The sequence below is a fragment of the Conexibacter sp. CPCC 205762 genome (assembly GCF_030646155.1).
Taxonomy (GTDB): domain Bacteria; phylum Actinomycetota; class Thermoleophilia; order Solirubrobacterales; family Solirubrobacteraceae; genus Conexibacter.
Window position 1 is genome coordinate 1 of sequence record NZ_JAUTDN010000025.1, and the last position, 56,468, is coordinate 56,468.

Genomic DNA, 56,468 nt, shown 5'->3' on the forward strand with positions numbered 1-56,468 from the left:
CGGCTCGGGTGCCGGCGCGGGCTCCGGTGGCGGCGCCGGCTCGGGTGGCGGCGCGGGCGCGGCGGGCGGCGGCGGCGCGGCGGGCGAGCTGCCGGCGGGGACGCCCCGCTACGGGTTCGCCTCGGTCGACCGGCGCGGGACGATCCTGTGGCTGGCGATCGCGTTCTCGCTGCTGGTCGTGCTGCTCGCGCGCTGGCGCGGGGTGCTGGCGATCGTCGGCTTCGCGGTCAGCCTGCTGCTCGTGACGCAGTTCCTCGTGCCCGCCGTCGGCGCCGGCGCGCCGGGCTTCGCGGTCGCGATCGTCGGCTCGTTCGCGGTCATGTTCGTCACCGTCGGGCTCACCTACGGCCTCTCCGCGACCAGCCTCGCCGCGATCCTCGGGATCGCCGCCAGCCTGATGGCCGCCGCCGCGCTCGGCAGCGTCGCCGTCCACGCCGCGCGGCTCGACGGCCGCGCCAACGAGGCGGCGCAGGCGCTGACCGTGCTCGGCGGCGGCATCTCGCTGCAGGGCGTCGTGCTCGCGGGGCTCGTCTTCAGCGCGCTCGGCGTGCTCGCCGACCAGGCCGTCACGCAGGCGTCGGCGGTGCTCGCGCTGCGCCGCGCGAACCCGTCGATGAGCGGGCGCGAGCTGTACCTGCACGCGCTCTCGGTCGGCCGCGACCACCTCGTCGCGACGACGCACACGCTCGTGCTCGTCTACGTCGGCGCGACCTTCCCGCTCCTGCTCGTGCTCAACGCCGGCGGCGTCGACGGCACCGACGCGCTCAACCGCGAGGATCTCGCAGAGCCGATCATCGCGACGCTCGTCGGCGCGATCGCGCTGCTGATCTCGGTCCCGCTCGTGACCGCGCTGACGGCCCTGATCGCGACGCCGGCGCCGGCCGGCGCGCTGCCGGCCGACGCCCACCATCACCACCACCACTGACGCGGCGGCAGCCACGCGCAGCTGAGCGCCGCGCGCGTCGCCCGCACGGCGTCAGCTGGTCAACGCGGCACGTAGCGCCCGTGCAGCATCAGCGGGTTGCCCTCCGTGTCGGCGAAGATCGCCATGTGGCAGACGCCGGTGTCGATCGTCTCGCCGAAGAAGACGACGCCTCTCCCCTCCAGCTCCGCGCGATCGGCCGCGACGTCGTCGGTGTGGAGCGCGATCGAGTTCGTGTTGGCGGCGAACTCCATGCCGGCCGACGACGGATCCCAGACGCTCAGCGTCGTGCCGCCGAGGTCGAACTCCGAGAACGGCTTGTCGACCGTGTGGGGCGACTCCTCCAGCCCGAGCGTGTCACGGTAGAACGCGGTCGTGCGCGCGACGTCCGTGGTCGGGATCGGGACGAAGTCGATGCGTGTGATGGAAGGCATGCGACGAGCCTACGACGGATTGCGGTCAGGTAATGGCCGCAATCTCACCGGCCTGCGGCCGATGCTCGACGTATTCGACGAGCGCGCCGTCGGGATGGCGGGCGAGCATGTTGCGGCCGGTCGGGACCGCCTTCGGCTCCTCGACGATCTCACCGCCGCCGGCGCGCACCCGCGCCGCCGCCTCCTCCAGCGAGGCGACCAGCAGCGTCGCGTCGGTCGCGGCGAAGGGCGCCAGCGCCCGCTCGCTGCCGGCGATCAGCAGCACCGCGCCGACCGAGGCGAGCGACAGCTCCATCTCCGGATAGTCGAAGCGCAGGTCGCAGCGCTCGCCGAGCACGCCCTCGTAGAAGGCGATCGCGCCCTCCAACTGGGCGGCAGGCAGCAGCCGGCGGATCATCACCAGCGGCTGCTCGCGCGCGGACGAGTCGGGCCGCGACCGCCACAGCGTCGGCCCGCTCATCGCAGCGGGCTCCACGTCGCCGGCCGCAGCACGACGCCGCTGACCGACCGTTCCAGCGCCCGCGCCTCGCGCTGCCAGTCCCACCAGCGCGGCTGCAGGGCGCGGTCTCGCTGGGCGTCGCTGAGCGCGCGAAAGGAGTCGAACGCCCACAGCACGAGCACCTTGCCGCCGCGCTGGAAGGCGCTCTCGTAGCCGCCGATCAGCCGCACGCCGCCGTCAGCGGGCAAGGAAGCGCCGGCGTCGCCGAGGCGGGCGAGGTAGTCGGGCGCACCGCCCGGCTCCAGCTCGACCGTCTCCTGCAGCACGACCGGCGCTCTCCACCCCTCCGCCAGCAGGCGGTCGAGGCCGGGCGCCCAGTCGGCGCCGACGAGCACCTGGTCGACGCCGCCGCTGCGTTCGTCGTACCAGCGCTCCAGCGGCTCGTGGAAGAGGTCGTCGACGCGGTCGAAGTGGTCGCCGAAGCCGTCCCAGCCGCCGGGCATCTCCCAGAAGGTGACCAGCTGCGGCCAGCGGCCGGTGAGGAAGACCGGCGCCCAGGCGGCGATGCAGCGGCCGCCGGCCGATCCCTCCGCGTTGCCCTCCAGCTCGACGACCTCGCCCAGCTCCTCCAGATAGCGCGTGTGCGCGCCCGGCCGCGGGACCGGGTCGAGCGTCTCGTGCAGGAAGACGGCCATCCATCCCCTCCGATCAGAGATTCATACTGTCATACGCATGTTAGCTCTTTTCGGCGGCGAGACGGTCGACCTGCGCGCGCTTGAAGCCGTTCCAGGGGCTCGACGGCCGCACGAACAGCCGCTCGCTGACGAGCGTCCGCGCCAGCGACAGCCGGCCGGCGCGGATCGCCGCCTCCAGCAGCGTCCTGGAGACGGCGTCGCGCTGCGCGTGCGAGCCGCCGAACTCGTTGATGCGATGGCGGATCGGGTGCAGCAGCTCGACGACGGCGTCGTAGCGACCCTGGCCGAAGGCGAGCAGCGCCTGGCAGACCGGCAGCCCGACGTCGCGCGTCATCGCGCGGTTCGAGACCTCGGCCGGCGTCAGCTCGACGTACCGGCGGCGGTCGGCGATCAGCCGCTCGGCGCGCGCGAGGTCGCCGGCACCGACCCATGACATCACCGCGTGCATGTCGTTGAAGGCGTAGAAGGCCGGCTCGACCTTCTGCTCCCACGCCGCCGCCAGCGCACGCCAGCGGACCGACTCGTCGCGCCCGTCGAGCAGCAGCCGCCACAGCAGCGCGGCGGCGTCGAGCAGCTGCATCGAGACGAGCTCGACCTCGTCGTTGTGCAGCTCGCGGTCGTAGACCTCCAGCGCCCGCCCGACCTCGCCGCCCTCCAGCAGGTAGAGGCAGTAGTGCCACCAGTTGTGGGCCGTGAAGAAGTTGCCCTCGGCCCACTCCGGCTCGCGCGCCTCCAGGTAGCGGACGCCGTCGGCCACACGGCCCTGCATCTCGTAGGTGTGCGCGACGGCGTGGATCCCCCAGACGTCGCGCGCGTCGAGCGCGACCGCCCGCAGCGCGACCTCCTCGGAGCGGTCGTAGTGACCGGCCTCCTCCAGCCCGAAGGCGTACATCCCCAGCACCGGGCCGTAGAGCGGGTCGTCCTCCTCCCACGCCGACAGCGCGCCGCCGACGCGGTCGCGCAGCACGACCGCGTCGCCGGTGAAGAAGTCGATCTGATGGCCGACGGCGAGCGCGATCGCGTCGCGCGGGTGGTCCCGCGTGACCTCCAGCAGCCGCGCGCCGGCGCCACGCATGTCGCCGCGCAGCCAGCGCTCGACCGCGTCGACGTGGCCGTGCTCGCGCGCCGTCAGCCGCTCGCGCGGGAGCGCCGCGAGCGCCGCCGGGAAGCGAGCGGCGGCCTCGTCGGCGTCGGCCGGCTCGGTGGTCAGCAGGCGCAGGTAGGCGTCGAGCACGTGGCCCATCGCGCAGGTCGGGTCGCTCGCCAGCACGGACGCGACCTCGTCCTCGACCGCGCCGCGGAAGTGCAGCAGCGCGTCGGTCGCGGCCTCGACGTGGTCGAGCGCCTCGCGCGTGCCGCGCAGGTCGGCCCCGTTCGTTCCCATCGTGTCCAGCTCCTTCGGTCGCGGAGACGGCACTTCGCCGTCGCAGTATCCAACAAAAACTCGATCGGTTTTGTCTAGTATGGTCTTACGTATGTTTGGACGTACTTATGTTCGAGAGTCGCAGACGGCGGCGTTCGCGCGTTTCGCGGCAAAGCGCTGCGCGCTCGCGGTGCCGGTGCTGATCGGCGTCGCGACCGTCGTCTTCGCGACCGTCGCCCTGATCCCCGGCGACCCCGTCACGAGCATGCTCGGCCCCGGCGCGACGCCTGAGGCGGTCGCCGAGCTGACCGGCCGGCTGGGTCTCGACCGTCCCCTCCCCCTGCGCTGGTGGGAGTGGCTCAGCGCGACCGCGCAGGGCGACCTCGGCAGCTCGATCGCGCAGCGGCGCCCCGTCGGGGAGATCGTCATGACCGCCTTCGGCAACACGCTCGTGCTCGCGGCGGCGGCCGGTCTGCTCGTGCTGGCCGGCGGCGTCGCGCTCGGCACGCTGACCGCCGTCGGGCGCGGACGCGCAAGCGGGCGCCTCTCCTCGGCGCTGTCGATCGTCGCGATCTCGGCGCCGCAGTACTCGGTCGCGCTGCTGCTGGTCGTGCTGCTCGGCGTCCAGGCCGGGCTGTTTCCGACCGGCGGCATGTACGACGCGATCGGCGGCGGCGGCCTTGGCGACCGGATCCACCACCTCGCGCTGCCGGCGCTGGCGGCCGCGCTCGTGCCGATGGGCGTGACCGCGCGCGTCTACGCCGCCGCGCTGACCGACGTGCTGAACGCCGACTTCGTCGAGTCGATGCGCGCCCGCGGCCTGAGCGAGGCGGCGGTGATCCGCCACGCCGTCCGCAACGCGCTGCCGTCGCTGCTGACGATCGGCGGGCTGCAGATCGCCTACCTGCTCGAAGGCGTCGTCTTCGTCGAGACGATCTTCGCCTGGCCCGGCATCGGCCAGACGCTGTTCCAGGCGATCCAGGCGCGCGACCTGCCGGTGATCGAGGCCGGCGTGCTCGTCACCGCGGTCGCGTTCGTCGGCCTGACGATCGCCGTCGACGCGCTCCACTGGCTGCTCGACCCGCGCACGCGCCGATGAGCGTCCGTCTCAAGCTGCTGCTGGCGCTCACCGCCGCGCTCCTGCTCGCCGCGCTGCTGGCGCCGCTGCTCGCGCCGCACGCGCCCGACGCGGGCGCGACCGCCCAGCGGCTGCTCCCACCCGGCAGCGCCGGCCATCCGCTCGGCACCGACGGCCAGGGCCGCGACCTGCTCAGCCGCCTGCTGTGGGGCGCGCGGCCGTCGCTGCTGGCGGGGATCGTGCCGGTCGCCGCGGCGGCGCTGCTGGGAACGGCGATCGGCCTGCTGGCGCCGTTGTCGCGCCGCTGGGTCGAGACGGCCGCGCTGCGCTCGGTCGACGTCCTCTACGCCTTCCCCGGCGTGCTGCTGGCGATCGCGATCGCGGCGGCGCTCGGCGCCGGCCTGTGGACGACGGTCGTCGCGCTCTCGATCGCGCTGACGCCGCCCGTCGTGCGGGTCGTGCAGACCGAGGTGCTGCGCTTCCGCGACGCCGACTTCCTCGCCGTCGCGCGCGCGAGCGGAGCGAGCTGGTGGGCGGTCGCGCTGCGGCAGGCGCTGCCGCTCGTGCTGCCGGCGCTGGTCGTCTACTGCACGACGCTCGTCGGGATCGCGATCGTCTACGCCGCCGGCCTCTCGTTCCTCGGCCTCGGCGTCTCGCCGCCGACGGCCGAGTGGGGCTCGATGCTCGACGAGCTGCGCGGCAACGCTTACACCGACCCCGTGCTGGCGCTGCTGCCGGCGACGACGATCCTGCTCGTCTCGATCCTCTTCAACGCGCTCGGCGACGCGCTGCGCGACCAGCTCGACGTGAAGGAGCGCAGCGTCCGATGAGCCTGGAGGTGCGCGGCCTGACGGTCGCCTTCGCCGGCGGCGTCGAGGCGGTGCGCGGGGTCGACCTGACGCTGCCGGCCGGCGGAACGCTCGTGCTGCTGGGCGAGTCGGGCAGCGGCAAGTCGGCGACGGCGCGCGCGCTCGTCGGGCTGCCGGGGCGCGGCGAGCGGGTCGGCGGCAGCGTGACGCTCGGCGGGCGCTCGCTGCTGGGGCTGCGCGGGCGGGAGCTGCGGGCGCTGCGCGGCGCCGAGATCGGGCTCGTCGGGCAGGACCCGAGCGGCGCGCTCGATCCGCTGCGGCGCGTCGGCCCGCAGCTGGAGGAGCTGCTGCGGCGACATCGGGTCGTCGGCGGCGGCGCGGGCGGGCACGACGCGAGCGGGCACGGCGCGAGCGGGCACGGCGCGAGCGGGCACGGCGCGAGCCACGGCTGGCGAGCGCGGGCGCGGTCGCGCGCGGCGGTGCGCGCCCGCGTGGTCGAGCTGCTGGAGCACGTCGGGCTGCCGCAGCCGGCGCGCGTCGCCGGCTCCTTCCCGCACCAGCTCTCCGGCGGCATGCGCCAGCGCGTCGCGATCGCCCTGGCCGTCTGCTGCGAGCCGCGGCTGCTGATCGCCGACGAGCCGACGACCGCGCTCGACGCGCGCGTGCAGACGCGCGTGCTGGAGCTGTTCGGCCGGCTGCGCGACGAGCTCGGCAGCGCGCTGCTGCTCGTCACCCACGACGTCGTCGCCGCGCGCGCGGTCGGCGGGGAGGTGGCGGTGATGTACGCCGGGCGGATCGTCGAGCGCGGGCCGGCCGCCCGCCTGCTGACCGCACCGGCCCACCCGTACACGCGCGCGCTGCTGGCGGCGCAGCCTTCGCGCGCGATCCCGCGCGGCCGGCTGCCGGCGATCCCGGGCTCGCCGCCGCCCGCCGACCGGCCGCTGCCACCGGGCTGCCCGTTCGCGCCGCGCTGCGCGGCGGCGGTCGGCGTCTGCCGCGTCGAGCGGCCCGAGCTGGAGCCGCTCGACGACGAGGTCGCGGCGGCCTGCCTGCTGGCCGAGCGTGAGGTCGTCGCCCATGGCTGAGGCGTTGGTGGAGGTCCGCGACCTCGTCAAGCGCCATCGCGGCGCCGCGCGGCCGGTCGTCGACGGGCTGTCGCTGACGGTCGCGCGCGGCGAGACGGTCGGGCTCGTCGGCGACTCCGGCTGCGGCAAGTCGACGACGGCGAAGCTGATCCTGCGACTGCTGGAACGCGACGGCGGCGAGCTCCGCTTCGACGGCGCCAACCTCGGCGCCGCCCGCGGCCGTGAGCTGCGCGCGCTGCGGCGGCGGATCGGGCTCGTCCCGCAGCATCCGCAGAGCTCGCTCAACCCGCGTCGCAGCGCCGGCGACGCGATCGCCTTCAACCTGCGCGCGCACGGCGTCCCGCGGCGCGAGCTGGACGGCCGCGTCGCGGCGGCGCTGGAGCTGGTCGGCCTGCCGGCCGCGTTCGCGCGGCGACGGCCGCACGAGCTGTCCGGCGGGCAGGTGCAGCGGATCGCGATCGCGCGGGCGCTGGCGACGGCGCCCGCGCTGATGATCTGCGACGAGCCCGTCTCCGCGCTCGACAAGAGCGTCCAGGCGCAGGTGCTCAACCTGCTCGCCGACCTGCAGCGCGACAGCGGCGTCGCGCTGCTGTTCGTCTCGCACGACCCCGCGGTCGTCGAGCACTTCTGCGACCGCGTCCTCCCGATGGAGCGCGGCCGCATCGTCACACCGACCACGACAGGAGCGACCCGATGACCGATCCCCTCCTCCGCCTGAGGCGGCTCAGCGCCGCGCTCGTGCTGCCGCTCGCCGCGACCGCGCTCGTCGCCTGCGGCGGCTCCGACAGCGCCGCGACCGCCAGCGACGCCGGCGGCTCCACCACCGCCGCGACCGCCGCCGCCACGCCCACGCGCAGCTCCGGCGGCGACGGCAGCGGCGGCACGCTCGTCATCGGCTCGACCGGCGCGACGCTGCCCAACCCCGACACGCTGATCGGCGGCAACGGCTGGGAGGGGACGCGCTTCGTCGCCAACCAGATCTACGACCAGCTCGTCAGATGGGACCTCACCGACGACGCCGCGGTGCCGAGGATCGTGCCCTCGCTGGCGACCTCGTGGAGAACCGACAGCGCCGGCACGACGTGGACCCTGGAGCTGCGCAGAGACGTCAGATTCCACGACGGCACGCCGTTCGACGCCGACGCGGTCGTCTTCAACTTCGACCGCTACCTCGACGACAGAAGCGAGTTCTTCAGCGAGGCGACGATCGGCGACGTCGGCCTCTACGCCGGGCTGTTCGCCGGCGCCAGAAAGGTCGGCCCGTACAGCGTCGAGATCACGACCAGAGGCAGAGACGGCCACTTCCTCAACGACCTCACCTACATCCCGATCGCCAGCCCGGCCGGGGTCAGGAAGAGCGGCAACGCGGGCTTCGCGAGAGCGCCGGTCGGCAGCGGCCCGTTCAGATTCGCGTCGCAGAGCAGCCAGCAGCTCGAGCTGGTCAGAAACGCCGGCTACTGGGCCGGCGCGCCGAAGCTCGACAAGCTGATCCTCAAGCCGCTGCCGGACGCGAGCGCCCGCATCGCCGCGCTGCGCTCGGGCGAGGTCAACTGGATCGAGTACCCCAACCCCGACGACGTGCCGGGGCTGAGAGACGCCGGCTTCCAGATCGTCTCCAACAACTACGACCACGTCTGGCAGATCACCTTCGACCAGTCGCAGAGACCGTGGGACGACGTGCGGGTGCGACAGGCGGCCAACTACGCCGTCGACCGCGAGGCGATCGCGAACGACCTGCTGCACGGCACCGCCGACCCGGCCGAGCAGGTCGCGCCGCGCGGCACCTTCGCCTACGACCCGGCTGGGGACAGATACGCGTACGACCCGGAGAAGGCGAGAGCGCTGCTGGCCGAGGCCGGCTATGGAGACGGGGTGAAGGTGACGATCGCGGTCCCGACCGGCGGCTCGGGCAACCTGATCCCGATCCCGATCGCCGAGAAGATCCAGCAGGACCTGAGAGCGGTCGGGATCGACGCCGAGCTGAAGACAGCCGACTTCGACACGCTGATGAAGTTCATGGCCGAGGGCAGAGTCGCGCTCGGCGCCAGCGCCCAGGCCGGCTCGACGCCGCTGTTCGCCTCCGACGCGATCTTCGCGCTGTCGGTCAAGTCCGACTCGCCCTGGTTCGTCGGCAACCCGACCGGCAGATCGGTCGACGCGCTCGTCGACAGAGCGGCCGCGACGGTCGACGACGGCGCGCGTGAGCAGACCTACGCTGAGGCGGCGAGAGCACTGACCGAGGAGGCGCGCTTCCTGACCGTCGTCAACGATCGCAACTCGCGCGCGCTGGCGCCGACCGTCCACGGCTTCGTGCAGCCGCAGTCGTGGTTCCTCGACCTGACGCAGGTCTGGGTCGGGCAGTAGGTCATTCGTGCATGCGGAGGTGCGAACCTCCGCAGCACATGGAGATATGCTGGGCGCCATGAGCGCCCAGCCCTCCTCCAGCTCCCCGATCCCGCTGTACCACCAGATCGCGACCGTGCTGCGCCAGCGCGTCGTCGACGGCACCTACCAGCCGGGCGCGAGACTGGCGAGAGAGGACGACCTCGCGGCCGAGTTCGAGGTCAGCCGCGCGACAGTCCGCCAGGCGGTCGGCGAGCTGGTGCGGATCAACCTGCTGACGCGCCAGCAGGGGCGCGGCACGTTCGTCTCCGAGACGGCGCGCGAGGAGCTGGGTCGGATCGTCCGCGGCGACCTCGACGCGCTCGTCGCCGCCGGCGAGGTCCGCCGCACGAGACTGCGCGACATCGAGCTGCGCCACGGCCAGCCGCTGCCGGCCGCGGCCGCCGAGCTGCTCGCGATCGCGGACGCCACCGGAACGATCGTCCAGCGCACCCGCCTGCTCGACGACGTCGCCTTCGCCTACACCGTCGACACGCTGCCGGACGGATACGGCAGATTGCTGAGAAGAGCCCGGCTGCGCGGCGAAGGCGTGCTGCAGCAGCTGGAGGCGCACGGCGTCGCGCTCGGCGGCGCGAAGCAGACGGTCCGCGCCGAGCTGGCCGACCTGCGCGTCTCCGAGGCGCTCGCGATCCCGCTCGGCAGCGCCGTCCTGTTCGTCGAGCGGCTGCTGTGGGACGAGGACGAGCGCCCCGTCGAGCTGTTCCAGTCGTGGTACCGCGGCGACCGCTACGAGTACACGGTCACCTACGACCGCAGCGGCGGCGCGGACCTGGCGCGGCACTTCGCCTGAGCCATCAGGCGCTCCCCTCCCGCAGGCGGGCGATCAGCTCGGCGCGGAGGGCGCGGTCGCAGGCGTCCTCGACCGGGGTGTCGAGCTGCAGCACGTCGACGCCGGCGCGGTGGAAGGCGAGCGCCTCGGCGGCGGCCGTCGCCGGCGAGCCGACGAACGAGCTGGCGAGGTGATCGTCGTCGCCGTGGCCGTGGGCGGCGAGCGTGGTCGCGATCCGCTCGGCCGCGGCCTGGGCGGCTGCTTCGGTCTCGGCCAGCAGGAAGCGGGCGTGGCGCCAGACGCGGATCGTGCGGCCGTGGGCGGCGGCCGCCGCGCGGATCCCGGCGACGGCGTCAGCGGTCTGCTCCAGCGGATACGGCGAGATCCCGTAGACGTCGGCGAAGCGGGCCGCGAGCGCGATCCCGGGCGGCGAGGCGCCGCCGAGCGAGATCGGCGGGTGGGGACGCTGGTGCGGCCGCAGGCCCGACCAGGCGTCCTTGACCGCGTAGTGGTCGCCGCTCCAGTCGAACGGCCGCTCGCTCGTCAGCGCGCGCGTGAAGACCTCGAGGAACTCGGCCGCGCGCTCGTAGCGGGCGGCCTTGCCGAAGGCGTCGCCGTCGCGCAGCACGTCCTCGTCGCTCGATCCCATGATCACGTGGATCTCGACGCGCCCGCGTGAGAGCCGGTCGAGCGTCAGCAGCGATCGGGCGGCGACCGTCGGCGCGATCGTCCCGACGCGGTGCGCGAGCGCGATCCGCAGCCTGCTCGTCGCCGCCAGCGCCCAGCCGGCGACGACGATCGGATCGGGCCACGAGCTGAACTGGGTGACGAGCGCGGAGTCGAGCCCGTCCTGCTCGTTCTCGCGCGCGACGCGCACGACGTGGTCGGGATCGGCGTCACGCTCGCGCGGGTCGGGCGCGAACCGCAGCGCGCGCCGCTCGTCGGCGGTCGTCCCGGCGACCGGCGCCGCCCGCACGCCGCCGCGCAGCTCCAGCACGCGGCTCATGCGGTCGCCTCCGCGGCGGGCGCGGCTGCCGCGGTCGGCGCGGTGGCGGGCGCGAGCGCGAAATCGTAGGTCAGCCGCGCGTGCGGTCTGGCGATCGGCGTGCCGTCGGGCAGCTCGCCCTGCTCGACCCGCTCGACCGCCGCGATCAGCGACCGCTTGACGCCGAAGACGACGTCGGATTCGAGGTAGTCGTCGCCGGCGAGAAAGACGTGCGTGATCAGCTCGCGGCAGCCGGGCGCGGCGATGCGGAAGTGGACGTGCGCCGGCCGGTACGGGTGGCGGCCCTGGGCGCGCAGCATGTCGCCGACCGGGCCGTCGTCGGGGATCGGGTAGCTCGCCGGCACGACCGCCCAGAACCAGAAGCGGCCGGCGCTGTCAGTCCGCAGCCGCGCGCGCAGCTCCAGCTCCTCCCCGCGCTGGACGTCGTAGTAGCCGTCCTCGTCGGCCTGCCAGGTGTCGACGATCGCGCCCGCGAGCGGCGCGCCGTCGGGACCGCTTACGGTGCCGCGCACGAGCAGCGGCTCGCCCGGCGCGCCGCCGGCGAGGTCGGCGCCGAGCGGATGAGCGGGCGGGTCGCCGACGTAGAAGGGGCCGAGCACGGTCGTCTCGGTCGCGCGGCCGTCGGGGCCGTGGTCGATCGCGTCGACCAGCATCGAGATCCCGAGCGCGTCGGACAGCAGGATGAACTCCTGCCGCGTGTCGCTGCACGTCTGGCCGCTGCGGGTGAGGAAGTCGACCGCGGCGCTCCACTCGTCGAGGCTCGGCCGCGTCTCCCGCACGAGCGCGTGCAGGTGGCGCACGACCGCCTCCGAGATCTGCCGCACGCGCGGATCCGGCGCGTGCGCGACGCGCTCCAGCACAGCCGCGGTGATCGTCGTCTCGTCCAGGTCGCTGCTCATCGCGGCTCCTCGCCTTCGGTCGCCGCGCGCAGCAGCGTGCGCAGCCCGTCGGCGTCGGGCGTGCGCGGGTTGGGGTACGGCCGTTCGAGCACCTGCGCGACGACCTGCTGGACCTGCTCCGGGGTGCCGGCGAAGCCGAGCTGCCGCAGGCTCGCCGGTGCGTCGACGGCGGCGGCGAGCGCGAGCAGCGCGGACGCGGCGGCGCGGTGGTCGGGCGGCGCGCCGAGCGTTTCGGCGACCGCCTGAAGCGCCGCCGGCGCGGCGGGCGCGTTGAAGGCGGCGACATGCGGCAGGAGGACCGCGTGCGTCTCGCTGTGAGGCAGGTCGAAGCTGCCGCCGAGCACGTGGCAGAGCTGGTGGTGGAGGCCCATCGGCGCCGTCGCCAGCACGCTGCCGCAGTGCCACGCGCCGGCGAGCGCGGCGCGGCGGGCGGCGGCGATGTCCCCCTGGGAGAAGATCCCGCGCAGTCCCTCCGCCATCGCCGCGATGCCGGCGCGCGCCTGCACGTCGGTCAGCGGATCGCCCTCGGCGGCGTAGAGCGCCTCGACGGCGTGGGCGATCGCGTTGAGGCCGCTCGTGCCCGACAGGCCCGCGGGCAGGCCGTGCGTCAGCAGCGGGTCGTAGACGACGGTGCGCGGGACGAGCGCGGGGTCGCGTCTCGTCGTCTTGCGGCCGTCGCGCGTCTCGCCCAGCACCGGCGTCGCCTCCGAGCCGGCGTAGGTCGTCGGCACCGCGACGTGCAGCAGCCGCTCGCGCAGCGCCAGCGCCTTGCCGAGCCCGACCGCCGAGCCGCCGCCGACCGAGACGACCGTGTCCGCCCGCCGCGCGATCGCGACCCGCTGCGCTGACGCCGTCACCGCGACCGGCGTGTGCATCGCGGCCTGCTCGAAGCGGTCGGCGAGCAGCCGGCCGAGCCCGTCGGCGGCAGCCGCGACGAGCGGCGCGCAGCCGGGCGTCGCGACGAGCAGCACGCGCCGGCCGCCGAGCCGCTCGACCTCCGCGCCGAGCTGGGCGACGGCGCCGTCGCCGAAGACGACCCGCTGCGCGAGCGTCTCGCGCGTGTAGGCGGCGCGCGTCACGCCGGCCCCTCCCCTGCCAGCCACGCCGCGCCGCGCGCGTACAGCCGCTCGACCTCCTCGCCGACGAGGCCCGGCATCCGCGGCTCGACCTCGAAGCCGAGCTGCGTCTGCACGTACGCGAGATGGCGGTAGCCGACCGGGAAGCGATCGAGCACGGTCGGGTCGAGCCGCAGCGCCGCGCCCGCGACCGGGTCGAGCGGATGGAGCCGGTCCTGCTCGTAGATCGGCTGGCGCAGGACCAGCCCCCAGCGACCGTCGCGCCGTTCGAGGAAGTCGTGGAAGCGGCCGGTGCAGACGACGTCGACCGTGACCCCGTGGATCTCCGCCCGCTGCGTGATCGTCATCTTCGTCTGCGCGACCGCGCGGTCGCCCGCGAGGTCGACGGAGCCGCCGCCGAGGAAGTGGAGGATCCGCACGCCGGCCTCGAAGCCCTCGCGGCTGACGCGGACGAACTCGGCCGCCGGGCCCTGGAACCAGGTCGCGTTCATGCGGCCGTCGTCGTGCCAGACGGTCGCGAACCGCTCCCAGTCGCCGGCGTCGCGCCAGAGCACCCAGTTCTCCACCAGCTCGCGGATCGCGAGCCGGTCCTGCAGCGCGGTGGTGTCGGTCATCGTCGTCTGGTCCTCCGGGAGGCGGGTCATCGGGAAGCGAGCAGCGCCGTCGCGGCGGCCTGCAGGTGACGGGCGTGGCCGAGGTCGCCGAGCCGCGCGCGGGCGGCGTCGTCGGGCACCTCGACCGAGATCGGGGCGTCGGCGGGGAGCGTCGCCAGCAGCCCCAGCAGCGGCAGCGCGCCCTCGCCGGGGGCGAGCCGCGCGGTGCGGCTCTCGGCAGCGATCGCGTCGAGGCCCGGCGGCAGCGCGGCCGGCGCGTCGGACCACTGCATGTAGCCCTGCAGGCGTGGGTCGAGCGCCTCGACGTCGGCGAGCGTGCCGCCCGTGCGCGACAGGTGGATCGCGTCGACCAGGACGCCGCCGACGGTGGCACCGACGCGCGGCGCGGCGGGCGCGGACGGCGCGGGCGCGGCTTCCGCGGCGGTCGCGATCTGCGCCGCCTGCGCGAGCGAGCAGACGGCCGAGTACGCCATCGGCTCCAGCAGCGGCCGCACGCCGAGCGGCGCGGCCAGCTCGCAGAGGCGCGCGTAGTTCGCCGTCAACCGCTGCTCGTCGGGGTCGAAGCCGGAGACGACGGCGAAGCGCGCGCCCAGCTCGGCGGCTGCCGCGAGCACGCGGGCGTAGGCGTCGAGGTCGGGCGTCGGCGTCAGTCGCAGCACCTCGACGTCGACGACGCCGAGGCCGGTCGCGCGCAGCAGCGCGCGCGTCTCGCGCGCCATCGCGGTGTCGCCGAGCAGCGGCCAGCGGGCCTCGTCGTCGCGCGCGGGCCAGAGCCGCAGCCCGACCGCGTCGAAGCCGGCCTCCGCGGCGATCTCGACCAGCCGCGGCGGCGGCACGTCGACGAGCGAGAGGTGTGCGAGCGAGAGGGTGCGAGCGGGCGCGCTCATCCCCGCCACCGCCGCCCGGCACGACCGGCCAGCCGCGCGACCGCCGGCGTCACGTCGCCGGCCAGCGCCGGCGCGAGGCCGACGTGCGGCAGGCTCGCGACCGCCTGTGCCTCGAAGTGCGCGAGACCGTCGACGACCTCCGCCCCGGCCTCCAGCGCCGCCGCCTGCAGCGGGGTCGCGCTGCCGTCGGGGCGGTAGACGAGGTCGTAGAGGCGCGCGCCGGGACGCAGCTCGGCAGCGGCCAGCGGCGACGGCTCGTCGCGGCCGGCCATCCCCAGCGGGGTCGCGTTGACGATCAGGTCGCTGCGAGCGGCGAGCGCGCCGAGCTGCTGCCACGGCCGCGCCGCGGCGGCGGCGAACCAGCCGTTCGCCTGCCGTGCCAGCGCCGCCGCACCTTCAGCGTCGTCGCTGACGATCGCGACCGCGTCGCAGGCGCCGGCGAGCGCGGTCAGCAGGCCGCGCGCGGCGCCGCCGGCGCCGAGCACGAGCGCCTGTTCGAAGCGGCGCTCGCCGATCAGCGCGCGGGCGGCCGCGACGTCGAGGTTGCGCGCGGTCAGCTCGTCGTGCTCCAGCGCCAGCCAGTTGGCGACGCCGGCGCGCTCGACGTCGGCGTCGCGCACGTCGGCGGCGTCGGCCGCCTGCGCCTTCAGCGGCATCGTCACGTGCGCGCCGGAGAGCGTGCCGCAGCGCAGCACGTCGACCCAGAAGCCAAGCTCGCCGGGGCGCACGTCGTGGGCGGCGTAGCGCCACTCGACCCCGGCCCGCGCGAACAGCCCGTTCCACATCCGCGGCGCCGGCGAGTGGCCCGTCGGGTTGCCGAGCAGCGCGAAGTGGACGCTCATCGGCTCAGCTCCGCGACCCACGTCAGCACGCCCTCGGTGACCTCGTCGGCGAGGTCGTGGTGCATCCAGTGGCCGCTGCGGCCGGAGACGTCGTGGACCTCGCTGCGCGGGTCCTGCTGGAGCGTCTCCTCCCACGCCGCCAGCCCCGGCAGCGCGTGGTAGACGAGCAGCGGCACCCTGCGCGCGCGCAGCGTCGGCTCGACCTCGCCTCTGTTCATCGCCTGCGCGCTGTCGTGCAGGCCGACGAGCGTGCCGGTCATCACGTGCGGCGGCGTCGCGAGCCCGCGGCGACGGTGCCACTCGACCATCCACGGGAGCGAGTCGGCCCCCTCGCGGCTGCCGAGCGCGGCGACCGCGCCCGCGACGTCGCCGCGCTCGTGGAAGCCGCGCAGCAGCGCCTTGATCGCCGCGTCGCGCTCCGGCGGGTCGCCGTAGGTCGGGTCGAGCAGGACCGCGCCGGCCAGCAGCTCCGGCCGCTCGCGCGCGAGGTTGGAGACGACGACCGCCCCGAGCGAGTGGCCGACCGCGACGACCGGGCCGGTCTCCAGCCGTGCCAGCAGCTCGACGAGGTCGTCCGCGTAGTCGCCAGGACCGTAGCCGGCGGCCGGGGTCGACGAGCCGCCGTGGCCGCGCAGGTCGGGCGCGATCGTGCGGTGGCGGACGCTGAACGCCGGCAGCTGGAAGACCCAGTCCGACGAGTCGCCGCCGACGCCGTGGACGAGCAGCAGCGGCGGTCCGCCACCGCCCTCGTCGGTGTGGAACAGCCGCACGCCCGTGCTCAGCTCAGCGAATGCCATCGTCGTCTCCGGGGTGGTTCAGCAAGCGGTCCTCGAGCGCGGCGCCGAGCGCGAGCAGCCGCTCGTCGCCGTCCCACGGCGCGACCAGCAGCACGCCGGCCGGCAGCCCCTCCGCGCCCGCTCCGGCGGGCAGCGTCAGCGCGGGCACGCCGCCGAGGCAGATCGGATAGGTGTTGTGCAGCAGCGCGCGGCCGGTCGCCTCCAGCTCGGCGTCGAGCGGCGGGGCGGGCAGCGGCGCGGTCGCGCACAGCAGCAGCTCGTGGCGCGTGAAGGCGTCGCGCAGCTGCGCGCGCCACAGCTCGCGCGTGGCGCGCGCAGCAGCCAGCTCGTCGTCGCCAACCGCCGCGCCGGCCTCCAGCCGCTCGGCGACGCCGGGTGGGAGCGTCGAGCGCAGGTCTCCTGCGGACGCGAACGCGGACGCGGCGCCGGCGGGCGCGGGCGTCGTCGCGGACGCGCCGCCGGTGAGCGCTGCGAACGAGGCGGCCGCCTCGCGCAGGTAGATCGTGCGGCCGGCGGCGCGGGCGGCGGCGGCGCCGGGCAGCGTCAGCGGGCGCACGTCGGCGCCGGCGTCGGCGAGCGCGGCGGCGACGCGCTCCGGCGCACGGGCGACTTCGGGGGCGAGCGTCTGCACGAACCAGCCGCCGAGCAAGCCGACGCGCAGGCCGCGCAGCGCCGCCGCGTCCGCCGCGTCCGCCGCGTCCGCCGCATCCGCCGCATCCGCCGCATCCGCCGCATCCGCCGCATCCGCCGCATCCGCCGCGATGGATGGTCGGCGTCCTGGAGAGGCACCGAGCTTCCCTTGGGCGGGGCGCGGCGGACTCGCCAGCAACGGGAAGACAGCCGCCAGCTCGGCGGCGGTGGCGGCGATCGGGCCGACCGTGTCGAGCGTCGGCGCGAGCCCGATCACGCCGTCGAGCGGGATGCGGCCGTGCGTCGGGCGCAGGCCGGCGACGCCGCAGAGCGCTGCCGGCAGGATCACCGACCCGCTCGTGTCGGTGCCGAGCGCGAGCGGGACGAGGCCGGCCGCGACCGCCGCCGCCGAGCCGCCGCTGGAGCCGCCGGCGTGCCGGCCGCGGTCGTGCGGGTTGCGGACCGTGCCGTGGGCGCGGTTGACGCTCAGCGCCGCCGCCGCCAGCTCGGACATGTTGGTCGTGCCGACGACGACCGCCCCCGCCGCCCGCAGCCGCGCGACGACGGTCGCGTCGCGCAGCGCTGGCGGCAGCCCGGCCGGCGCGCGCCCCGCCGCCTGCGGCAGCCCGGCGACCGCGATCGAGTCCTTGACCGCGACGGGAACGCCCGCGAGTGGAGCATCCGCGCCACGATCTGCGCCAACCGCGCCACGATCTGCGCCAACCGCGCCACGATCTGCGCCAACCGCGCCACGATCTGCGCCAACCGCGCCACGATCTGCGCCAACCGCGCCACGATCTGCGCCAACCGCGCCACGATCTGCGCCAACCGCGCCACGATCTGCGGCATCCGCGCCCTCCTCCGCCGCCTCCGGCCGCAGCTGGGCGAAGGCGTGGAGGTCGCGGTCGCGCGCGAAGATGCGGTCGAGCGCCTCGCGCGCCGAGCCGTGCCTCATGTCAGCGCCCCCGCCAGCTCGTCGCCCTCCTCGGCCACGTAGCCCCAGCGGCGCAGCGGCGTCAGCGGGCCGAAGTCGGGCCATTCCAGCTGCACGCCGAGGCGGCCTGCGAGCAGCGTCTGGAAGCGCTCCAGCCGCTCCGCGTCGGCCCGCACCGCGCGCGGGGTGCAGCGCTCGACTCCCGCGAAGACGGCCAGCGCCGCCGCCGCCTCGCCGATCGCCCACTCGACCGGATGGACGCGGTAGGCGCCGTTGGTGACGTGCGTGGTGCCGATGTTCTTCGCCGCGGGCAGCAGGTTCTCCAGTCGCACCGGCAGCAGCGCGCCGAGCGGGATCTGGAACGGCCACGAGTCGACGTCGACCGTGTCGCGTCCCGACGATGACGGGTGCAGATCGATCCGGTAGGCGCCGACGCCGACCGTGTCGGCGAACGGCTCCGCGCCGCGCGCGCCCGGCCGCGCCTCGACCCCTATCTGCTGCTCGACGACGGTCGTCTCGGCCACGATTCGCCGACCTTCGCGGATGTACGGCTGCTTCGCCAGCCCGTCGGGGGTTCCGGTCAGATCGCCGCGCGGACGCAGCTCCGGGTAGCCGACCCCGTCGCCGTCGTGGCGCGGCGCCTCCGTCTGCAGCCAGTGGAGCAGCGACAGCGACAGCTGCCGCGCGCCCTCCAGCGCCTCCGCGCGCTCGGCCTCGCCGACGTCCGGGCCGAGCAGCGGCGCTCTCCAGTAGTCCTGCATCGGCCACGCCGCAGCGGTCGCCTCGCGCCCCGGCCAGCCGGGCTCGAAGTTGGCGGCGGCGAGGACCCGGCGCGCGTGCCAGAGGTCGTAGTGGATCCCGCCGGCGCTCGGCGAGGAGCGGAACAGCGGCCGCTCGCGCGTGCGATGGGTGACGAAGTCGCGCACCTCGAAGCTCAGCAGCGACCCGGGCCAGACCGGCGTGCGGTAGTCGCGCCACAGCTCGTAGTCGCGCGGACGGGCGATCGTGTGGTCCTCGCCCGGCTCGATCCCGAGCACCATCGCCCACGTGAACGCCTGCTGATCGCGGGGGTCCGGCTCGCCGTCGAGCGCGTGCGGCTCGCCCGTCTGGGCGCGCGACTCGGCGCCGATCACGTGCTCGGCGCCGGCCAGCTCCAGCAGGTCGCCGAGGTCGGTCGCATCGAGGAAGGTCGTGCCGCGCAGCTCGCGCAGCTCGCCCGCACCCGCTCCGCCGGCGCCGCGTGGCCCGCCGACGCTGCCGTCAGCCGCCGCCACCGTCACCGACACGACCGCATCGCCGCGCACGTCCGCGCCGACGACGACCGCGGAGCGGACGATCTCGACCAGCCCGGCGCTGACGTGCGGCGCCAGCAGCTCTTCCAGCACGAGCGCGCCGACGCGCGGCTCGAACGTCAGCGGGCCGATGTTGCCGCGCCCGGGGTTGAAGGCGGTCTCGGCGCGCGCGGCGGCGGTCAGCGGATAGCCGCGCCGGAACCATTCGCGGACCCGCGCGCGCAGCAGTGCGTAGCTGGCGTTGCGGCCGGTCGACTCGATCCAGGGATGCTCGTCGAGCGGGATCGCCTGGCTCGTCAGCTGCCCGCCGAGCCAGTCGGTCTCGCAGACGAGCACGCTGCGGGCGCCGAGGCGGGCAGCGGCGAGAGCCGCGGCGACCCCGCCGAGGCCGCCGCCGACGATGACGACGTCAAAGTTATTCATGCGGTCATACGGATGTTAGTTGGATGAGTCGAAACGCGCCCGGAGGCGGTCGAACGAGACGGCCAGGACCAGCAGCGAGCCGCGCGCGACGTCCTGCCAGAAGGAGCCGACGTCGAGCAGCACGAGGCCGTTGTTGAGGACGCCGATGATCAGCAGGCCGAGGACGGTGCCGACGACCGTGCCGCGGCCGCCGGTCAGCGAGGCGCCGCCGAGCACGATCGCCGTGATCACGGAGATCTCCAGCCCGGAGGCGGCCTGCGGCGTCGCCGAGCCGACCTGCGACGCGATCACGAGGCCCGCCAGCGCGACGCAGGCGCCGGTCAGCGCGAAGGCGGCGAAGACGGCGCCTCGGCCGCGGATGCCGACCAGCCGCGCCGCGACCGGGTTGGCGCCGATCGCGTACATCGAGCGGCCGTAGGTGGTGAACCGCATCAGCAGCCAGAACAGCACCATCACGCCGGCGAACAGGAAGACCGGCAGCGGCACGTCGAACAGCGGCCGCGCGTTGCCGAGGCCGTTGAAGTCGGCGACGTTGACCGTCTGACCGTCGGTCAGCACCTGCGTCAGCCCGCGGAAGATCGCGAGCGTGCCGATCGTCGTGATCAGCGAGGAGACGCCGACGACGGTCGTGACGAAGCCGTTCAGCATCCCGATCGCGACGCCGGCCATGATCGCGAGCGCGATCCCCTCGGCCAGCGACGCGTCGCGTGCCCGCACCGCCAGCACGGCGCCGCAGAACGCCGCCGCCGAGCCGACCGACAGGTCGAGGTGGCCGGCGACCAGCAGCAGCGTGCCGGGCGCGGCGACGATGCCGGTGACGGCGACCGCGGCCAGCACGTTGACGAGGTTGTCCTTGTTGAGGAAGTAGGGCGAAGAGAGCGCGAAGAAGGCGCACAGGGCCAGCAGCACGATCACCAGGCCGGCCAGCTCGGGCACCCGCCGCCGCGCTCTCGCAGTCAGGACCCCGGCCGGCGCGGGTGCTGCCGGCGCCGGGGTCGCGGTCGTCGTATCGCTCATCTCAGGCACCTGCCGCATCGGTCAGTCGCTCCGTCGTGATCGCCTCGCCGTCGAGCTGCGCGACGACGCGGCCGCGGCTCATCACGAGCGCGCGGTCGGCGAACTGCACGACCTCTTCGTAGTCGGACGTCGCGACCAGCACGGCGCGGCCCTCGGCCGTCAGCCCGCGCACGGTCGCGTAGATGTCCTGACGCGCGCCGACGTCCACGCCGCGCGTCGGCTCGATCAGCACCAGCAGCTCGGTCGCGCGCTCCAGCCAGCGGCCGAGCAGCACCTTCTGCTGGTTGCCGCCCGAGAGCGTCCCGATCGGCTGCGCCGGGTCGTCGCGCGAGCGGATTCTGAGCGTCTCGTGCCAGCGCGCGTAGGCGCGCGCCTCGACCCCGCCGTCGATCAGCCCTCGGCGGCCGAGCCGCCCCCACGACGGCGCCGCGAGGTTCTCCGCGACCGAGCGTTCGCGCAGCGCGCCCTCGCGCTGGCGGTCGGCCGGCAGCAGCCCGATCCCGGCGGCGATCGCCTGGCGCGGACCGCGCAGCCGCAACGGCGCGCCGCGCCGTGTCAGCCGCCCGCCATCGAGCGGGCGCAGCCCGAAGGCCGCCTCGGCGACGGCGTCCACGCCCGAGCCGAGCTTGCCGTAGAGCGCGACGACCTCACCGGCGCGCAGCTGCAGCGAGACCGCGTCGAAGGCGCCGCGGCTCGACGCCTGCTCCAGCGCCAGCAGCTCCTCACCGGGCGGCGTCGCCTGCGCGGGCCGCGTCACGCCGCCGGCCTCACGGCCGACCATCGCGGTCACGAGCTGCTCGCGCGTCGCCTCGGCCGCCTCGGCGTGGAGGACGGTGCGGCCGTCGCGCAGCACCTGCACGCGGTCGCCGATCCGCCGCACCTCGTCGAGGCGGTGGGTGATGTGGATGATCGCCGCGCCGCGCTCCCGCAGCCGCTGCACCAGCTCGAACAGCCGCTCGCTCTCTGCCGCCGACAGCGCGGCGGTCGGCTCGTCGAGGATCAGCACGCGCGCGTCGTCGCCGATCGCGCGGGCGATCTCGATCAGCTGCCGCTGCCCGAGCGTCAGCGCGCTGGCCGGCGTGTCGGGGTCGACGTCGACCTCCAGCTCGGCCAGCAGCCGGCGCGCCCGCGCGCGCGTCGCGCGCCAGCTGACGACGCCGCCGCGGGCCGGCAGGCGGCCGAGCGAGATGTTCTCCGCGACGCTCAGCGGCGGCGCGTCGCTCAGCTCCTGGAAGATCATCCGCACGCCGGCGGCGCGCGCCTGCGCGGGGCTCCAACCGCCGTGGGAGACGCCGTCGACGGCGATCTCCCCGGCGTCGGGCTGATGGTCGCCGGCGACGATCCGCACGAGCGTCGACTTGCCGGCGCCGTTCTCGCCCAGCAGCACCAGCACCTCGCCGGCGCGCGCGTCGAGGTCGACGCCGTGGAGCACCTCGACGCCGCCGAACGACTTGCGGATCGCGCGCAGGCTCAGCACTTCAGCGCCGGATACGCGTCCTCGATCGTCTCGCTGTCGACGATCTGGAACGGCACGTTGAGGTCGGCCTGCACTCTCTCGCCTCTGATCAGCCTGATCAGGTTCGGGATCCCGATCTCGCCCCAGCGCTCGGGCAGGTAGGCGGCGTCGTTGATCCACTGCGGGTCGTTCTTGATGTCGCAGTGGGCGGAGGGGTCGGCGCCCTGGGCGGAGACGTAGACGTCGTCGGCGCGGCCGGCGTTCTTGGCCGCCGCGAGCGCGCCCTGGACGACGAAGTCGGCGATCCCGACGGTGACGATCTTGTCGCGACCGGGCAGCGTCGTCAGCACGTCGTTGAACTGCTGGCGGGCGGCGTCGGTCGTGGCGACGTCGAGCTTGCGCTTGCCGTGGATCTCGCCGCAGACGGAGGCGAAGCCGTCGGCGTAGCCCTGCATCCGGTCGGTGTTGGAGCGGCCGGCGGGCGAGTACTCCAGCGAGACGTAGGCGTCGTAGTCGCAGTCGAATCTCTGCTTGAAGAACTCGCCGAGGTCTCTGCCGGCGGCGAAGCCGACCGCCGTGTCGTCGACCGCCAGGAACGCTCTCTGGCACGGCTCCTGCTCGATCGAGACGCCGATCACCGGCACCTGCGGGCCGGCCGCGCAGATCTGCTGCGAGGAGTCGGCCGCGAGCTGGTAGAGCAGGTAGCCGTCGACCCCTTGCGTCTTGAACGACTTGACGCAGTCGAGCGCCTTCTGCGCGTCGGCCTGCGAGTCACAGGTGACGAGCTCGGCACCGGCCGCTCTCGCCGCTCTCTGCACCCCGACGGTGACGAGATGGTTGAAGGTGACGCTCTCGGCGGCGGAGACGTAGCCGAGCTTCAGCCCTCTGCCGCTGCCGGCCTCGACCGGTCCGAATCTGACCGTCTCGGCCGCCTTCGGCGCTGTCACGTTCGTCGCCGGTCTCGCCGCCGCCGTGTCACTGCCACCGTCGTCACTGCTCGACCCGCAACCGGCGACGCCGAGCGCCGCGACCGCGAAGGCCGCCGCGCACCACCGCTTTGCACCCATCTTGCACCTCTCTCCAGGCTGAAACATATGGTCATACGTACGTTAGGAGATACGGTTGATTAATGTCAAGCGACGCGGCTGAAGGCGGCGCGCAGCGAGGCCGCAGCGGCGGCGCGTGTGGCATCGGCGACCGGCACGCCGGCGAAGGCGTCGAAGCCGTGCGGCGCGCCCGCGACGTGGACGAGGTCGACCGCGACCCCGGCGGCGATCAGCCGCGTCGCGTAGGCGAGCGCCTCGTCGCGCAGCGGGTCGAGCCCGCCGACCGCGACGAACGCCGGCGGCAGGCCGGCGAGGTCGTGCGCTCGCTGCGGCGCCGCGTACGGCGGCGCGGAGCCGGGCCGATGGCCGGCGCCGAGGTAGTAGCGCCACATCGTGCGGGCGCTGCCGCGGTCGAAGATCGGCGTGGCGGTGAAGGCGCTCGCCGACGGCGTCGCGAGCAGGTCGTCGAGCGGCGGGCAGAGCAGCACCTGCGCAGCCAGCGCCGGGCCGCCCTCGTCACGGACCAGCAGCGCGAGCGCAGCGGCGAGACAGCCGCCGGCGCTGGAGCCGCCGACCGCGATCCGCGCGGGGTCGATCCGCAGCGCGGCGCCGCCCGCGCGCGGGTCGGCGAGCCAGCGCAGCGCGGCGCGCGCGTCGTCGAGCCCGGCCGGGAAGGGATGCTCGGGCGCCAGCCGGTAGTCGACCGAGACGACGACGCAGCCGGCCGCGAGCGCCAGCTCGGCCGCCTTGGCGTCCTCCAGCTCGGGCTCGCCGAGCGAGAAGGAGCCGCCGTGGAGGAACAGCAGGGCGGGGCGCGCGTGCGCGCCGGGCACGGCGAGGGCGCCGGGCGCGCCAGGTGCGCGCGGTGCGCCCGGTGCGCCGGGCGCGTAGACGCGCAGCCGCACCGGACCCGCCGGGCCGGGAGCGTGATGCTCGGCGACCGCCAACCCAGGCGGCGGCTCCCACGGGCCGATCGCGGCCGCGAGCTGCTCGCGCGCGGCCGGCAGATCGGCGGCGATGTCGATCGTCATCGCCCGCAGCTGCGCGGCGAGCGGGCGGAAGTCGGGGTGGAGCATCGTCTCGAAGCTATGCATATTCATATGGACATTAGGATGTTCGGTGGTTCGACACAACAGTCGTACGGTCGATAAGCTGGCCGCCTCGCGTCATGAGCTCCGTCACCCCGTCGCCGATCCCGCTCTACCACCAGGTCTTCACGGTCCTGCGCCAGCGCGTGCGCGACGGCGCCTATCCCCCAGGCGCACGACTGGCGCCGGAGGACGAGCTGGCAGCCGAGTTCGACGTCAGCCGCGCGACGATCCGCCAGGCGGTCGGCGCGCTCGTGCGGGCCGGGATGGTCTCGCGCCAGCGGGGCCGCGGCACCTTCGTCCTGCCCGACTGGGCCGACGACTCGCTCTCACGCACCTTCCACGGCAGCCTCGCCGACCTCGTCGCGGCCGGCGAGACGCGCCGCATCACCGTCCGCCGCATGCGCGTCGAGCACGACGTCCCGCTGCCGCCGGCGACCGCCGCCCGCCTCGACCTGCCGCCCGGCGCGCGCGGCACGATCGTCCGCCGCGTGCGCGAGATGGACGGCGAGCTGCTGTGCCTGATGGTCGACCATCTCACCCCCGCGGTCGGCGCGCGCGTCAGCGAGCGGGACCTGCACGGCGCCGGCCTGCTGAAGCTGCTGCAGACCCAGGGCGTCGCGATCGCCCGCGCGACCCAGACCGTCCGCGCCCAGCTCGCCGACGTGACCGTCGCGCAGCAGCTCGAGGTCGGCCTCGGCAGCGCCGTGATGCACGTCGAGCGCGTCCTCTGCGACGACACCGGCGCGCCCGTCGACCACGTCCACTCCTGGTATCGCGGCGACCGCTACGCCTACACGGTCACGTTCGACCGCGGCGACGACGAGCTGAGCGACCGGATCGCCTAGCGCGGCCGCAGCGCGGCGAGCACGTCGACGAGCGTGTCGGGGCGGCGCTCCAGCTCGGGGCCGGAGAAGACGAACAGGTTGACGGCCGTGACGGCCGGGTGGAGGAAGCGCCGCACCTGTTCGCGGATCGCGTGCGGGGAGCCGTGGACGAAGAGGCCGTCGCGGACCTGGACGGGCAGGGCGCGGCGGGCGCCTGCGAGGTCGCCGTCGTCCCAGCGGGCGTTCATCTCCGCCAGCTCCTCGCCGCGGCCGAGCCACTGGTGGAAGCCGCGGTACGTCGGCATGTTGAGCATGTACGTGACGAACTCGCGGCCCGCGCGGTCGACGTGGTCGGCGTCCTCGCTCGGGCAGCAGAAGACCTTCACGACCAGCTCGCGGCCGGCGAGGGGGGCGTCGATCGAGTCGATCACCGGCGGCAGGTCCTCGGCGCAGAGGATGTTCGTGATCGCGCCGTCGGCCTCGGTGAAGGCGAGCTTCAGCATCCCCGGCCGCAGCGCGCCGAGGATCACCTTCGCGGTCGGCGCCGCGCGCGGCAGCTGGAAGCGCTCGAACGGGATCGTCGGCGCCGGCCCCTCGACCAGCTCGCCCCGGAGCGCGCCGCGGACGTGCCGCAGCGTGTCGCGCACGCGCTTGTACGGCTCCTCGAACGCGACGCCGTTCGCCCCGTGCACGAACGCGGGGATCGACGAGCCGATCCCGAGCAGCACGCCGCCGCGCGCCAACTGGGCGAGCGTGTAGGCCGTCTGCGCGATCACCGCCGGCCCGCGCGTGTAGACCGGCAGCACGCCGGTGCAGAGGCGCAGCTCCGGCGCCCAGGCGGCGGTCGCGGCGAGCGGGGTGATGCCGTCGTCGCCGAGCCCCTCTCCCGTCCAGACGTCGTCGAAGCCGGCGTCGGCGAGGCGCTCGACGACGGCGCGGTGGTCCGGCAGCGAATGGGCCGGCAGCGGCAGGTTGACGCCCCAGCGAACCGGCGCGGGACCGGTGGTGGCGTCGGCAGAAGGCGCGATCATGCGTACTATTCAACCAGAGATACGTATCACCATATGTTTTGTGCAGGCGCTGCGCGCCTCGCGGCGGCGCGGCGCGGCGCGGCGCCGAAGGGCGCGATTCAAGCGACGTTGAAATGTCTTCGGGGCATCCTTCGATGCTCCACCCAATCTGCCGTCAGGAGCGCCATGTCCACCACCCCGCCTGAAACGACCCCCTTCTGGCGCCGCCCGCTCGTCGTCTCCAGCAGAGCGGAGCGCTGCGACGACACGCTCCAGACGCCCGGCATGCGCCGCTTCGCCGCGATCTCCGGCGGGCTGACCGGCTCCAGAGGCCTGTGGATGGGCGGCAACACCGTCAAGGCCGGCGAGACCAGCGGCGCGCATCACCACGGCCCGGCCGAGAGCGGCATCTACATCGTCTCCGGGCACCCGACCTTCAGCTTCCTGGTCGACGGCGATGAGGTCACCGTCGAGGCCGGGCCGGGCGACTTCGTCTACGTGCCGGCGTGGGTGCCGCACAGAGAGGACAACCTCTCCACCGACGAGGACGCCGTCGTCGTGCTCGCGCGCACGACGCCCGAGGAGATCGTCGTCAACCTCGACTCGCTGTGGGCGACCGACGGGATCGAGGGCGCCGACGAGGCGCCGCGCAGCGCCTGACGCGCCGCGCGCGGCCGGCCGCCCTCAGCCGGCCGCTTCGATTCCGGTGAAGCGCCCCCGGTGGAAGACCAGCGGGGGCGCGTGCCGCTGCGGGTGCTCGACCGCCAGCACGCGACCGATCACGACACGGTGGTCGCCGCCGTCGGCGACGTCGTGGAGGCTGCACTCGACCGTCGCGACGACGCCGTCGAGCAGCGGCGCGCCACTCTCCCCCGCGCGCCAGCCGATCCCCGCGAACCGCTCGGCCGGCCTCAGCCCAGGGGCCGCGAAGCGCAGCGCCAGCTGCTCCTGGTCGCGGCCGAGCACGTTGAACGCGAAGGCGCGGGCGCGCAGCAGCGTCGCCAGCGTCAGCGACCCCTCGCGCAGGCAGACGAGCGCCAGCGCCGGCTCCAGCGACAGCGACGAGACGGCGTTGGCCGTCCCGCCGCACGGCTCCCCACCGGCCGCGGCCGCCGTCACGATCGTGACGCCGGTCGCGAAATGCCCCATCGCCGCGCGCAGGGCGGCGCCGTCAACGCCGCGCGGGGCGCTCGACGTCGACGCGTCTGCGTCAGGCGCGCCAGCGATTGCGTCAGCAGCGCCGGCAATTGCGTCAGCCGCGCCGGCAATGGCGTCAGCCGCGCCGGCAATTGCGTCAGCCGCGCCATGCTTGCGCGCGGCGGGGGTCATGCGGGCGCCTCGCTGCGGGCGGCGCCGGCGGCGATCGCGGCGGCTTCGGCGGCGGAGCGCCAGAGCGGGGTCGTCGCGGTCTCGACGCGGACGGCGTCGGCGGGGAGGCCGGCGGCGCCGTCGCTGGTGAGCAACTCCAGCTCGGGCTCGGTCAGCGAGCCGTGGCGCTCCAGCAGGACGGCGGCGGGCTCGGGCTGCGCGCGGGCGACCAGCTCGGGCGCGGCCTCCTCCAGCAGCGCGGCGTGGGCGAGCGGCGCCTGCCAGCCGGCCAGCACGCGCTCTCCCCCGCTGCCGCGCACGACGAGCGTCGGGAAGCCGTAGCGGAGATGCTCGCCGTCGGGCTTGGCGGCGCCCGGATTGGGGCCGGCGCCGGTGCGGCCGATCACCTCGGCGCGCGGCCTGCGGGTCTGCGCCCAGTCGGCCTCCAGCGCCGCCGCGACACGCGCGCTCACGGCGTCGACCAGCAGGCGATCGAGGTCGAGCGCCGGGATGCCGCGCAGCGCGACGTCGGCGTCAGCCGAGCCGCGGGCGAGGCCCCGCAGGGCGCCCACGTCAGCCGAGCCACGGGCGAGGCTCCGCAGGGCGCCCGCGTCAGCCGAGCCGCGGGCGAGGCCCCGCAGGGCTGCGGCGACCCGCGCGTCCGAGTCGGCCGGCTCGCCGCCGACGAAGACCGCCTCGCGCAGGCGCCGCAGCACGGCCTCGGCCACGAGCGGGCCCTGGGCCTCGGCCGCCTTCGCGGCGCGGCTGGCGGGCAGCGTCGAGCTGTGCATCCAGGCGAGCCGAGCGGTCACGGGCGCGCGCGTGTGGGCGGCGACCTCCAGCCAGCCGGCGCGGAACTCCTCCGCGTCGGCGACGGGATCTCTGCCCGGATGGGTCCGCGCGAGGTCGTCGACCTGCACGCCGAAGACCCGCCGCCAGGCGAGCTGGTCGCCGTAGCGCGCTCTCAGCCAGCGCAGCAGCGGCTCGCTCGACCACGACCAGATGCAGCCGGGGTCGGTGTACTCGACCACCTCGGCGAGCGGGGCCGGCGTCGCCGTCGAGGGCGTCATCGGCCGCTCCCGGCGCCGCCGCCTGCCGAGGCCGCCGCCCGCCGCAGCGCGGCCGCGCCGAGCTGGGTCAGGATCGTGTCCGACTGGGGCGTGTGGACGCGGCCGGTGAGCGCGTCACGGTGGTGGCGTTCGAGCGGGTTGCGCCGCGTCAGGCCGGGGTTCCCGGTCAGCTTCAGGCCCTGTTCGATCGCGGCGATCGCGTTCGTCGTCGCGACGTGCTTGGCCAGCAGCGCGCGCGACGCGTCGCCGCCGGACTCCAGCGACGAGGCCGCGTCGCGGACGAGCAGCCGCGCCGTCTCCAGCAGCGTCTCGATCTCGCCGACCGCCTCCTGGAAGCGCGGCAGCGTCGCCAGCGGTCTGCCGAGGTTGGTCGGCGTGCGCTCGTTCAGATAGCGCGTCAGCCAGTCGCGCGCGGCGAGCGCGACGCCGAGGTAGTTGGCGGCGATGAACAGCGCCGCGCGGCCGCGCGAGGCGACCGCCGCCGGCTCGTTCCAGTCGGCCGGCGGGCGGATGTCGACCGCGTGCGACGCCGGCAGCACGACCCGCTCGAAGATCACGTCGTCGCTGCGTGAGGCGCGCAGGCCGATGTGGTCCCACGTCTGCTCGACGCGGTAGCCGTCGGCCGGCGTCTCGACCAGGAACTGGCCGACGCGCGGCTCCTCCTCGTCGGTCCGCCCCCACACCAGCAGCCACCGCAACGCGGGGATGCCGGTGCAGTAGGTCTTGTGGCCGCGCAGCTCCCAGCCGTCGCCGATCTCGCGGCCGACCGTGTCCGGCAGCCCGCCGCGAGCCGGCGTGCCGAGCTGCGGCTCGACCCGCAGCGCGTTGATCAGCGCGCCCTCCTCGACGGCCGAGCGCAGCACGCGCTCGCGCACCGCAGCCGGCCAGCGGCTGCCGGCGAGCGACAGGTCGGCGTGGAAGACGTACTGCCACACGAGCACGAGCCCGACCGACGGGTCGGCCGCGCCGACCCGCTCCAGCACGCGCACCAGCGTCGGCAGGTCAGCCGCGCCGCCGCCATACGCCGCCGGCACGCGCAGGGCGGTGACGCCGAGCGCGTGGAGCGCGTCGAACGCCTCGTGCGGGAAGGAGCCGTCGCGGTCGTGCTCGGGCGCGCGCTCGGCGATGCGGGCGAGCGCCTGGTCCAGGCGCGGGTCGCCGAGGATCGCGGCGGCGGGCGCCGCGCTCGGCGCGGCGGCGGAGCGCGCGGCGTCCGAGCCGGCGCCCGCTCCGTCGTTGGTCTGATGGTCTGGTTGGCTCATCGCGCGGCCTCCTGCGCGTGATCGGTCGGGGACGGGTCCAGCAGTGCGCGCACGCGCAGGGTCGCGTCGAGCTGCTCGCCGAACGGCACGCCGCGCTGGGTCTGGTTGAGGCAGATCTCCTCGACGCCGAGGTCGAGCGCCTCCAGCCGCGCGACGTCGCCGGCGATCTGCTCGGGGCTGCCGGCGAGCGGGGAGCGGGCGTCGAGGTCCGTCTCGCTCACCTGCGTGTGCAGCCGCAGGTGGACCGGCAGCGGCGCGCGGCCCAGCTCGGCGGTCGCGGAGCGGAAGGCGCGCAGCTTACGCTCCAGCCCCTCCCACGTGTCGTCGAGCCCGCCGACCGGCAGCCAGCCGTCGGCGAAGCGGGCGGCGCGCGCGATCCCGGCCGGCGCGTTGGCGCCGACGTAGACCGGCACGCCGCCGGGCTGCGCCGGCTTGGGCCCCTGCAGCGACGGCGGGATCGCGTAGAAGCGGCCGTCGAAGGAGACCGGGTCCGGCCCCCAGGTCGCGCGCATCGCGCCGACGTGCTCCTCGAAGCCGGCCCCGCGCCGCTTCCACGGCACCTCGGCGGCCTCGTACTCGGCTCTCATCCAGCCCTGCCCCACGCCGAGCCGCAGCCGCCCGCCGCTGAGCTGGTCGACGGTCGCGACGCGGCGGGCGAGGATCGCCGGCGGCTGCAGCACCGCGACGACGATCGCCGTGATCAGGCCGACGCGCTCGGTCACGGCCGCGACGGCGGCGAGCACCTCGAGCTGGTCGTAGAGCGTTCTCTGGTGGTCGGGCGGGTGGCCGGTCGCGCCGCTGGCGTCGAGCGGGACCGGATCGACCGGCCACAGCACGCGCTCGGTGACGGCGAGCGTGTCGATCCCGGCCGCCTCCGCGGCGCGGGCGGCGGCGAGGATCCCGCGCGCGGTCGCGCGCGGGCCCGACTGCGGGAGCTGGATCGCCAGCCTCATGCGGTCGCCTCCTTCGCGGCGCTCGCCGCGGCCTGCGCGGGCGTCGCCTCCGCCGCCGCGCCGGGCGCCGCCGCGGGGTGCGCCGTCCCTGGCGGGCTCTCGGCGAGCGCCGCCGCCTCTGCCGCGGCCGCCGCCGCGCGCGTCCGCTGGCGCGCGACGACGCGCGTGACGATCACGGCGACCAGCAGCGAGCCGCCGTAGAAGACCTGCTCGACCCAGCCGGTGTAGCCGAGCAGCTGCAGGCCGGTGACGCCGGTCACGAGGAAGTAGACGGCGACGAACGTGCCCCAGACGTTGAACTGACCGGGCTTGATCGTCGTCGAGCCGAGGAAGGCGGCCGCGAACGCCGGCAGCAGGAACGAGTTGCCGGCGTCGGAGGCGGAGGCGCCGGTCAGGCCGACGAGCACGATCCCGGCCAGCGACGCCAGCAGCGAGCCGGCGATCAGCGCGCCGGCGCGGTAGCGGTCGGGCCGCAGGCCGGCGAGCCGCGCGACCTCGTGGCCGCGCCCGGCGAAGACGAGGTGCCGGCCGCGCGGCGTCTGCTCGACGAAGAACCACAGCGCGAAGCCGACCGCGACCGCGATGTAGAAGGCGACCGGCAGCCCGAACAGCTGTGCGGAGACCGTGTCGATCAGCGGCTGCGAGACGCCGCCGCGCGGCGCGGTCCCGGCGATGCCGGCGGAGATGCCGGCGATCAGCGTCGCCATGCCGAGCGTGACGACGATCGACGGGACGCCGAAGCGCAACGTGATCAGCGCGTTGGCGCTCCCGACCAGCAGCCCGATCGCGAGCACCGCGACGAGCGCCAGCAGCAGCGGCCAGCCCTGCTCGGCATTCAGGTAGACGAGCAGCGTCGCCGAGACCGAGACGACCGCCCCGACCGACATGTCGAACTCGCCCGCGAGCAGCACGACGACGACCGCCAGCGCGACGATCAGCAGCGTCGACTGCGAGCCGAAGATGATCTGCGCGGTCGCGATGTCGCGGAACGCCGGCTCGGCGATCACGAACCCGAGCGCGACGAGCGCCCACGCCCCGAGCAGCCCGTAGCGCTCGACCGCTTCAGACATGTGCTGCCTCCTTCTCGTAGATGTGGCCGAACGACAGCTCGGCGATCCGCTCCTCGCTCACCTCGTCGCCGCGCAGCTCGGCGACCAGCCGGCCGCCGTGCAGCACCAGCACGCGATGGCAGAGGTGGGCGAGGTCCTCGCCCTCGGCGCTGGCGATCAGCACCCCGGCGCCACGCTCGGCCGCCTGCTCGATCCGCGCCATCAGCTCGTGCTTGGCGGCGACGTCGACGCCCTGCGCCGGCTCGTGCAGCAGCAGCACGCGCGGGTCGAGCTGGAGCCACTTCGCCAGCAGCGCCTTCTGCTGGTTGCCGCCGCTGAGCTGGCCGAGCTGCAGCCGCTCGTCGGGCGGCACGACGCCGACCCTCGCGATCAGCTCGCGCACGGCATGGCGCTCGGCGCGCCGATCGATCCGCCCGACGCGCGCGAAGCGGCCGAGCGCCGGCAGCGACACGTTCGCCGCGACCGACAGCTCCGGCACCCCGCTCTGCCGCCCGCGGTCAGCCGGCAGCAGCGCCACCCCCGCCGCGACCGCGCGTGACGGGTCGAGCGCGGTGGCCTCGATCCGCACGTCCGCGCCGCGATTTGCGCCAGTCGCGCCGCGATTTGCGCCAGTCGCGCCGCGATTTGCGCCAGCCGCGCCGCGATTCTGCGCGTGTGCGCCGGCGATCGTGACGATCCCGCCGCGCGCGCCGCCGGAGCCGAACAGCAGGTACGGCAGCTCGTCGAACCCGGAGCCGGCGAGGCCGGTCACGCCGACGATCTCGCCGGCGCCGACGGTCAGCGACAGGTCGCGCACGACGCGGCCGCGCAGGCCCTCGGCGCGCAGCACGGGCGCGCCGGCCGCGGCCGGCGCCGCCAGCGACGGGTAGAACGCCTCCAGCCGCTGGCCGAGGATCAGCTCCACGAGCGCGTCCTTCGTCAGCGCGTGCGCGGACGCATCGCGGGCCGGCGCGTCGGGCGCGGGCGTGCCGGGGGCGGGCGCGTCGGGCGCGGGGGCGCCCGCCAGCGGCCGCGTGACGACGTGGCGGCCGTCGCGCAGGACGGTGACGCTGTCGGCGAGCGCGAGCACCTCCTCCAGCCGGTGGCTGACGTAGACGACCGCGGTGCCGCCGGCAGCGGCCGTGCGGACGGCCGCGAACAGCCGCTCGACGTCCTCCGCCGGCAGGAAGGCGCTCGGCTCGTCCAGCACGAGCACGCCGCCGTCGTCGGGCAGCTCCAGCAGCGCGCGCACGATCGCCACGAGCGCGCGCTCGAGCTGCGACAGCTCGCGCAGCGGGCGGCGCACGTCGACCTCGACGCCGAAGCGCGCCAGCGCCTCCGTCGCCCGCCGCCGCTCGCGCCGCCACGGGATCCGGCCGCCGCCGGCCGTCGCCCAGCGGCCGACGAGCAGGTTGTCGATCACCGGCGCCTCCTCCTCCAGCGCCAGGTCCTGGTGGACGAAGGCGAGCCCGTGGGCGCGCAGGTCGGCCGCCCTCACGGGCAGCGCGACCGGCCTGCCGGCGAGCGCCAGGCGCCCGCCCGCGTCCGGCGCGTGCACGCCGGCCAGGACCTTGATCAGCGTCGACTTGCCGCAGCCGTTGCGGCCGACGAGCGCGCGGATCTCCCCGCGCGCCAGCGTCAGGCCGACGTCGTGCAGGACGCGCACGGCGCCGAACGTCTTCGAGATCCCGGCCGCGTCGAGCGCGGGGGCGGCGGCGTCACGCGCAGGGGCCGCCGCGTCGAGCGCGGGGGCGGCGGCGTCACGCGCAGGGGCCGCCGCGTCGAGCGCGGGGGCCGCGGCGTCACCCGCGGGGGCGGCGTCGCGCGCGGAGGGGGCGCCGGGCGCGGTCACTTCTCCAGCCCCCAGACGTCTCTTCTGTAGTAGGAGCCGTAGTCGACGCCGTACCACTCGGTGTCGTCCTCACGGTCGACGTTCAGGTCCTGGACGTTCTCCTCGGTGAACAGCTTGAAGCCGATCTGCGGGTCCTCGACCAGCTCCTCGCCGGCCCACTGGCGCATCACGTTGTCGGCGAGCGCGTAGCCGAGCCAGACGTTGGGGCCGCCGACGTCCATCTTGAACGGCGTCCCCTTCTTCAGGTTCTGCATCTGCGGCACGATCGTGTTGAAGCCGGCGAGCTTCACTCTCTGGCCGGCGCCGGCCTGCTGGACGCCGCTCATCGCGTACAGCGCCTGGCTGTCGAACGCGGTGATCACGTAGCTCGTCTGCGGATTCGAGAGGATCGAGGTGCGCGCGACGTTCGCGAGCGCGTCGGAGGCGCTGGCGCCGCCGCCGGTCTGCTCGACCTGCTTGTACTCGAATCTGCAGTCGGGGCAGTCGGCCTCGATCACTCTCTGGAAGCCCTCGCGCTCGAACGTCGACGACGGGATCGCCGGCGTCTCGATGAAGACGCCCTGCGCCTTGCCGTCGGAGTCGGCGATCGCCCACGCCGCCAGCAGCTCGCCGACGCGGCGGTAGTCGTAGGAGACGTCGAGCGCGAGTCCGTCGACGCTCGGCTGCTCTCTCGGCTGGCCGGTCACGAGCGAGAAGAACGGGATGCCGGCGTTCTTCGCTCTCTTCACCTGCGCCGCGAACTGGACGGCCGGGAAGCCGTCGCCGAGCACGATCGCGTCGGCCTTGCCGGCGATCGCGAGGTCGAAGCCCTTGACGTGCTCGGGGATCGAGCCCTTCGTGTCGTAGACGCGCAGCTCGGCGCCGTTGGCCGCCCACGCCTCTCTCGCAGCCTCGACCCACTGTCTGAGGATCGGGTCCTCGACGTTGCCGATCCACCAGACCGTCTTGCCTCTGGCGGAACTGGTGTCGAACGCCGGCGGCGCTACGAATCTGGGCGTCTCGCTCGCCTCGGCGACGATCGCCTTGGCGGCATCGACCCCGCTGGAGCTGGAGGTCGTGGAGCCGCTCGCGGCGGTCGCGCTGGAGGGGTCGTCGCTGCCGCAGGCGGTGAGGGCCGCGGCGGCGAGCAGCGCCGTCGCGGTCGCGGCGATCGTGGTCAGTCGGGAGCTGTTGAGCATCGGTCCTGGTGTCGGTCGGAGGGATCGGGGGAGCGCGACCGGCGGAGGCCGGTCGTGCGACGGGGACTCGGGGATCTGCTGCTGCGGCGGGCTAGGGCTGGCCCGGACAGGGCTCGCCCCGCAGGGCGGCGGTCGCGGCGGCGTCGAGCACGGCGGCGCCGCCCGCGCCGTCGACCGCGACGCGGTAGACCTCACGCGCGGCCGCGTGCGACACGAGGCCGGCGCGGACGTCGTCCAGCACCGCCTCCGGGTCGCGCTCGGCGGGCGCGCCATAGCCGCCCCCGCCGGCCATGAACGAGACCATCCGGTCGCCCGCTCCCAGCGGCCGGATCGTGTTCGGCGCGACCGTCTCGACGCGGCCGTCGGCGTGGTGGACCTCGCCCCAGTTGGGCGAGCCGGGGAGTCCGCCGCGCAATCCGTACGGCGCCGTCTGCTCGGTCGTGCCGCCGCCGTACCAGAGCGAGGTCACGTCGTCCTGGTCGAGCCGGTAGCTGATCAGCGCGCCGAAGCCGCCGCGCCAGCGGCCGGCGCCGGCCGAGTCGGGCACCAGCTCGATCTGCTCGATCAGCGCGGGCGCGACCAGCTCGTGCAGCTCCGGGTCGGGCGCCTGCGTGCCGCCCATCGCGACCGGGCTGCCCAGGCCGTCCCAGCCGTCGGCGCCGTCGAGGCCGCCGGAGCCGGCGAGCGTGAACGAGCTGATGACGGCGAACGGGCGGCCGGTGTGCGCGTCGACGCCGGCCTCGGCGAACTGGCCGAAGCGGCCCCAGCCGGCGAGCGTGCCGCGCGGCGCGGCGTCGGCGAGCGCGAGCCAGATCGCCTCGACGATCGTCTCGCACGTCAGCAGCGTGCAGAGCGTCGTCGCGGCCGGCGCGACCGCGTGGACGATCGTGCCCGGCTCGGCGATCACGTCGAACTGGGCGAGCGAGCCGTCGTTGCGCGGCACGTCGGGGTCGACGATCGCGAACAGGCCGATCATGCTCGACGCGACCGTGTTCGCGAGCGTCGAGTTGGCGTAGCCGGCGACCTGCGGGTCGGAGCCGGTGAAGTCGAACGTGACGTGCTCGCCGGCGACGCGCGCCTCGACGGCCACCTTGATCGGGCCGGGCACGTTCGCGCCGCCGGAGTCGAGGTGGCGCTCGGCGCGGTAGACGCCGTCCCTCAGCGCCGCGACCTCGCGCGCCATGTGGCGGCGCGACGCCTCCAGGTGGTAGTCGATCCCGGCGCGCACGCGCGCGCGGCCGAACTTCGCCAGCATCGCCAGCAGCTGCTCCGCGCCGACGGTGACGGCGCCGATCTGGCAGTGGAGGTCGCCGACGACGAAGTCGGGCACGCGCACGTTGAGCGCGATCACGTCCCACAGGTCGCGCTGCTCGACGCCCCTGCTCACGAGCCGCACCGGCGGGATCCGCAGCGCGTCCTCCCATGCGTCGGTGACGTAGGGGTTGTAGCCGACGACCCCGCCGCCGCCGACGTCGGCGTGATGGCCCTTCGACGCGGTCCAGAAGACCAGCTCGCCGTCTGCGAAGACCGGCTTCAGCACGGTCATGTCGGGCGGGTGGTTGTTGCCGTGGTAAGGGTCGTTGAGGAGGAAGACGTCGCCGTCGTGGACGTCGTCGCCGAACCGCTCGGCGACCGCCCGGTACGCGCTCGGCAGCGAGCCGGCGAGCACGGGGATGTAGTCCTTCGTCGCGATCCAGCGGCCGTCGCCGTCGAAGATGCCGGTGACGAAGTCGCGGATCTGGAAGATCCGCGAGCGCGAGGTGCGCAGCATCGTCTCGGCCATGTGCTCGGCGATCGCGTCGAGCCGGTTGGCGACGATCGCGGCGCCGACGGGGTCGACGGCGGTCGCGTTCTCGGGCGCTGCGATGGTGCTAGACACTGACGCCTCCTGCGTGCAGCCGGTCGAGGACGCCGTCGAGCGGCGCCTGCGCGCCGTGCAGCAGGAAGCTGCCGGACGGCGCGACGGTCAGGGCGGTGCCGGGCGGCACCACGATCGTGCTCGTGCGCAGCTCCACCAGCGCGGGGCCTTCCAGCCGCGCGCCGGCGCCGAGCGTCTCCCCGGCGAAGACGGGCGTCGGCGCGAAGCGGCCGTCGAACCAGGCGTCGCGCTCGCCGCGCGGGGCCGGCGGCTCGCCGGGCCGCACCGGCGGCGCCGGCTCGCTCTCGCCGGCCGGCCCGCGCGCCTCGACGCGGACATTGACCAGCTCCAGCTCGACGCCGTCGAGCACGTGGCCGTAGCGCTCGCGGTGGAGCGCGGGGAAGCGCGCGAGCGTCTGGTCCAGCAGCGCGGCGGTGACCGGCTCGCCCTCCGGCAGGTCGAGCTCGAGCTGATGCACCTGGCCGACGTAGCGGACCTCCAGCGAGCGGCGGTAGCGCGCCTGCCAGGGCGCGACGCCCTCCTGCTCCAACTGCGCCCGCGCGGCCTCCTCCAGCTCAGCCCACGCCTCGCCGAGCGATGCAGCGCCGGGGGCAGGTGTACGGCCGTACACGGTCCGCACGCCGTGGTGGACGAAGTCGGTCACGAGCATGCCGGCGGCGCACAGCACCGAGGCGTCGCGCGGGACGACGACGAGCGGGATCTCCAGGTCGGCGGCGAGCGCGGCGGCGTGGACCGGGCCGGCGCCGCCGGCCGCGACGAGCGCGAACTCGCGCGGGTCGAGACCGCGGCTGACGGTCGCCAGCCGCAGCGAGTCGGTCATCGCCGCGTTGACGGTGTCGTAGATGCCGGCGGCGGCGCTGAGGCGGTCGATCCCCAGCTCCGCGGCGACCGCGTCGACCGCCCGCTCGGCGGCGTCGCGGGCCAGCGACAGCTCGCCGCCGCCGAAGCTGTCGCCGCCGACGTAGCCGAGCAGCAGGCCGGCGTCGGTGACGGTCGCCTGGGTGCCGCCGCGGCCATAGCAGGCCGGTCCGGGCGAGGCGCCCGCGCTCTGCGGGCCGACGCGCAGCATCCCGCCGGCCGTCACCCACGCGATCGAGCCGCCGCCGGCGCCGATCGTGGAGATGTCGAGCATCGGCGTCGTGACCGCCTGGTCGCCGAGCAGGCCGCCGGGGCGGACGTCGGTGACGCCGCCGCGCGCGAGGCTGACCTCGAAGCTCGTGCCGCCCATGTCGATCGTCATCGCCTTCGGCAGCTCCAGCGGCGCGACCGCCGCCGCGCTCGCGATCGGGCCGCCGGCCGGGCCGGAGAGCAGCGTCGAGACGGCGTGCTCGGCGACGACCTCGGGGGTCGCGACGCCGCCGTTGGACTGCATCACCAGCAGCGAGCCGCCGAAGCGGAGCTGCTTCAGGCGCGTGCGCAGGTTGGTCAGGTAGTCGCGCAGGATCGGCCCCACGTAGGCGTTGACGACGGCGGTGGAGGTGCGCTCGTAGAGCCGCACCTCGGGCGCGATCGCGGCCGACAGCGAGACGTAGGCGCCGGGCAGCTCCTGCCGCACCAGCTCGGCCGCCCGCAGCTCGTGCGCCGGATCCAGGAACGAGAACAGGAAGGCGATCGCGACCGCCTCGACGCCCTCGTGCGCGAACGCCCGCGCGGCGGCGACGACCGCCTGCTCGTCGAGCGGCTCCAGCTCACGCGCGCGGCGGTCGAAGCGGCCGCCGACGCCGTGGACCCGCCAGCGCGGCACGAGCGGCTGCGGCGGCGCGGTGCGCGAGTCGAACTGGCGGGCGCGCAGCCCCTGGCGCAGCCGCAGCGTGTCGCGGAAGCCGCGCGTCGCCAGCAGGCCGGTGCGGGCGCCGCTGCGGGTCAGCAGCGCGTTGGTCGTGATCGTCGTGCCGTGGACGATCGCCGGCGTCCGCTCCAGCAGCGACTCGACCGCGATCCCGAGGTCGGAGGCGATCGCGCGCAGGCCGTTGACGACGCCCTCGGCCGGATCGTGCGGGGTCGAGCTGGTCTTGTAGCTGCGGCGGCCGACGCGCTCGCCGGAGAGGACGAGGTCGGTGAAGGTGCCGCCGACGTCGACGGCGAGGCGGTAGGAGGTCATGCGGCCTTGCGTCCGTGGTCGTGGGTGTGGTCGTGGTCGTGGCCGCCGTCGAGCGCGAGCGCGGCGGGCGTGAGGTCGAAGTGCTCGGCGAGCGCGGCGCGGCCCTCGTCGGTGACGGCGACGACGCGGCTCGCCTCGCGCGCCTGCAGCCAGCCGCGCCGCAGCAGCTCGTTCGTGAGCGCGGCGCCGAGCGCGCCGGCGAGGTGGTGGTCGCGCTCGCTCCAGTCGAGGCAGGCGCGCGTGAGCGGGCGCGGGCGGCTGGCGAGCGTCTCGACGTCGATCTCCAGCGCCGCGAACTTGCTCGCGCCGGACGCGGTGACGCGGAAGTCGCCGGCGCTCGGCTCCAGCCAGCCGCCGTTGACGAGCGCCTCGGTCAGCGCGACGCCGGCGCGGCCGGCGAGGTGGTCGTAGCAGAGCCGCCCGTGACGCAGGGCGATCCCCTCGTTCGCCTGCCGCAGCGAGCGCACGACGAGCGGCGGCGCGAGCAGGATCAGCACCTCCAGCGCGTCGGCGACCGCCTGGCTGGAGAGGCGGTAGAGCCGCTGGCGGCCGTGCGGCTCGACGGCGAGCAGGCCGCCGTCGGTCAGCTTTCGCAGATGGGCGCTCGCGAGCGGCCGCGAGACGCCGGCCCTGTCGGCCAGCGCCGAGGCCGAGGTGAGGCCGCCGTTGAGCAGCGTCAGCAGGATGGTGGCGCGGGTCCGGTCCGCCAGGAGCGTTCCGATCGCTGCGAGGTCAGCTTCGCCAGTCACGTGAAACACCCTAATTCCGATCCGATTCAATGGAGATTGAATCGTAGGGCAGCTGGCGTGAAAACCGTATCAAGTCGACCGTTTTGGTCAAATATTGGCGCCGCGATAGGGTCTTCTCCATGGGCGCGCGTCGTTCAAGCGCGCCAGTCCTCGACCGCGAGCAGCGCAGATCGGCTCACCTCGTCGCGCGCGACCTGCGCAAGGCGTACGACGGCGCGCCCGTCGTCGACGGCCTCTCGCTGACCGCCGTCGCCGGCGAGCGGCTCGCGATCATTGGCGACAACGGCGCCGGCAAGAGCACGCTGCTGCGGCTGCTCGCCGGCGTGCTGGAGCCCGACGGCGGCAGCGTCGCCTGCACGACCGGCCGCACGCTGGTCGAGCAGGAGCTCGACGCGCCGCGCGACGCGACCGTCGCGACGCTGCTGGACGAGACGCTCACGCGCTCGCGCGCCGCGCTCGCGGAGCTGGACGCGGCGGGAGCGGCGCTCGCGTCCACCGCCGACGGCGCCGGCCTCGCGGACGCGCCCGCCGACGTCCTCACCGCCTCCGGCCCCGCGGACGTGCCCGCCGACGCCCTCGCCGTCGCGGATCCCGCCGCGCGCTACGCCGCCGCGCTCGCCCTCGCCGAGGAGCTGGACGCGTGGGACGCGCGCCGGCGGCTGCGCGACGACCTGCAGCTGTTCGACGCCGGCTTCCCTGAGACGACCCCGCTGCGCCACCTCTCCCCCGGCCAGCGCTACCGTCTGCGGCTCGCGTGCGCGCTGCACGATCCCGAGGGCGCGATCCTGCTCGACGAGCCCTCCAACCACCTCGACGACGCCGCGCTCGACCGGCTCGCGGAGCGGATCAACGGCCACGCCGGGATCGCCGTCCTCGTCACGCACGACCGCTGGCTGCTCGACGCGGTCGCGACCGCGATGCTCGACCTCGACCCGACCGCCGAGGGCGGCGGCGCGCTCTTCAGCGGCTCCTTCCAGGAGTTCCGCCGCGAGCGGGCGCGGCGGATGCGGCGCTGGCGCGACCGCTACGCCGCCAGCCTGGAGGCCGAGGAGAGACTGGAGTGGCAGCTCGACGTGGCGCGAGCGGCCGCTCCCGGCACCTGGAAGCCGGGCAAGGGCGCCTCGATGCACGGCCGCGCCAGCCGCGCCGGCAACACCGTCGGCGCGCTCCAGCGGCGCCTCGACCAGCTGAAGCTCGAGCGGCCGCCGGTCCCGCCGCAGCCGCTCAAGTTCGAGCTGCACGACGTCGCCGACGAGGGCGACGACGAGGCCGCCGAGCCGCTGCTGGTCGCACAGGGCCTGCGGCTGGCCGACCGGCTGGCGATGGACCCGCAGCAGCGGATCGAGCTGCCGCCGGGCGGGCGGCTGGTCGTGCGCGGACCCAACGGCGCCGGCAAGACGACGCTGCTGGAGCTGCTCGCAGGCCGCCTGCGGCCCGACGGCGGCGCGCTCGCCGTGCGCGGCGGCGCGCTCGTCGACCTGCTCGCGCAGGAGGACCGGCTCGACCAGACGCTGACGCCGCTGGACGCGCTGCGCGCCGCCGACCCGCTGCTCGCCGACCTCGAGGACGAGGAGCTGCTCGTGCTCGTCGGCGAGACCGGCCTGCTGCGCGAGGCCGACCTGGAGCGGCCGATCGGCACGCTGTCGGTCGGCCAGCGGCGGCGCGTCGACCTCGCGCGGCTGGTGCTCGGCCAGCCGTCGCTGCTGCTGCTCGACGAGCCGACCAACCACCTCTCCGTCACGCTCGTCGACGACCTGACGGCGGCGCTGCTGGAGACGCAGGCCGCCGTCGTGCTGGTCACGCACGACCGCACGCTGCTGCGCGCGGTCGCCGACTGGCCGCAGCTGCGGATCGCGCGCGCCTAGCGCACGACCGTCAGCTTCACCGTCGCCGGCTTGGAGCTGTTGCCGGCAGCGTCGCGGACGACGAGCGTCAGCCGGTGGCTGCCCGGTGCGAGCGTACGGCGGCCGAACTTCGCGGTCAGCGTCAGGCGGTTGGCGCCGGCTCTGCGGAGCGTCCGTCTGAGCGTCGCGACCGGCTTCAGCGCGATGCAGCGGCGACCGCGTCTGACGCGCTCGCCGGCCTGCACGCAGCGGCCTCTGGCGGCGCGGCGGCCGGCGACCTCGCGCGTGACCGCGATCGTCAGCCTGCCGCGCTCGGAGGAGCGGAAGCTGAGCACGCTGCTCGTCGCCGCGCGCGGCGCGCGGCGGGCGCGACGGGCGGCGGCCAGCGCGGTCGCCTTGCCGCCGCGCCGCAGCCGCGTGCTCGACAGGCGCACCGAGGTCAGCCGAGGGGCGGTGCGATCGCGGGAGGCGGGCACTCTGCCGCCCGGGCCGCCGCCGTCATCCTCGTCTCCCCCGGGAACGTCGTCGTCCGCCGCGGCGCCGCAGCGCGCGTCGACCAGGCGCACGAACTGCTGCACGTAGTCGTCGCTGGTGCCCGCGCCGAGCGCGTGCGGATCGCCGGAGAAGGCGACGCAGCCGCCGCCGGCCGCGATCCCGGTGAGCCGGGCGAAGGCCGGGACCGCGCCCTCGGGGCCGCTCGCGCGTGAGAGCAACCGCGTCCGAGCGGAGGCGAGTCCGCGCAGGTAGACCCGCCGCCCCTCGTCGGTCGGCGCGCCGGGCGCGAGCGGCCCCGACGACGAGGCCTCGAAGGCGACCCGCTCGCCGTCGGCGCTGATGCGCGCCTCGCCGATGCGGTTGTCGGCCGGCGCGCCATCCGGGCCGTCCGCGCGGCTGACGAGCAGCAGTCTGGAGGTCGTCAGGTCGCGCACGTAGATCGCGTCGCGCCCGGCCGGGAGCTGCGGGTCGCCGGAGCTGAACACGACCCGGTCGCCGTCACGGTCGAGCGCGAGGACGGAGCCGCCGTAGGTGCTCGCTCTGTCGTCGTCGGCGCGGCTGGCGAGCACCGTCGCGCCCGTGTCGAGCCGCCGCACGAAGACGTTCTGCGCGCCGTTGTACGCGCCCTCCGCGATGCCGTTCTCGTAGCTGGAGAAGGCGACGCTGCGCCCGTCACCGCTGATCTCGCCGCTGAAGGCGTCGCCGCTGACCGCGCCGGGCGGATCGACGCCCGCTCTGCGGCTCGCCAGCAGCGTTCTGCCGCTGGCGAGGTCGCGCACGTGCACGTCCTCGTCGCCGGTCGCGTCGCCGTCGCCGAAGTTGGTCGCCGACGTCAGGAACGCGACGCGGCTGCCGTCGTCGCTGATCGACGGGTCGCCGGCATATGAGTCGGCCGGCGCCCCGTCGGCCCCGTCGGCGCGGCTGACGAGCGCCGTTCTGCCGTCGCGCAGGTCGCGCCGCCAGACGCTCGTGAACGCGGGCGCCAGCAGGAAGCGCCCGCGCGAGTCGAGCGTGAAGACGACGTAGCGGCCGTCGGGCGTGATCCGCAGGTCGCGCGGGGCGCCGGCCAGCGGCGCGCCGGCAGGCCCGTCCGCACGGCTCGCGAGCGTCAGGCCGCCGGTCTCGGTGTCGCGCACGACGACCGCGCCGTCGCCGGCGGGGACGGCGCCGAGCGCCGGCGCGGTCGTCACGAAGGCGACGAAGCGGCCGTCGGCGGAGACGGCGCCGTCGCCCGCGTCGCCGCCGTCGTTGTCGAACGGCGCGGCGCCTGCCGGCCGTGAGACGAGCCGGGTTCTGGCGCCGCCGAGGTCGCGCAGCTCGACACGTCCGGGAGCGGTGCCGTGCTGGCCGCCGACCGTCGTGGCGACATGCGTGCCGTCGCCGCTGATCGCGGCGCCGCGGGCGGCGTCGAAGGGCGCGCCGAGCGGGCCGTCGGCGCGGCTGGCGAGGATCGATCTGCCGTCGCGCCGGACGTAGACGTCGAGCCCGTCCGGGACGCTGTCGGCCGGGTCGAGCCCGACCGCTTCGGTCACGTAGGCGACCGCGCCGCCGTCGCTGCTGATCGAGGCGACGACCGCCGCCGCGTTCGTCTCGATCCCGGCCGGGACGCTGACCAGCTCGGTCTCGCCCGCGTACGGGTCGCGGGTGTAGACGTCGTCGTCGGGCCACTGGTCGCCACCGAGGTTGGTGGCGGTCGATTCGAACGCGATCGTGTGGCCGTCGCCGTCGACGCGCGGGTTGCGCGACTCGCCGTTGCCGACGGCGCCGAGGTCGTCGGCGCGGCTGACGAGCACCGTTCTGTCGGTCGCGGGAAGGCGCATGTAGACGTCAGTTGTGTTGTTTCTGTCGGCCGCGTCGAGCGCGGCGCCGGTATCGAACGCGACGGTCGTCCCGTCGCCGCTGATCGCGACCGTCTCGACGTTCACGGCCTGCGTCGCCGGCAGCACGGCGCCGTCGGGGACGCCGATCGGCTGCACGCCGTCGGAGACGCCGATGCGGCGGCGGTAGGCGCGCGCGCCGGGGCTGTCGGCGGCGGCCGGCAGCCCGGCGATGTTGCGCGCGTGCGAGACGAACGCGACATATCTGCCGGTCGCGTCGATCGACGGCCCGTAGGAGCGGTCGTCGCCGATCGCGTTGAGGCCGTTGACGCGGCTGACGAGCGTCGTTCTGCCCGTCGCGAGCGTGCGCAGGTAGACGTCGCTGACGCCGTTGCGGTCGACCGGGTCGAGCGGGCCGTCGCAGGTGAACGCGACCGCCTGGCCGTCGCGGCTGATCGCGGCCTCGCGGCAGTTGTCGTGCGCCGGCTTGCCGTCGGCGCCGTCGGCGCGGCTGACGAGCGTCACCGCTCCGCTCGCGACGTCCTTGACGTAGACGTTGCTGACCGCGTCGTCGTCGCCGGCGACGAGCCCGTCGGACTCCGACGTGAAGGCGACGCGGTCACCGGCCTGGTCGAGCGCCTGCGGCCCGTTCGCGGATGCGGCGACCGGGGTCGAGAGCGGGGTCTGGAGGTCTGGGGCGCCGGAGAGCAGCGCGGTCGCGTCGGCCGGAAACGGGAGCGCGCGGGCCGGGACGGCGGCGAGAACGGTCAGGACGAGGGCGAGCAGGAGCGAACGGAGCAGAGGCATCGCTGCACCGTCGTCGCATGCGGCGACGGTGGCAATCGGGAGGCGGCCCTGGACTTTCGTCCGATGCCCTGACAGAGAGATCGGGTGGTTCCCCTAATCCACCTGACCAGGATGGCGCGATCTGGGACGATCGCAGCGTGTCTGGATCGCTGATCGGGCGCGTCGCCGAGCTGGAGGCGCTCGCCCGCTTCCTCGCCGCGCTCGAACAGGGCTCGGCCGCGCTCGTGCTCGACGGCGAGCCGGGCAGCGGCAAGAGCGCGCTGCTCGACGCGGCGGCGGACGCCGCCGCCAAGCGGGAGGTGCGCGTGCTGCGCTGGGAGGGGGCGACGGGCGAGCCGGCTCCGGCCGAGCGCTCGCCGGCGGCGCGGGGCGCGGGCGAGGAGCCGGGCGCGCGCGAGGAGGCGGGCGCACGCGAGAAGGCGGGCGCACGCGGGGAGCCGGGCGCGCGCGAGAAGCCAGGCACGCGCGAGCAACTGGCCGAGCCGGTGCCCTACGGCGCGCTGGCGGCGCTCGTCGCGCAGCTCGATCCCGCCCTGACGCAGGCGCTGCCGGCGCCGCAGCGCGCGGCGCTCGCGCAGGCGCTGGCCGGCGAGGCCGTCGACCAGCGGCTGATCGGGACCGCGACGCGGACCCTGATCGGCGTGCTCACGCGCGCGCGGCCGCTGGCGCTCGCGCTCGACGGCGCCGAGCGGCTCGACCGCCCCAGCGCGCTCGTGCTCGAGTTCTGCGCGCGGCGCCTCCCGGCCGGCGCCGGGCTGCTGCTGACGCGGCTGCCCGGCGGCGCGGGCGAGGGCGACCGGCTCGCGCTCGCGGCGCTGCGCGGCACCGACCACGCCGAGCGCCACCGGCTCGGCCCGCTCGGCGCCGGCGAGCTGGAGCGACTGGTGCGCGAGCGGCTCGCGCGTCCCGGTCTGTTCGAGCCGGCGCCCGCGCGCGCGGCGCTGCGGCGGATCTGCGTCGCCGCCGCCGGCAACCCCGGCCAGGCGCTCGCGCTCGCCGCCGCATCGCCCGCCGACGCGCAGGCGACCGTCGCGGCGCCGCCGGCCGCGCTCGTGCCACCGGCGCTCGCCGACGCGCTCGACCAGCTCGACGCCGCGGCCGCCGACGCGCTGCTGGCAATCACCTCGCTGTCGCGGCCGACGTTGTCGCTGCTGCGGCGGGCGCTCGGCGCGGGCACGATCGCGACGATCGAGCGGCTGGAGCTGCGCGGGCTGATCGCGGTCGCCGGCGAGCGCGTGACGTTCGCCCAGCCGCTGCTGGCCGGCGCCGTCGACGCGTTGGCGAGCGACGCCCGCAGGCGAGCGCTGCACCGCCGCCTCGCCGCCGTCGTCGACCACCCCGAGGAGCGCGCGCGCCAGCTCGCCCACGCCGACCTGCTGCCGCAGGCGCTGCCGGCATTGCGGACGGCCGCCGCCGGCGCCGCCGCGCGCGGCGCCCCGGCGACCGCCGCCGAGCTGCTGGAGCTGGCGCTCGACCGCGGCGACAGCCCGCTGCTGCGTCTGCACGCCGCCCAGCACCACCTCGCCGCCGGCGATCCGGCGCGCGCCGAGGCGCTCGTGCTGCAGGCGCTGCCGCAGCTGGGCAGCGGCGTCGCGCGCGCCGAGGCGCTGCTGCTGCTGGCCGTGCTGCACAGCCACGGCGACAGCCATCCGCGTGCGCGCGTGCTGCTGGAGCAGGCGCGCGGCGAGGCCGGCGACGACGTCCGCCTGGCCGCCGCGATCGACCTGCGGCTGGCGGTCGTGCTCGCGAACCTCGGCCACGTCGCGGCCGCGCGCGTGCCGGCCTCCGCGGCCGCGTCGGAGGCAGAGCGGCTCGGCGACGACGGCCTGCTCGCCCAGGCGCTCGCGCTGGAGACCACGCTCGCCTTCGCGCTCGGCGCCGGCCTCGACGAACGGCGCCTGCGGTGGGCGCTGCGGCTGGAGGACGGTGGCGCGGCCGACGCAGACCGCGGCGCGGCTGACGCAGATGCCGGCGCGCATGGCGCAGACCGCGGCGCGGCTGACGCAAACGGCGGCGCGGCCGACGCAAACCGCGGCGCGAACGCGGCCTTCGAGCTGCGGCCGTCGCTGCTGGCGGCGCAGCTGCTGCTGTGGAGCGGGCGGCTCGACGAGGCGGCCGAGCTGGCCGAGCGGGTCGCCGCCCGGCAGGAGCGCGACGGCGCCGCGCACGAGCTGGCGTGGACGAGCTTCACGCGCGCCGCGATCGCCTGCTGGCAGAGCGACCTCGACGACGCCGCGGCGATCACCGACGACGCCGTCGGGCGGCTGCAGGCGCTCGGCACGGTCGACGCCCGCGCGCTCGCGCTGACCGCGCGCGCCCAGCTCGCCGCCCGCGCCGGCCGCGCCGAGGACGCCTGCGCCGACGCCGCCGCGGCGCTGGAGCTGTTCGCCCACAGCGGCTGGAGAACGGCCGCCTGGCGGCCGCTGCACACGCTCGGGATCGTCGCGCTCTCACGCGGGGACGCCGAGACGGCCGCCGGCTGGATCGCGGCGCCGACGCTGGCCGCGCTCGACGCCGGCCTCGCCGACCCGCTGCCGTGGGGCGGCGCGCTGTCGCACGGCGACGCGGTCGAGGCGCTCGTCGGCTGCGGCCGCCTCGCCGAGGCGCGCCGGATCGCGACGGTGCTGGAGCGGCGCGGAGCCGGTCGCGAGAGACGCTGGCCGCGCGGGATCGCGCTGCGCGCCCGCGGCCTGCTGCTGGAGGCGGCCGGCGAGCTGGCCGCCGCCGAGGACAGCCTGCAGGCGGCGCTCGACGCGCACGCCCCGCTGCCGCTGCCGCAGGAACGAGCGCGCGGGCTGCTGCTGCTCGGCCGCGTCCAGCGGCGCCGCCGCCGCGCCGCCGCGCGCGACTCGCTGGAGCGGGCGCTGGCGCTGTTCGAGGAGCAGGGAGCGCCGCTGTGGGCGCAGCAGGCGCGGACCGAGCTGGAGCGGCTCGGCCCGGCAACCCGCGCGCCCGACGAGCTGACCGACGCCGAGCGCCGGGTCGTCGAGCTGGCGGTGACCGGCATGACCAACCGCGAGGTCGCGGCCGCGCTCTTCCTCAGCCCGAAGACGGTCGAGGCGCACCTGGCGCGCGTCTACCGCAAGCTCGGGATCCGCTCGCGCGCGGAGCTGGGCTCGCGCCTGGCGGCGAGCTGATGGAGCCGCTCGCGCGCGGAACCGGGCCTGCGCCCGGCAGCGAGCTGACGGCGCCGCCCGCGCGCGGAACGGGACTCAAGCCCGGCAGCGAGCCGACGGCGCCGCCCGCGCGCGGAACGGGACTCAAGCCCGCCAGCGAGCCGACGGCGCCGCCCGTGCGCGAGCAAGAGGCGCCGCCGGCCGCCCTGGCGCCGCCCGAGCCGCTCGGCCGCGAGCGCGAGCTGGCCGCGATCGAGCGGCTGCTCGACGGCGTCGGGGCGCGCTCGGCGCTGCTGACGCTGGAGGGCGACGCGGGGCTCGGCAAGACGACGCTCGTGCGCGCGGCGATCGCCCGCGCCCGCTCGCGCGGCCTGCACGTGCTCGCCTGCAGCGGCGCCGTCAGCGAGACGCGGCTCGCCTTCGTCGCGCTCGCCGACCTGCTCGCCGAGACCGATCCGGAGGCCGTCGCGGCACTGCCGGCACCGGCGCGGGCCGCGCTCGACGCGGCGCTGCTGCGCGACGGCGCGCCGCCCGGTCACGCCGACTGGCCGGCGCTCGCGGCCGCGGTCGGCGCGCTGCTGGAGCAGCTCGCCGCCGGGCGACCGGTGCTGCTCGCGATCGACGACGCGCACTGGCTCGACGGCTCCAGCGCGCGCGTGCTCGACCACTGCGTGCGGCGGCTCGGGCCGGGCGTCGCGGTGCTGGTCGCGCGGCGCCCGCAGCCAGGCGGCTGGAGCGCGCCGGCCGCCGGCGGCGCGACTGCCGCGCGCGAGCCGCTCGCGCCGCTCGCCGCGCCCGTGCTCGACGACCTGCTCGCGCGCAGCGCCCCGCCCCACGCCGACCGCCACCAGCTCGCGCGGATCGCCGAGCTGTCCGCCGGCAACCCCCTGTTCGCGTTGGAGCTGCTGCGGGCCCTGCCGCGACCGGCCGCCGGCCCACATCGCGGCGCGACCGGCGCAATCCGCGGCGCGACCGGCGCAATTCGCGGCGCGGCTGCCGCAGTCGACGGCGCACCCGCGGAGTTCCCACCGACCCTGCGCGACCTCGTCGCCGCCCGCCTCGCCGGCGTCGCGCCCGCGGTCGAGGAGGTGCTGCTGGCGGCCGCCGCGCTCGCCTCCCCGACGCTGCCGACGCTGACCGCCGCGCTCGGCGTGCAGGCGCCGGACCTGGTCGCGCGGGCGGTCGCCGCCGGGCTGCTGACACGCGACGGCGTGCGGCTGTCGTTCACCCACCCGCTGCTCGCCGAGGGCGTGCTCGCACGCGCGCCCGCCGGCCGCCGCCGCGCGATCCACCGCCGCCTCGCCGCCGTCGTCGACGACGTCGAGGACCGCGCCCGCCAGCTCGCGCTCGGCGCCGTCCTGCCGGACGCGCTGCCGGCGCTGGAGCAGGCGGCGGAGCGGACGCGCGGGCGCGGCGCGCCGGCCGCCGCGGCAGAGCTGCTGGAGCTGGCGCTGGAGCTGGGCGGCGACCCGCGCATGCGCGTCGCCGCCGCCGGCCACCGGCTCGACGCCGGCGACCTCGCGCGCGCCGAGACGCTGCTGCGCGTGGCGGTCGCCTCGCCGCTCGACGACGGCACGCGCGCCCGCGCGCTGCTGCTGCTGGCCGAGCTGCGCTCGCGCGACAACAGCTTCGAGGAGGCGCTCGCGCTGCTGGACCCGGCCGGCGCCGCCGCCGCGCCCGACTCGCCGCAGCAGGTCGAGGTCGCGATCCAGCGCAGCTGGGTCCAGTACCAGCGCGACGAGCGCGCAGCCTCCGGCGCCGCCGCCCACGCCGCCGTCGCGCTCGCCGAGCGCTGCGGCGACGACCACCTGCTCGCGACCGCGCTCGGCGCCGCCGCGCTGGTCGACTTCGCGCTCGGCAGAGGCGTCGACGAGCCGGCGCTGCGGCGGGCGCTGCAGCTCGACGATCCCGCCCGCCGCACGCCGCTGATCTACCGCGCGCCGCTGACGGTCGCCTTCACGCTCGTGCACTCCGGCCGCCTCGACGAGGCCGCGCCGCTGTACGCGCAGCTCGCGCGCGAGCTGCGCGAGCGCGGCGAGGAGCACGACCTCGCCTGGCTGCTGACACGGCAGTCGTGGCTGGAGTGCTGGCGCGGCCGGCTCGCGGTCGCCGAGCGGATGGTCGCCGAGAGCGAGCGGCGGATGGCGCTGCTCGACAGCGACGCCGGCCGGCTGCTGGCGCTGACCGCGCGAGCGCAGGTCGACGCCTTCGCCGGCTGCGAGGCGAGCGCGCGAGCGGCCGCCGAGGAGGCGCTGACGCTGGCGCGCGCGATCGACTGGGTCGGCGCCGCCGCCTGGCAGCAGTCGACGCTCGGGGCGCTGGAGCTGTCGGCCGGCAACAGCGAGGCGGCGGCGGAGCGGCTCGCGCCGTTCGCCGCGCGCGCGCTCGCGCGCGGCCTGCCGGAGCCGGCCGCCGACGGCGTGCTCGTCCACGGCGACGCCGCCGAGGCGCTGATCCTGACCGGCCGCGTCGCCGAGGCGGAGCCGCTCGTCGCGCTGCTGGAGGCGCGCGGAGCGGCGCTGGACCGCGTCTGGGCGATCGCCGTCGGCGCCCGCTGCCGCGCGCTGATCGCCGCCTCCGAGGGCGATCTCGCGACCGCCGAGGCCGCGCTGGAGCGGGCGCTGGCCGCGCACGCACGGCTGTCGATGCCGATCGAGCGCGGCCGCACGCTGCTGGTGCTCGGCCGCGTGCAGCGGCGCGGGCGCAGACGCGGCGCGGCGCGCGCCACGCACACGCGCGCGAGCGAGCTGTTCGAGGGAGCCGGCGCGCGCATGTGGGCGGCGCAGGCGCGCGAGGAGCTGGCGGCGCTCGGACTGACCGCCGCAGCGCCGGGGCAGCTGACGGCGTCGGAGGAGCGGGTCGCGCGGCTGGCCGCCGCCGGCCTGACGAACCGCCAGGTCGCCGACCGGCTGCAGATCAGCAGAAAGACCGTCGAGGCCCATCTCGGCCGCGCCTACCGCAAGCTCGACGTCCATTCCCGTGCCGAGCTGGGCGCGCGCGTCGCGGCCGGCGAGCTGTGACGGTCAGAGCGGCGCGACGACCTGCGCGCCGGACGCGGGCGCGGTCACGGGCAGGCAGCGGCGCCGCAGCAGCTCGAACGCCTCCGCGCCGTCCTTGTTGTTGAGCCGCGGCGCCTCGAAGCTGAAGGCGCGGCCGTCGTGCAGCGTCACCGTGACGCGGCGCGTGATCAGCTTGCGCGTCGCCTCGACCGCGGCGACCTCGCGATAGGAGATGGACGCGATCGGCTCCTTGCGCGGGCGTCCGCGCAGCGGGTCCGACCCGATCAGCACGAAGCTCTCCGGCAGCAGCGCCAGCCAGGTGCGACCGCGCACCGCGATCTCGTTCGCCGCGGGCTTGCGACCGAACAGCGCGATCGCGAGCAGGCCGATCCCGCCCGTGCAGACCATCACCTTCGCCTGGCCGGCGCGAGTGATCGTGGTCGCCGCGTCGACCTGCGTGTGCAGGTGCGCTGAGACGATGCGGGCGTTCTTGGCATGTCCGGCCATCGGTGCTTCTCCTCGGGTGGGGCGGGAACTGGAGGCCGGCAGCGTAGGAGCGACCGCGGGCCGTGACAGCCGGGAGCGGCCACCGGACTTTTCCCGCCGCGACCCTGTCCGTCTTCATCCGACCCCGGAGGTTCAGGGGAGCGCCCGATGTCGTGGCACGCCGGCGGTCGTAGGGTCGTCATGTGAGCCGTGCCACGCCCTCAGCGCCGCCCCTTCCGGCCGCGCCTCCACGCGCTCTGCTGGTCGAACGTGCCCATGAGCTGGAGGCGATCGCGGCGGCGGTCGGGCGGGTCTGCGGTGGCGGGTTCGCGGACTTCGCGGGTGGCGCGGGCTTGGCGAGTGGCTCGGGCTTCGCGGGCGGCGCGGGCGGCGTCGTGACGCTGACGGCGCCGGCCGGGCTCGGCAAGAGCGCGCTGCTGGACCATGCGGCGGCGCTGGCGACGGCGGGCGGCTGCCAGGTCCGCCGCGCGACGCCGAGCCCGCTGGAGCGCCACTTCCCCTTCGGCGCGGTGCGGGAGCTGCTGGAGGCGCCGCTGCGCGCTGCCGAGCCGGCCGAGCGCCGCGCCCTGCTCGACGGCGCCGCCGCGCTCGCGGGCAGGCTGCTGCTGGAGGGCGCCGCGCCCGGCGCCGACGCGACGACGGCCGTCGCCCACAGCGTCGCGCGCCTGTGCGCGGGGCTGGCCGAGCGTCCGGCGCCGGGCGCGCCACCCGCCGACGCCGTCGCGCTCGCGACGGGTCCAACGCTCGCGCTCGGCGACGCAGCCCGACCCGCGCCGCTCGTGCTGCTGATCGACGACGCCCACTGGGCCGACCGCTGCTCGCTGGAGGTCCTCTGCCACCTCGCCCGCCGCGCCGCCGACATCCCGCTGCTGCTGATCGTCGCGGCCCGCGGCGACGATCCCGAGGCGCCGGCCGACCTGCTCGGCCTGCTCGCCCACGAGGCCGGCGCCGCCGCCCTCCGCCCCCAGCCGCTGTCGCTGCGCGCGGGCGTCAGGCTGCTGCGCGGCCGGCTCGCGCCCGCGGCGCCGCTCGACCTCTGCCGCCGCTGCCACGCGGCCGCCGCCGGCAACCCCTGGCTGCTGACCGAGCTGGGCCACCAGCTCGCCGAGCACGGCCCCGCCGCGCTCGACCCCGCCGAACCGCATCCCGCCGACACCCGCCTCCCCGCCGCCGACGCCCCACGCGCGGCGAGCGCGCCTCACTTCGCCGACGCCCGCCGCCCCACCGCCGACGCCCCACGCGCGGCGAGCGCGCCTCACTTCGCCGACGCCCGCCGCCCCACCGCCGACGCCCCACGCGCGGCGAGCGCGCCTCACTTCGCCGACGCCCGCCGCCCCACCGCCGACGCCCCACGCGCGGCGAGCGCGCCTCACTTCGCCGACGCCCGCCGCCCCACCGCCGACGCCCCACGCGCGGCGAGCGCGCCTCACTTCGCCGACGCCCGCCGCCCCACCGCGGACGCCCCACGCGCGGCGAGCGCGCCGGTGCGCGAACGGGCGCGCGCGGCCGTGCGGCGGCGGTTGGCGGCGCTGCCGCCTTCGGCGCGGCTGCTGGCGGCGGTGCTCGCGGTCGCGGGCGACGGGCTGCCGCTGACGCTCGCCGGTCGCGTCGCGGAGATCGACGGCGCGGCGCTCGGGCCTGCGCGTGACGCGCTCCTCTCCGCCGGCCTGCTGACGCCCGCCGCTGACCGGCTCGCACATGGCCTCGTCGCGACCGCGATCGCCGACGAGCTGCCGCGCAGCGAGCGCGAGCGGCTCCACCGCGCCGCCGCCGACGTGCTGCTGGCCGACGGCGCCCCGGCCGACCGCGTCGCCGGCCACCTGCTGCGGACTCGCCCGACCGGCGACAGCGTCGTCAGCACGCTGCTGCGCGGCGCCGCCGAACGCGCCTGGCGGCAGGGCGCGCCGCACACGGCGGTCGCGTACCTGCGGCGGGCGCTGGAGGAGCGCGCTCCCGGCGACGAGCGCGCGCGGCTGCTGGCGCTGCTGGCGACCTGCAGCTTCGACGCCGGCCTGCCCGACTCCCGCGCGCGGCTGCGCGAGGCGCTGCGCGCCAGCGGCGATCGCGCCGAGCGCCACGACGTGCTGCGCCGGCTGGCGGCGCTCAGCCTCGTCGACGCCGGCGACCGCGAGCTGGAGCGCCTGCTCGCGCGCGAACAGGCCTCCGCGCGCGACGACGGCGAGCGGCTGCAGCTGGAGCTGATCGCGCTCGACGCGCTCGTCAACGTCCCCGAGCGCCAGCCCGAACGCGCCCGCCGCCTCCGCGCCCTCGTGCCCGTCGCCGACGCCGCGCTCGCCAACGCGCCCGCCGCCGCCTCGCCCGCCGCGCTCGTCGCCGGCCCGGCGAGCGGGCGCGCGGGTGCTGCGCGGCCAGCGGCAGACACGCTCTCCCAGCGGCTGCTGCTCGCCCATCGCGCCTGGCTCGCGGTCGAGCGGGGGAGCGAGCCGGCGGAAGCGTGCGCGCGGCTGGCGCTGGCGGCGCTGGAGGGCGGCGAGCTGCGCGCCCGCGCCCGCCGCGACGGCGCCTTCCACCTCTGCGTCCGCACGCTGCTGCTGTGCGACCGGCTCGACGACGCGGCCGGCGCGATCACCTTGCTCGAAGCCGACGCGGAGGCGCTCGGATCGTCCCGCCTCCACGCCGCGGCCGCCTGGTTCGCCGCCGAGCTGGCGCTGCGCGCCGGCAAGCTGGAAGCGGCAGAACGTCAGGCGCGGCTGGTGCTGGAGCTGCTCGGCTCTCGCCCCGACGCCTTCACGCGCGGCGCGGTCGAGCTGCTGCTGCACGCGCTCACGGAGCGCGGCAGGCTCGCCGAGGGGCGTGAGCTGCTGACCGAGCATGGGCTCGACGGCGACCTCGGCGACGGGATCGGCGAGGCGGGGATCCTGCACGCCCGCGCGCGGCACGCGCTTGCCGGCGGCGAGATCGTCCGCGCCCACGCCGACGCACTCGCCGCCGGGCGGCTGCGGATCGCCCACGGCCGCGACAACCCGACCTGGTCGAGCTGGCGCTCGACGGCCGCGCTCGCGCTCGCGCAGCTCGGCCGCCGGGACGAGGCGGCCGCGCTGGCCGAGGCGGAGCTGCTGCGCGCCGAGCGCTTCGGCGCACCCGCCGCGATCCTGATCGCCGCCCACGCCGCCGCCGTCGCCGAGCCCGACGACCCCCGCCGCATCACCCGCTGCGAGGCGGCCCTGGCGCGCATCGGCGCAGATGCCGCGAACCGTGGCGCAACTGACGCAATCGCCGGCGCAGACGCCGCAAACCCCGGCGCAACCGACGCAACCGCAGGCGCAGACGCCGCAAACCCCGGCGCGATCGCCGCAATCGCCGGCGCAGACGCCGCAAACCCCGGCGCAACTGACGCAATCGCAGGCGCGGATGCCGCTTCCGGCCGCCTCGCCCGCACGCGCCTTCAGCTCGAGCTGGGCACGACGCTGCGGACGAGCGGGCAGCGGACGGCCGCGCGCGACAGCCTCCGCGCCGCGCTCGCCAGCGCCGACGCGTCCGGCGCCGTGCCGCTGGCCGAGCGCGCCCGCCGTGAGCTGGTCGCGAGCGGGCTGCGGCCGCGGCGGGCACAGACCGAGGGCGCCGCGGCGCTCACGCCGCGCCAGCGGGAGGTCTGCGAGCTGGCTGCGGCCGGCGTCGCCAACCGCGCGATCGCGCAGCGGCTGTTCCTCAGCGTCAAGACGGTCGAGACGCACCTCGCCAGCTCGTTCCGCAAGCTCGGCGTCGAGACGCGCGGCCAGCTCGGCGCCGTGCTCGCGACCGCGCCGCGCTGAGCCACCACGCCCGCCGCCGCCTCGCGCGCGCCGATCCGGCGGCGCGCGCCGCGCCGATCCCGGCGCGCCCTCCCTACTGCGGCTGCGGCTGCGGATCCGGCCGCACGATCACGGTGTCGAGCAGCGGCAGGATCTCCGTCACCGGCAGCTGCGCCTCCGCGGCGTGGCGGCGGATCGCCTCCTGGCTGGTCGCCTCGTAGATGCAGACGGTGCCGACGGTCGCGTCGGCCTCGTCGAGCACATAGCTGCGGATCCAGCGGACGTCGTCGGGCATCTGCTCGTCCGCGACGGCCGCCGAGCGCGCGCCGGCCGTCTGCAGGTCCGCGAGCGAGGCGAAGCCGCCGCGGCGCAGGATCACGTACTGCTGCATCAGGGTCTCCATCGGGTCCTCCTGTGGTGGTGGTCGAGACAGCGGTCAGCGCGCTGCGCGCACGACCGTGAAGGCGAGCCGCACCGGCCGCGAGCTGTTGCCGGCGCGGTCGCGCGCGACGAGCCGCAGGCGGTAGGCGCCGGGTGCGAGCGCACGTCTGCCGCCGCGGCCGTAGCGACCGCTGAACGCGAGCGAGCGCGCGCCGGCCCGCAACGACGCCGTCAGCGGCGTGGCGACCGTCACCACGCGCGTGCAGCGCTTGCGCTTCGCCGCGCCCCGTCTGGAGCCGCCTCTGCGCGCCGCGCCCGCCGCGCTCACCGCGCCGCGTGACGAGCGCGCAGGTCTCCCAGCTCTGCGGGCCGCGACGCAGCGTCTCCCCCGCCGCTCCCCCGGCAGCGTCCGCTCGACCGCGCCCGTCACCCGCGCCGCCTCCGACAGGCGGAACGCGATCTTCGTCCCGGCGGGGACAGCGCGCCGCCGCGCGCGAGACGCGGCGGCGCGACGGTGCCCCTTCGCGGGCCGTACGACCGCGAAGCTTCTGTGGCTCAGCCGCGCGCGCGTGATCCGCGGCGCGGTCCGGTCGCGCGCGGCGGCGACCGGCGGCACGGCGCCGTCCCCGCCTCCTCCGCCGCCAGGAATGTCCCCGGCGGACCCTGTGCAGCGGAGGTAGGCGTGGACGTAGTCGGGGCCGTAACCGCCCCCAAGATCTCCCGACGCCGAGTCGAACGCGACGCAGCGCCCGTCGCCGCTGGCGCTGGCGTAGCGGACGCCGGCACGCGACGGCCCGCCGCCGGCGGCGACCGACATCAGCGTCGTGGCGCCGGTCGCGAGGTCGCGCAGGTAGGCCTGGTAGCCGAGGAAGCGCGGGCTGTCGCCGGCCGCGGCGAGGAAGGCGAGCTGGCTGCCGTCGGCGTCGAGCGAGGGCGCGATGCCGTCGAACGCGGGCGGTCCCGCGCCGTCGGTCACGCTCGCCAGCGTCGTCGTCGCGGCCGCGAGGTCGCGCACGAACACCTGCCCGCCGCGGTCGGCCGGCATCCCCCAGCCGAACGCGACGTCGAGCTGGTAGAAGGCGATTCGCGTGCCGTCGCCGCTGAGCGACGGCATGCTCGCGAGCGCGTGTCTCGGATCGCCGTCCTGCGGCACCGACACCCATGTCGTCGTGCCGGCGGCGACGTCGCGCACGTAGACCTGGGGATCCTCCGTCCCGGGCGCGCCGAGGTTGCGCGCGTCCGACACGAACGCGACGCGGCTGCCGTCGCGGCTCAGCTCGACGTCCGTGGCGTCGCCGCTGCCGGGCAGCCCGCTGCCGGGCGCGCGATCGACCAGCGTCGTGCGACCGCTGTCGAGATCGACGAGGTAGACGTGCGTGTAGATGTCGGCGGGCGCCTCTGGCGGCCCTGGGCCGACCGCGCGGTAGGCGAGGTGGCGGCCGTCGCCGGAGAGGACCGCGTCGACGACGCCGCCCGGCAGCGGCACACCCAGCGTGGTGCGGTCGGCG

At 76.1% G+C, this 56,468-nt stretch carries 45 protein-coding genes (1 of these 45 running past the window's edge); 13 read left to right on the forward strand and 32 right to left on the reverse strand.

Annotation, left to right across the window (positions count from 1 at the left end):
- Positions 1-925: YibE/F family protein (locus Q7L73_RS18050; RefSeq protein ID WP_304715600.1), on the forward strand; the 925-nt coding region annotated here is incomplete at its 5' end.
- Between the two features lie 59 nt (positions 926-984).
- On the opposite strand, the gene Q7L73_RS18055 is transcribed toward Q7L73_RS18050, so the two are convergent.
- The 4 genes from Q7L73_RS18055 to Q7L73_RS18070 are packed head-to-tail and all read right to left on the reverse strand — an operon-like array spanning position 985 to position 3,874.
- Positions 985-1,356 (reverse strand): VOC family protein, encoded by a 372-nt coding sequence (locus Q7L73_RS18055; RefSeq protein WP_304691125.1) that lies wholly within the window; start codon positions 1,354-1,356, stop codon positions 985-987.
- A 25-nt stretch (positions 1,357-1,381) separates the two neighbouring features.
- The gene (locus Q7L73_RS18060; RefSeq protein WP_304691126.1) at positions 1,382-1,816 is read right to left on the reverse strand and encodes a VOC family protein; all 435 of its coding nucleotides are present in this window, start codon (positions 1,814-1,816) and stop codon (positions 1,382-1,384) included.
- A complete protein-coding gene (locus Q7L73_RS18065) occupies positions 1,813-2,490 on the reverse strand; it encodes an NIPSNAP family protein (protein WP_304691127.1) in 678 nt (225 codons plus the stop codon). Before Q7L73_RS18065 ends, Q7L73_RS18060 begins: the two co-directional genes overlap by 4 nt.
- 40 nt (positions 2,491-2,530) lie before the next feature.
- Complete coding sequence (locus Q7L73_RS18070) at positions 2,531-3,874, reverse strand: tetratricopeptide repeat protein (protein WP_304691128.1); 1,344 nt, start codon at positions 3,872-3,874, stop codon at positions 2,531-2,533.
- Positions 3,875-3,965: 91 nt separating this feature from the next.
- On the opposite strand from Q7L73_RS18070, the gene Q7L73_RS18075 reads away from it, so the two are divergent.
- From Q7L73_RS18075 to Q7L73_RS18100, 6 genes are read left to right on the forward strand one after another with little or no spacing between them, the layout of a single operon-like run.
- Entirely contained in the window at positions 3,966-4,952 is a 987-nt protein-coding gene (locus Q7L73_RS18075) for an ABC transporter permease (protein ID WP_304691129.1), read from the forward strand.
- Positions 4,949-5,761 (forward strand): ABC transporter permease, encoded by an 813-nt coding sequence (locus Q7L73_RS18080; protein ID WP_304691130.1) that lies wholly within the window; start codon positions 4,949-4,951, stop codon positions 5,759-5,761. Before Q7L73_RS18075 ends, Q7L73_RS18080 begins: the two co-directional genes overlap by 4 nt.
- On the forward strand, positions 5,758-6,825 hold the full coding sequence (locus tag Q7L73_RS18085; RefSeq protein ID WP_304691131.1) for an ABC transporter ATP-binding protein: 1,068 nt from the start codon (positions 5,758-5,760) through the stop codon (positions 6,823-6,825). Before Q7L73_RS18080 ends, Q7L73_RS18085 begins: the two co-directional genes overlap by 4 nt.
- Positions 6,818-7,522, forward strand: coding sequence for a dipeptide/oligopeptide/nickel ABC transporter ATP-binding protein (locus Q7L73_RS18090; protein ID WP_304691132.1), 705 nt, complete (start codon positions 6,818-6,820; stop codon positions 7,520-7,522). Before Q7L73_RS18085 ends, Q7L73_RS18090 begins: the two co-directional genes overlap by 8 nt.
- Complete coding sequence (locus Q7L73_RS18095) at positions 7,519-9,189, forward strand: ABC transporter substrate-binding protein (protein WP_304691133.1); 1,671 nt, start codon at positions 7,519-7,521, stop codon at positions 9,187-9,189. The genes Q7L73_RS18090 and Q7L73_RS18095 overlap by 4 nt, the downstream gene beginning before the upstream one ends.
- Positions 9,190-9,247: 58 nt before the next feature.
- Positions 9,248-10,018 carry a GntR family transcriptional regulator gene (locus Q7L73_RS18100; RefSeq protein ID WP_304691134.1) on the forward strand — a complete coding sequence of 257 codons (771 nt, stop codon included), beginning with the start codon at positions 9,248-9,250 and terminating at the stop codon, positions 10,016-10,018.
- Between the two features lie 4 nt (positions 10,019-10,022).
- On the opposite strand, the gene Q7L73_RS18105 is transcribed toward Q7L73_RS18100, so the two are convergent.
- The 13 genes from Q7L73_RS18105 to Q7L73_RS18165 all read right to left on the reverse strand — a co-directional run bounded on the left by Q7L73_RS18105 (position 10,023) and on the right by Q7L73_RS18165 (position 24,010).
- On the reverse strand, positions 10,023-11,003 hold the full coding sequence (locus tag Q7L73_RS18105; RefSeq protein ID WP_304691135.1) for an LLM class flavin-dependent oxidoreductase: 981 nt from the start codon (positions 11,001-11,003) through the stop codon (positions 10,023-10,025).
- Entirely contained in the window at positions 11,000-11,902 is a 903-nt protein-coding gene (locus Q7L73_RS18110) for a dioxygenase (protein WP_304691136.1), read from the reverse strand. The genes Q7L73_RS18105 and Q7L73_RS18110 overlap by 4 nt, the downstream gene beginning before the upstream one ends.
- Positions 11,899-12,981, reverse strand: a complete 1,083-nt coding sequence (locus tag Q7L73_RS18115) for an iron-containing alcohol dehydrogenase (RefSeq protein ID WP_304691137.1) — start codon at positions 12,979-12,981, stop codon at positions 11,899-11,901. The genes Q7L73_RS18110 and Q7L73_RS18115 overlap by 4 nt, the downstream gene beginning before the upstream one ends.
- Complete coding sequence (locus Q7L73_RS18120; RefSeq protein ID WP_304691138.1) at positions 12,978-13,622, reverse strand: nuclear transport factor 2 family protein; 645 nt, start codon at positions 13,620-13,622, stop codon at positions 12,978-12,980. The genes Q7L73_RS18115 and Q7L73_RS18120 overlap by 4 nt, the downstream gene beginning before the upstream one ends.
- A complete protein-coding gene (locus Q7L73_RS18125) occupies positions 13,619-14,479 on the reverse strand; it encodes a sugar phosphate isomerase/epimerase (protein ID WP_304691139.1) in 861 nt (286 codons plus the stop codon). Before Q7L73_RS18125 ends, Q7L73_RS18120 begins: the two co-directional genes overlap by 4 nt.
- Positions 14,476-15,321: a shikimate dehydrogenase gene (locus Q7L73_RS18130; RefSeq protein ID WP_304691140.1), complete on the reverse strand. Its 846-nt coding sequence runs from the start codon at positions 15,319-15,321 to the stop codon at positions 14,476-14,478. Before Q7L73_RS18130 ends, Q7L73_RS18125 begins: the two co-directional genes overlap by 4 nt.
- Positions 15,318-16,118: an alpha/beta fold hydrolase gene (locus Q7L73_RS18135; RefSeq protein WP_304691141.1), complete on the reverse strand. Its 801-nt coding sequence runs from the start codon at positions 16,116-16,118 to the stop codon at positions 15,318-15,320. Before Q7L73_RS18135 ends, Q7L73_RS18130 begins: the two co-directional genes overlap by 4 nt.
- Complete coding sequence (locus tag Q7L73_RS18140) at positions 16,105-17,703, reverse strand: amidase (RefSeq protein ID WP_304691142.1); 1,599 nt, start codon at positions 17,701-17,703, stop codon at positions 16,105-16,107. The genes Q7L73_RS18135 and Q7L73_RS18140 overlap by 14 nt, the downstream gene beginning before the upstream one ends.
- Entirely contained in the window at positions 17,700-19,397 is a 1,698-nt protein-coding gene (locus Q7L73_RS18145; protein WP_304691143.1) for an FAD-dependent oxidoreductase, read from the reverse strand. The genes Q7L73_RS18140 and Q7L73_RS18145 overlap by 4 nt, the downstream gene beginning before the upstream one ends.
- A gap of 15 nt (positions 19,398-19,412) precedes the next feature.
- Complete coding sequence (locus tag Q7L73_RS18150) at positions 19,413-20,414, reverse strand: ABC transporter permease (protein ID WP_304691144.1); 1,002 nt, start codon at positions 20,412-20,414, stop codon at positions 19,413-19,415.
- Between the two features lies 1 nt (position 20,415).
- The gene (locus Q7L73_RS18155; RefSeq protein ID WP_304691145.1) at positions 20,416-21,891 is read right to left on the reverse strand and encodes a sugar ABC transporter ATP-binding protein; all 1,476 of its coding nucleotides are present in this window, start codon (positions 21,889-21,891) and stop codon (positions 20,416-20,418) included.
- Positions 21,885-22,937: a substrate-binding domain-containing protein gene (locus Q7L73_RS18160; protein WP_304691146.1), complete on the reverse strand. Its 1,053-nt coding sequence runs from the start codon at positions 22,935-22,937 to the stop codon at positions 21,885-21,887. The genes Q7L73_RS18155 and Q7L73_RS18160 overlap by 7 nt, the downstream gene beginning before the upstream one ends.
- Positions 22,938-23,002: 65 nt before the next feature.
- A complete protein-coding gene (locus tag Q7L73_RS18165) occupies positions 23,003-24,010 on the reverse strand; it encodes an alpha/beta hydrolase (protein WP_304691147.1) in 1,008 nt (335 codons plus the stop codon).
- A gap of 74 nt (positions 24,011-24,084) precedes the next feature.
- Here Q7L73_RS18165 and Q7L73_RS18170 point away from each other — a divergent pair, with 74 nt between their 5' ends.
- Complete coding sequence (locus Q7L73_RS18170) at positions 24,085-24,852, forward strand: GntR family transcriptional regulator (RefSeq protein WP_304691148.1); 768 nt, start codon at positions 24,085-24,087, stop codon at positions 24,850-24,852.
- On the opposite strand, the gene Q7L73_RS18175 is transcribed toward Q7L73_RS18170, so the two are convergent.
- Positions 24,849-25,862 (reverse strand): LLM class flavin-dependent oxidoreductase, encoded by a 1,014-nt coding sequence (locus Q7L73_RS18175; protein WP_304691149.1) that lies wholly within the window; start codon positions 25,860-25,862, stop codon positions 24,849-24,851. The genes Q7L73_RS18170 and Q7L73_RS18175 overlap by 4 nt on opposite strands.
- Positions 25,863-26,027: 165 nt before the next feature.
- Here Q7L73_RS18175 and Q7L73_RS18180 point away from each other — a divergent pair, with 165 nt between their 5' ends.
- A complete protein-coding gene (locus Q7L73_RS18180; protein WP_304691150.1) occupies positions 26,028-26,501 on the forward strand; it encodes a cupin domain-containing protein in 474 nt (157 codons plus the stop codon).
- 24 nt (positions 26,502-26,525) lie between these two features.
- On the opposite strand, the gene Q7L73_RS18185 is transcribed toward Q7L73_RS18180, so the two are convergent.
- From Q7L73_RS18185 to Q7L73_RS18230, 10 genes are all read right to left on the reverse strand, one after another.
- On the reverse strand, positions 26,526-26,990 hold the full coding sequence (locus Q7L73_RS18185) for a flavin reductase family protein (protein ID WP_304691151.1): 465 nt from the start codon (positions 26,988-26,990) through the stop codon (positions 26,526-26,528).
- Positions 26,991-27,166: 176 nt separating this feature from the next.
- Positions 27,167-28,219, reverse strand: a complete 1,053-nt coding sequence (locus tag Q7L73_RS18190; protein WP_304691152.1) for a DsbA family protein — start codon at positions 28,217-28,219, stop codon at positions 27,167-27,169.
- Positions 28,216-29,481 (reverse strand): acyl-CoA dehydrogenase family protein, encoded by a 1,266-nt coding sequence (locus Q7L73_RS18195; RefSeq protein WP_304691153.1) that lies wholly within the window; start codon positions 29,479-29,481, stop codon positions 28,216-28,218. The genes Q7L73_RS18190 and Q7L73_RS18195 overlap by 4 nt, the downstream gene beginning before the upstream one ends.
- Positions 29,478-30,434, reverse strand: a complete 957-nt coding sequence (locus tag Q7L73_RS18200; protein ID WP_304691154.1) for a TIGR03619 family F420-dependent LLM class oxidoreductase — start codon at positions 30,432-30,434, stop codon at positions 29,478-29,480. Before Q7L73_RS18200 ends, Q7L73_RS18195 begins: the two co-directional genes overlap by 4 nt.
- On the reverse strand, positions 30,431-31,504 hold the full coding sequence (locus Q7L73_RS18205; protein WP_304691155.1) for an ABC transporter permease: 1,074 nt from the start codon (positions 31,502-31,504) through the stop codon (positions 30,431-30,433). The genes Q7L73_RS18200 and Q7L73_RS18205 overlap by 4 nt, the downstream gene beginning before the upstream one ends.
- Positions 31,497-33,335 carry a sugar ABC transporter ATP-binding protein gene (locus tag Q7L73_RS18210; protein ID WP_304691156.1) on the reverse strand — a complete coding sequence of 613 codons (1,839 nt, stop codon included), beginning with the start codon at positions 33,333-33,335 and terminating at the stop codon, positions 31,497-31,499. Before Q7L73_RS18210 ends, Q7L73_RS18205 begins: the two co-directional genes overlap by 8 nt.
- On the reverse strand, positions 33,332-34,513 hold the full coding sequence (locus Q7L73_RS18215; protein WP_304691157.1) for a substrate-binding domain-containing protein: 1,182 nt from the start codon (positions 34,511-34,513) through the stop codon (positions 33,332-33,334). Before Q7L73_RS18215 ends, Q7L73_RS18210 begins: the two co-directional genes overlap by 4 nt.
- A gap of 91 nt (positions 34,514-34,604) precedes the next feature.
- Entirely contained in the window at positions 34,605-36,392 is a 1,788-nt protein-coding gene (locus Q7L73_RS18220) for a hydantoinase B/oxoprolinase family protein (RefSeq protein WP_304691158.1), read from the reverse strand.
- Positions 36,385-38,493 carry a hydantoinase/oxoprolinase family protein gene (locus Q7L73_RS18225; protein ID WP_304691159.1) on the reverse strand — a complete coding sequence of 703 codons (2,109 nt, stop codon included), beginning with the start codon at positions 38,491-38,493 and terminating at the stop codon, positions 36,385-36,387. The genes Q7L73_RS18220 and Q7L73_RS18225 overlap by 8 nt, the downstream gene beginning before the upstream one ends.
- Positions 38,490-39,242: a helix-turn-helix transcriptional regulator gene (locus Q7L73_RS18230; RefSeq protein WP_304691160.1), complete on the reverse strand. Its 753-nt coding sequence runs from the start codon at positions 39,240-39,242 to the stop codon at positions 38,490-38,492. Before Q7L73_RS18230 ends, Q7L73_RS18225 begins: the two co-directional genes overlap by 4 nt.
- Before the next feature lie 119 nt (positions 39,243-39,361).
- Here Q7L73_RS18230 and Q7L73_RS18235 point away from each other — a divergent pair, with 119 nt between their 5' ends.
- The gene (locus Q7L73_RS18235; protein WP_304691161.1) at positions 39,362-41,107 is read left to right on the forward strand and encodes an ATP-binding cassette domain-containing protein; all 1,746 of its coding nucleotides are present in this window, start codon (positions 39,362-39,364) and stop codon (positions 41,105-41,107) included.
- Here Q7L73_RS18235 and Q7L73_RS18240 read toward each other — a convergent pair.
- Positions 41,104-44,205 carry a hypothetical protein gene (locus Q7L73_RS18240; protein ID WP_304691162.1) on the reverse strand — a complete coding sequence of 1,034 codons (3,102 nt, stop codon included), beginning with the start codon at positions 44,203-44,205 and terminating at the stop codon, positions 41,104-41,106. The genes Q7L73_RS18235 and Q7L73_RS18240 overlap by 4 nt on opposite strands.
- Positions 44,206-44,342: 137 nt before the next feature.
- On the opposite strand from Q7L73_RS18240, the gene Q7L73_RS18245 reads away from it, so the two are divergent.
- Both Q7L73_RS18245 and Q7L73_RS18250 read left to right on the forward strand, forming a co-directional pair.
- On the forward strand, positions 44,343-47,342 hold the full coding sequence (locus Q7L73_RS18245) for a helix-turn-helix transcriptional regulator (RefSeq protein WP_304691163.1): 3,000 nt from the start codon (positions 44,343-44,345) through the stop codon (positions 47,340-47,342).
- Positions 47,342-50,341, forward strand: coding sequence for a LuxR family transcriptional regulator (locus tag Q7L73_RS18250; protein ID WP_304691164.1), 3,000 nt, complete (start codon positions 47,342-47,344; stop codon positions 50,339-50,341). The genes Q7L73_RS18245 and Q7L73_RS18250 overlap by 1 nt, the downstream gene beginning before the upstream one ends.
- 3 nt (positions 50,342-50,344) lie before the next feature.
- Here Q7L73_RS18250 and Q7L73_RS18255 read toward each other — a convergent pair whose 3' ends face one another.
- A complete protein-coding gene (locus Q7L73_RS18255; protein ID WP_304691165.1) occupies positions 50,345-50,827 on the reverse strand; it encodes a hypothetical protein in 483 nt (160 codons plus the stop codon).
- A 182-nt stretch (positions 50,828-51,009) separates the two neighbouring features.
- Between Q7L73_RS18255 and Q7L73_RS18260 the strand changes: the two genes are divergently transcribed.
- Positions 51,010-54,600 carry an AAA family ATPase gene (locus Q7L73_RS18260; protein ID WP_304691166.1) on the forward strand — a complete coding sequence of 1,197 codons (3,591 nt, stop codon included), beginning with the start codon at positions 51,010-51,012 and terminating at the stop codon, positions 54,598-54,600.
- A gap of 73 nt (positions 54,601-54,673) precedes the next feature.
- On the opposite strand, the gene Q7L73_RS18265 is transcribed toward Q7L73_RS18260, so the two are convergent.
- Together Q7L73_RS18265 and Q7L73_RS18270 are read right to left on the reverse strand one after the other, a co-directional pair.
- Positions 54,674-54,982: a DUF4242 domain-containing protein gene (locus Q7L73_RS18265; protein WP_304691167.1), complete on the reverse strand. Its 309-nt coding sequence runs from the start codon at positions 54,980-54,982 to the stop codon at positions 54,674-54,676.
- A gap of 33 nt (positions 54,983-55,015) precedes the next feature.
- Positions 55,016-56,468 carry the end of a hypothetical protein gene (locus tag Q7L73_RS18270; protein WP_304691169.1) on the reverse strand. It continues 1,715 nt past the right edge of the window, so only the last 1,453 of its 3,168 coding nucleotides appear in the window; its start codon lies beyond the right edge, outside the window; it ends in the stop codon at positions 55,016-55,018.

What these genes read in the sequence shown, in the direction of transcription:
- Q7L73_RS18055 (WP_304691125.1), bottom strand. Translation starts at nt 1,356, where the DNA reads ATGCCTTCCATCACACGCATCGACTTCGTCCCGATCCCGACCACGGAC.
- Q7L73_RS18060 (WP_304691126.1), bottom strand. Translation starts at nt 1,816, where the DNA reads ATGAGCGGGCCGACGCTGTGGCGGTCGCGGCCCGACTCGTCCGCGCGC.
- Q7L73_RS18065 (WP_304691127.1), bottom strand. Translation starts at nt 2,490, where the DNA reads ATGGCCGTCTTCCTGCACGAGACGCTCGACCCGGTCCCGCGGCCGGGC.
- Q7L73_RS18070 (WP_304691128.1), bottom strand. Translation starts at nt 3,874, where the DNA reads ATGGGAACGAACGGGGCCGACCTGCGCGGCACGCGCGAGGCGCTCGAC.
- Q7L73_RS18075 (WP_304691129.1), top strand. Translation starts at nt 3,966, where the DNA reads ATGTTTGGACGTACTTATGTTCGAGAGTCGCAGACGGCGGCGTTCGCG.
- Q7L73_RS18080 (WP_304691130.1), top strand. Translation starts at nt 4,949, where the DNA reads ATGAGCGTCCGTCTCAAGCTGCTGCTGGCGCTCACCGCCGCGCTCCTG.
- Q7L73_RS18085 (WP_304691131.1), top strand. Translation starts at nt 5,758, where the DNA reads ATGAGCCTGGAGGTGCGCGGCCTGACGGTCGCCTTCGCCGGCGGCGTC.
- Q7L73_RS18090 (WP_304691132.1), top strand. Translation starts at nt 6,818, where the DNA reads ATGGCTGAGGCGTTGGTGGAGGTCCGCGACCTCGTCAAGCGCCATCGC.
- Q7L73_RS18095 (WP_304691133.1), top strand. Translation starts at nt 7,519, where the DNA reads ATGACCGATCCCCTCCTCCGCCTGAGGCGGCTCAGCGCCGCGCTCGTG.
- Q7L73_RS18100 (WP_304691134.1), top strand. Translation starts at nt 9,248, where the DNA reads ATGAGCGCCCAGCCCTCCTCCAGCTCCCCGATCCCGCTGTACCACCAG.
- Q7L73_RS18105 (WP_304691135.1), bottom strand. Translation starts at nt 11,003, where the DNA reads ATGAGCCGCGTGCTGGAGCTGCGCGGCGGCGTGCGGGCGGCGCCGGTC.
- Q7L73_RS18110 (WP_304691136.1), bottom strand. Translation starts at nt 11,902, where the DNA reads ATGAGCAGCGACCTGGACGAGACGACGATCACCGCGGCTGTGCTGGAG.
- Q7L73_RS18120 (WP_304691138.1), bottom strand. Translation starts at nt 13,622, where the DNA reads ATGACCCGCCTCCCGGAGGACCAGACGACGATGACCGACACCACCGCG.
- Q7L73_RS18125 (WP_304691139.1), bottom strand. Translation starts at nt 14,479, where the DNA reads ATGAGCGCGCCCGCTCGCACCCTCTCGCTCGCACACCTCTCGCTCGTC.
- Q7L73_RS18130 (WP_304691140.1), bottom strand. Translation starts at nt 15,321, where the DNA reads ATGAGCGTCCACTTCGCGCTGCTCGGCAACCCGACGGGCCACTCGCCG.
- Q7L73_RS18135 (WP_304691141.1), bottom strand. Translation starts at nt 16,118, where the DNA reads ATGGCATTCGCTGAGCTGAGCACGGGCGTGCGGCTGTTCCACACCGAC.
- Q7L73_RS18140 (WP_304691142.1), bottom strand. Translation starts at nt 17,703, where the DNA reads ATGAGGCACGGCTCGGCGCGCGAGGCGCTCGACCGCATCTTCGCGCGC.
- Q7L73_RS18145 (WP_304691143.1), bottom strand. Translation starts at nt 19,397, where the DNA reads ATGAATAACTTTGACGTCGTCATCGTCGGCGGCGGCCTCGGCGGGGTC.
- Q7L73_RS18150 (WP_304691144.1), bottom strand. Translation starts at nt 20,414, where the DNA reads ATGAGCGATACGACGACCGCGACCCCGGCGCCGGCAGCACCCGCGCCG.
- Q7L73_RS18160 (WP_304691146.1), bottom strand. Translation starts at nt 22,937, where the DNA reads ATGGGTGCAAAGCGGTGGTGCGCGGCGGCCTTCGCGGTCGCGGCGCTC.
- Q7L73_RS18165 (WP_304691147.1), bottom strand. Translation starts at nt 24,010, where the DNA reads ATGCATAGCTTCGAGACGATGCTCCACCCCGACTTCCGCCCGCTCGCC.
- Q7L73_RS18170 (WP_304691148.1), top strand. Translation starts at nt 24,085, where the DNA reads ATGAGCTCCGTCACCCCGTCGCCGATCCCGCTCTACCACCAGGTCTTC.
- Q7L73_RS18175 (WP_304691149.1), bottom strand. Translation starts at nt 25,862, where the DNA reads ATGATCGCGCCTTCTGCCGACGCCACCACCGGTCCCGCGCCGGTTCGC.
- Q7L73_RS18180 (WP_304691150.1), top strand. Translation starts at nt 26,028, where the DNA reads ATGTCCACCACCCCGCCTGAAACGACCCCCTTCTGGCGCCGCCCGCTC.
- Q7L73_RS18185 (WP_304691151.1), bottom strand. Translation starts at nt 26,990, where the DNA reads ATGGGGCATTTCGCGACCGGCGTCACGATCGTGACGGCGGCCGCGGCC.
- Q7L73_RS18190 (WP_304691152.1), bottom strand. Translation starts at nt 28,219, where the DNA reads ATGACGCCCTCGACGGCGACGCCGGCCCCGCTCGCCGAGGTGGTCGAG.
- Q7L73_RS18195 (WP_304691153.1), bottom strand. Translation starts at nt 29,481, where the DNA reads ATGAGCCAACCAGACCATCAGACCAACGACGGAGCGGGCGCCGGCTCG.
- Q7L73_RS18200 (WP_304691154.1), bottom strand. Translation starts at nt 30,434, where the DNA reads ATGAGGCTGGCGATCCAGCTCCCGCAGTCGGGCCCGCGCGCGACCGCG.
- Q7L73_RS18205 (WP_304691155.1), bottom strand. Translation starts at nt 31,504, where the DNA reads ATGTCTGAAGCGGTCGAGCGCTACGGGCTGCTCGGGGCGTGGGCGCTC.
- Q7L73_RS18215 (WP_304691157.1), bottom strand. Translation starts at nt 34,513, where the DNA reads ATGCTCAACAGCTCCCGACTGACCACGATCGCCGCGACCGCGACGGCG.
- Q7L73_RS18225 (WP_304691159.1), bottom strand. Translation starts at nt 38,493, where the DNA reads ATGACCTCCTACCGCCTCGCCGTCGACGTCGGCGGCACCTTCACCGAC.
- Q7L73_RS18235 (WP_304691161.1), top strand. Translation starts at nt 39,362, where the DNA reads ATGGGCGCGCGTCGTTCAAGCGCGCCAGTCCTCGACCGCGAGCAGCGC.
- Q7L73_RS18240 (WP_304691162.1), bottom strand. Translation starts at nt 44,205, where the DNA reads ATGCCTCTGCTCCGTTCGCTCCTGCTCGCCCTCGTCCTGACCGTTCTC.
- Q7L73_RS18250 (WP_304691164.1), top strand. Translation starts at nt 47,342, where the DNA reads ATGGAGCCGCTCGCGCGCGGAACCGGGCCTGCGCCCGGCAGCGAGCTG.
- Q7L73_RS18255 (WP_304691165.1), bottom strand. Translation starts at nt 50,827, where the DNA reads ATGGCCGGACATGCCAAGAACGCCCGCATCGTCTCAGCGCACCTGCAC.
- Q7L73_RS18265 (WP_304691167.1), bottom strand. Translation starts at nt 54,982, where the DNA reads ATGGAGACCCTGATGCAGCAGTACGTGATCCTGCGCCGCGGCGGCTTC.